Annotated in this window: 52 protein-coding genes, 1 tRNA gene and 1 pseudogene (1 of these 54 running past the window's edge); 26 read left to right on the forward strand and 28 right to left on the reverse strand. The window is 64.9% G+C overall.

All coding sequences use genetic code 11. From position 1 onward, the window contains the following. The 4 genes and pseudogenes from RAD15_RS19385 to RAD15_RS19400 all read right to left on the reverse strand — a co-directional run. A pseudogene (locus RAD15_RS19385) lies at nt 1-868 on the reverse strand (IS1182 family transposase) (it extends 478 nt beyond the left edge of the window). Between the two features lie 660 nt (nt 869-1528). Further along, entirely contained in the window at nt 1529-1714 is a 186-nt protein-coding gene (locus RAD15_RS19390) for a hypothetical protein (protein WP_458179732.1), read from the reverse strand. 370 nt (nt 1715-2084) lie between these two features. Next, on the reverse strand, nt 2085-2294 hold the full coding sequence (locus RAD15_RS19395) for a hypothetical protein (RefSeq protein WP_458179734.1): 210 nt from the start codon (nt 2292-2294) through the stop codon (nt 2085-2087). A 26-nt stretch (nt 2295-2320) separates the two neighbouring features. After that, nucleotides 2321-2506: a hypothetical protein gene (locus RAD15_RS19400; RefSeq protein WP_458179735.1), complete on the reverse strand. Its 186-nt coding sequence runs from the start codon at nt 2504-2506 to the stop codon at nt 2321-2323. Between the two features lie 467 nt (nt 2507-2973). Here RAD15_RS19400 and RAD15_RS19405 point away from each other — a divergent pair, with 467 nt between their 5' ends. Then, the gene (locus RAD15_RS19405; protein ID WP_458179736.1) at nt 2974-3393 is read left to right on the forward strand and encodes a hypothetical protein; all 420 of its coding nucleotides are present in this window, start codon (nt 2974-2976) and stop codon (nt 3391-3393) included. Here the strand turns inward: RAD15_RS19405 and RAD15_RS19410 are convergent. Further along, nucleotides 3332-4579, reverse strand: coding sequence for a glycosyltransferase family 87 protein (locus RAD15_RS19410; RefSeq protein WP_458179737.1), 1248 nt, complete (start codon nt 4577-4579; stop codon nt 3332-3334). The genes RAD15_RS19405 and RAD15_RS19410 overlap by 62 nt on opposite strands. A 271-nt stretch (nt 4580-4850) precedes the next feature. On the opposite strand from RAD15_RS19410, the gene RAD15_RS19415 reads away from it, so the two are divergent. Then, a complete protein-coding gene (locus RAD15_RS19415; RefSeq protein WP_458179738.1) occupies nt 4851-5360 on the forward strand; it encodes an ATP-dependent DNA ligase in 510 nt (169 codons plus the stop codon). Between the two features lie 176 nt (nt 5361-5536). On the opposite strand, the gene RAD15_RS19420 is transcribed toward RAD15_RS19415, so the two are convergent. Continuing rightward, nucleotides 5537-5971 carry a hypothetical protein gene (locus RAD15_RS19420; protein WP_458179931.1) on the reverse strand — a complete coding sequence of 145 codons (435 nt, stop codon included), beginning with the start codon at nt 5969-5971 and terminating at the stop codon, nt 5537-5539. Between the two features lie 355 nt (nt 5972-6326). Further along, a complete protein-coding gene (locus RAD15_RS19425) occupies nt 6327-6776 on the reverse strand; it encodes a hypothetical protein (protein WP_458179739.1) in 450 nt (149 codons plus the stop codon). 308 nt (nt 6777-7084) lie between these two features. Here RAD15_RS19425 and RAD15_RS19430 point away from each other — a divergent pair, with 308 nt between their 5' ends. After that, a complete protein-coding gene (locus RAD15_RS19430) occupies nt 7085-7270 on the forward strand; it encodes a hypothetical protein (RefSeq protein WP_458179740.1) in 186 nt (61 codons plus the stop codon). Between the two features lie 1374 nt (nt 7271-8644). Here the strand turns inward: RAD15_RS19430 and RAD15_RS19435 are convergent. Then, a complete protein-coding gene (locus RAD15_RS19435; protein WP_458179741.1) occupies nt 8645-9604 on the reverse strand; it encodes an N-carbamoyl-D-amino-acid hydrolase in 960 nt (319 codons plus the stop codon). 53 nt (nt 9605-9657) lie between these two features. On the opposite strand from RAD15_RS19435, the gene RAD15_RS19440 reads away from it, so the two are divergent. Together RAD15_RS19440 and RAD15_RS19445 are read left to right on the forward strand one after the other, a co-directional pair. Further along, entirely contained in the window at nt 9658-10071 is a 414-nt protein-coding gene (locus RAD15_RS19440) for a hypothetical protein (protein WP_458179742.1), read from the forward strand. Between the two features lie 205 nt (nt 10072-10276). Then, nucleotides 10277-10603: a hypothetical protein gene (locus RAD15_RS19445; protein WP_458179743.1), complete on the forward strand. Its 327-nt coding sequence runs from the start codon at nt 10277-10279 to the stop codon at nt 10601-10603. 34 nt (nt 10604-10637) lie between these two features. On the opposite strand, the gene RAD15_RS19450 is transcribed toward RAD15_RS19445, so the two are convergent. The 4 genes from RAD15_RS19450 to RAD15_RS19465 form a co-directional block, all read right to left on the reverse strand. After that, the gene (locus tag RAD15_RS19450) at nt 10638-11909 is read right to left on the reverse strand and encodes an MFS transporter (RefSeq protein ID WP_458179932.1); all 1272 of its coding nucleotides are present in this window, start codon (nt 11907-11909) and stop codon (nt 10638-10640) included. Nucleotides 11910-12192: 283 nt separating this feature from the next. Then, the gene (locus RAD15_RS19455; protein WP_458179744.1) at nt 12193-13551 is read right to left on the reverse strand and encodes a sigma-54-dependent transcriptional regulator; all 1359 of its coding nucleotides are present in this window, start codon (nt 13549-13551) and stop codon (nt 12193-12195) included. Further along, nucleotides 13548-15335 carry an ATP-binding protein gene (locus tag RAD15_RS19460; RefSeq protein ID WP_458179745.1) on the reverse strand — a complete coding sequence of 596 codons (1788 nt, stop codon included), beginning with the start codon at nt 15333-15335 and terminating at the stop codon, nt 13548-13550. Before RAD15_RS19460 ends, RAD15_RS19455 begins: the two co-directional genes overlap by 4 nt. A 263-nt stretch (nt 15336-15598) precedes the next feature. Continuing rightward, nucleotides 15599-15675: transfer RNA gene (locus tag RAD15_RS19465), tRNA-Pro, on the reverse strand. Nucleotides 15676-15743: 68 nt separating this feature from the next. Here RAD15_RS19465 and RAD15_RS19470 point away from each other — a divergent pair. The 7 genes from RAD15_RS19470 to RAD15_RS19500 all read left to right on the forward strand — a co-directional run bounded on the left by RAD15_RS19470 (nt 15744) and on the right by RAD15_RS19500 (nt 23039). After that, nucleotides 15744-16733 carry an L-threonylcarbamoyladenylate synthase gene (locus tag RAD15_RS19470; RefSeq protein ID WP_458179746.1) on the forward strand — a complete coding sequence of 330 codons (990 nt, stop codon included), beginning with the start codon at nt 15744-15746 and terminating at the stop codon, nt 16731-16733. 21 nt (nt 16734-16754) lie between these two features. Then, a complete protein-coding gene (locus tag RAD15_RS19475; protein ID WP_458179747.1) occupies nt 16755-18182 on the forward strand; it encodes an FAD-binding oxidoreductase in 1428 nt (475 codons plus the stop codon). A gap of 2 nt (nt 18183-18184) precedes the next feature. Next, nucleotides 18185-18631: a GNAT family acetyltransferase gene (locus RAD15_RS19480; RefSeq protein WP_458179933.1), complete on the forward strand. Its 447-nt coding sequence runs from the start codon at nt 18185-18187 to the stop codon at nt 18629-18631. 212 nt (nt 18632-18843) lie between these two features. Then, nucleotides 18844-19968, forward strand: coding sequence for a hypothetical protein (locus tag RAD15_RS19485; RefSeq protein WP_458179748.1), 1125 nt, complete (start codon nt 18844-18846; stop codon nt 19966-19968). A 36-nt stretch (nt 19969-20004) separates the two neighbouring features. Beyond that, the gene (locus RAD15_RS19490; RefSeq protein ID WP_458179749.1) at nt 20005-20586 is read left to right on the forward strand and encodes a GDP-mannose pyrophosphatase; all 582 of its coding nucleotides are present in this window, start codon (nt 20005-20007) and stop codon (nt 20584-20586) included. Between the two features lie 293 nt (nt 20587-20879). Next, nucleotides 20880-21809 (forward strand): glycine reductase, encoded by a 930-nt coding sequence (locus tag RAD15_RS19495; protein ID WP_458179750.1) that lies wholly within the window; start codon nt 20880-20882, stop codon nt 21807-21809. Nucleotides 21810-21845: 36 nt separating this feature from the next. After that, nucleotides 21846-23039 carry a CaiB/BaiF CoA transferase family protein gene (locus tag RAD15_RS19500; protein ID WP_458179751.1) on the forward strand — a complete coding sequence of 398 codons (1194 nt, stop codon included), beginning with the start codon at nt 21846-21848 and terminating at the stop codon, nt 23037-23039. Between the two features lie 135 nt (nt 23040-23174). Here the strand turns inward: RAD15_RS19500 and RAD15_RS19505 are convergent, their stop codons facing one another. Further along, nucleotides 23175-23939: an SOS response-associated peptidase gene (locus tag RAD15_RS19505; RefSeq protein WP_458179752.1), complete on the reverse strand. Its 765-nt coding sequence runs from the start codon at nt 23937-23939 to the stop codon at nt 23175-23177. 62 nt (nt 23940-24001) lie between these two features. On the opposite strand from RAD15_RS19505, the gene RAD15_RS19510 reads away from it, so the two are divergent. From RAD15_RS19510 to RAD15_RS19525, 4 genes are all read left to right on the forward strand, one after another. Then, nucleotides 24002-24502, forward strand: coding sequence for a hypothetical protein (locus tag RAD15_RS19510; protein ID WP_458179753.1), 501 nt, complete (start codon nt 24002-24004; stop codon nt 24500-24502). A gap of 19 nt (nt 24503-24521) precedes the next feature. Next, nucleotides 24522-24956, forward strand: coding sequence for an NUDIX hydrolase (locus tag RAD15_RS19515; RefSeq protein WP_458179754.1), 435 nt, complete (start codon nt 24522-24524; stop codon nt 24954-24956). Between the two features lie 200 nt (nt 24957-25156). After that, nucleotides 25157-25534, forward strand: coding sequence for a TIGR02301 family protein (locus tag RAD15_RS19520; RefSeq protein WP_458179755.1), 378 nt, complete (start codon nt 25157-25159; stop codon nt 25532-25534). A 325-nt stretch (nt 25535-25859) separates the two neighbouring features. Next, a complete protein-coding gene (locus RAD15_RS19525; protein WP_458179756.1) occupies nt 25860-26126 on the forward strand; it encodes a hypothetical protein in 267 nt (88 codons plus the stop codon). A gap of 179 nt (nt 26127-26305) precedes the next feature. Here RAD15_RS19525 and RAD15_RS19530 read toward each other — a convergent pair whose 3' ends face one another. From RAD15_RS19530 to RAD15_RS19550, 5 genes are all read right to left on the reverse strand, one after another. Beyond that, on the reverse strand, nt 26306-26626 hold the full coding sequence (locus RAD15_RS19530) for a cupredoxin domain-containing protein (protein WP_458179757.1): 321 nt from the start codon (nt 26624-26626) through the stop codon (nt 26306-26308). 9 nt (nt 26627-26635) lie between these two features. Beyond that, complete coding sequence (locus tag RAD15_RS19535) at nt 26636-27169, reverse strand: DUF4142 domain-containing protein (RefSeq protein ID WP_458179758.1); 534 nt, start codon at nt 27167-27169, stop codon at nt 26636-26638. A 91-nt stretch (nt 27170-27260) separates the two neighbouring features. Beyond that, the gene (locus RAD15_RS19540; protein WP_458179759.1) at nt 27261-27950 is read right to left on the reverse strand and encodes an RNA polymerase sigma factor; all 690 of its coding nucleotides are present in this window, start codon (nt 27948-27950) and stop codon (nt 27261-27263) included. A 110-nt stretch (nt 27951-28060) separates the two neighbouring features. Next, entirely contained in the window at nt 28061-28930 is an 870-nt protein-coding gene (locus RAD15_RS19545; RefSeq protein ID WP_458179760.1) for a sulfurtransferase, read from the reverse strand. Between the two features lie 176 nt (nt 28931-29106). Next, the gene (locus RAD15_RS19550) at nt 29107-30441 is read right to left on the reverse strand and encodes a dihydroorotase (protein WP_458179761.1); all 1335 of its coding nucleotides are present in this window, start codon (nt 30439-30441) and stop codon (nt 29107-29109) included. A 101-nt stretch (nt 30442-30542) separates the two neighbouring features. On the opposite strand from RAD15_RS19550, the gene ygfZ reads away from it, so the two are divergent. From ygfZ to RAD15_RS19580, 6 genes are all read left to right on the forward strand, one after another. Then, nucleotides 30543-31424, forward strand: coding sequence for a CAF17-like 4Fe-4S cluster assembly/insertion protein YgfZ (ygfZ, locus tag RAD15_RS19555; RefSeq protein WP_458179762.1), 882 nt, complete (start codon nt 30543-30545; stop codon nt 31422-31424). Next, nucleotides 31421-32047 (forward strand): DNA-3-methyladenine glycosylase I, encoded by a 627-nt coding sequence (locus tag RAD15_RS19560; protein ID WP_458179763.1) that lies wholly within the window; start codon nt 31421-31423, stop codon nt 32045-32047. The genes ygfZ and RAD15_RS19560 overlap by 4 nt, the downstream gene beginning before the upstream one ends. After that, on the forward strand, nt 32044-32658 hold the full coding sequence (locus RAD15_RS19565; protein WP_458179764.1) for a YfbR-like 5'-deoxynucleotidase: 615 nt from the start codon (nt 32044-32046) through the stop codon (nt 32656-32658). The genes RAD15_RS19560 and RAD15_RS19565 overlap by 4 nt, the downstream gene beginning before the upstream one ends. 146 nt (nt 32659-32804) lie before the next feature. Beyond that, nucleotides 32805-33311: a tyrosine phosphatase family protein gene (locus tag RAD15_RS19570; protein WP_458179765.1), complete on the forward strand. Its 507-nt coding sequence runs from the start codon at nt 32805-32807 to the stop codon at nt 33309-33311. Between the two features lie 19 nt (nt 33312-33330). Continuing rightward, the gene (locus RAD15_RS19575) at nt 33331-34299 is read left to right on the forward strand and encodes an NUDIX hydrolase (RefSeq protein WP_458179767.1); all 969 of its coding nucleotides are present in this window, start codon (nt 33331-33333) and stop codon (nt 34297-34299) included. A gap of 50 nt (nt 34300-34349) precedes the next feature. Beyond that, the gene (locus RAD15_RS19580; RefSeq protein WP_458179769.1) at nt 34350-37073 is read left to right on the forward strand and encodes a DUF2339 domain-containing protein; all 2724 of its coding nucleotides are present in this window, start codon (nt 34350-34352) and stop codon (nt 37071-37073) included. 231 nt (nt 37074-37304) lie between these two features. On the opposite strand, the gene RAD15_RS19585 is transcribed toward RAD15_RS19580, so the two are convergent. The 7 genes from RAD15_RS19585 to RAD15_RS19615 all read right to left on the reverse strand — a co-directional run bounded on the left by RAD15_RS19585 (nt 37305) and on the right by RAD15_RS19615 (nt 46772). Next, nucleotides 37305-38993, reverse strand: coding sequence for a methyl-accepting chemotaxis protein (locus RAD15_RS19585; protein WP_458179770.1), 1689 nt, complete (start codon nt 38991-38993; stop codon nt 37305-37307). Between the two features lie 267 nt (nt 38994-39260). Then, on the reverse strand, nt 39261-41231 hold the full coding sequence (locus RAD15_RS19590; RefSeq protein WP_458179771.1) for a methyl-accepting chemotaxis protein: 1971 nt from the start codon (nt 41229-41231) through the stop codon (nt 39261-39263). A 198-nt stretch (nt 41232-41429) separates the two neighbouring features. After that, the gene (locus RAD15_RS19595; RefSeq protein WP_458179772.1) at nt 41430-43166 is read right to left on the reverse strand and encodes a methyl-accepting chemotaxis protein; all 1737 of its coding nucleotides are present in this window, start codon (nt 43164-43166) and stop codon (nt 41430-41432) included. 201 nt (nt 43167-43367) lie between these two features. Continuing rightward, nucleotides 43368-43613 (reverse strand): DUF6894 family protein, encoded by a 246-nt coding sequence (locus tag RAD15_RS19600; RefSeq protein ID WP_458179773.1) that lies wholly within the window; start codon nt 43611-43613, stop codon nt 43368-43370. 164 nt (nt 43614-43777) lie between these two features. Further along, nucleotides 43778-44377 (reverse strand): hypothetical protein, encoded by a 600-nt coding sequence (locus RAD15_RS19605; RefSeq protein WP_458179774.1) that lies wholly within the window; start codon nt 44375-44377, stop codon nt 43778-43780. A 113-nt stretch (nt 44378-44490) separates the two neighbouring features. Next, nucleotides 44491-45477 (reverse strand): acrylyl-CoA reductase (NADPH), encoded by a 987-nt coding sequence (acuI, locus tag RAD15_RS19610; protein ID WP_458179776.1) that lies wholly within the window; start codon nt 45475-45477, stop codon nt 44491-44493. 41 nt (nt 45478-45518) lie between these two features. Next, nucleotides 45519-46772 carry an MFS transporter gene (locus RAD15_RS19615; protein WP_458179777.1) on the reverse strand — a complete coding sequence of 418 codons (1254 nt, stop codon included), beginning with the start codon at nt 46770-46772 and terminating at the stop codon, nt 45519-45521. Nucleotides 46773-47101: 329 nt separating this feature from the next. Between RAD15_RS19615 and nadA the strand changes: the two genes are divergently transcribed. From nadA to nadC, 3 genes are all read left to right on the forward strand, one after another. Next, nucleotides 47102-48208: a quinolinate synthase NadA gene (gene nadA / locus RAD15_RS19620; protein WP_458179778.1), complete on the forward strand. Its 1107-nt coding sequence runs from the start codon at nt 47102-47104 to the stop codon at nt 48206-48208. Between the two features lie 158 nt (nt 48209-48366). After that, on the forward strand, nt 48367-49974 hold the full coding sequence (locus tag RAD15_RS19625) for an L-aspartate oxidase (protein WP_458179780.1): 1608 nt from the start codon (nt 48367-48369) through the stop codon (nt 49972-49974). A gap of 10 nt (nt 49975-49984) precedes the next feature. Next, on the forward strand, nt 49985-50863 hold the full coding sequence (gene nadC, locus RAD15_RS19630; RefSeq protein WP_458179781.1) for a carboxylating nicotinate-nucleotide diphosphorylase: 879 nt from the start codon (nt 49985-49987) through the stop codon (nt 50861-50863). Between the two features lie 163 nt (nt 50864-51026). Here the strand turns inward: nadC and RAD15_RS19635 are convergent, their stop codons facing one another. The 3 genes from RAD15_RS19635 to RAD15_RS19645 form a co-directional block, all read right to left on the reverse strand. Beyond that, entirely contained in the window at nt 51027-52481 is a 1455-nt protein-coding gene (locus RAD15_RS19635) for a cell wall hydrolase (RefSeq protein WP_458179782.1), read from the reverse strand. A 504-nt stretch (nt 52482-52985) separates the two neighbouring features. Next, nucleotides 52986-55925, reverse strand: coding sequence for a pyruvate, phosphate dikinase (ppdK, locus tag RAD15_RS19640; protein ID WP_458179783.1), 2940 nt, complete (start codon nt 55923-55925; stop codon nt 52986-52988). 95 nt (nt 55926-56020) lie between these two features. Continuing rightward, nucleotides 56021-56176: a DUF3096 domain-containing protein gene (locus tag RAD15_RS19645; RefSeq protein WP_018648785.1), complete on the reverse strand. Its 156-nt coding sequence runs from the start codon at nt 56174-56176 to the stop codon at nt 56021-56023. 226 nt (nt 56177-56402) lie between these two features. Between RAD15_RS19645 and RAD15_RS19650 the strand changes: the two genes are divergently transcribed. Next, complete coding sequence (locus tag RAD15_RS19650; RefSeq protein WP_458179784.1) at nt 56403-56756, forward strand: DUF1236 domain-containing protein; 354 nt, start codon at nt 56403-56405, stop codon at nt 56754-56756. Nucleotides 56757-56908: the final 152 nt, after the last annotated feature.

Raw genomic sequence — 56908 nt, forward strand, 5'->3', positions numbered from 1 at the left:
ACGTGCGGCTCGATGCCGTGCTCATAGACCAGCCAAGCGAGCATCTCGGCCGAGCCATAGCCGCTGTCACCGAGGAGCCGGCTCGGATAGAGATCAAACCGCTCCAGCGAGCGCTCGATCATGCGCTTAGCGGCCAACACCTCCGCCTGCCGGATTGCCGTCGTTGCCTCAACATCGACGATGATCGCGTTCTCGATGTCGATCAGGTAGTTCGTCGAATAGGCGAAAAACGCTTGGCCGCCGTGCGCCCCCGTCCAGCGCGCCGCTGGGTCGGAGGGCGATACGAACTTCGGGGTAACCTCGGTCGCAGCTCCGAAAGCAGCATCATCGAGGACAGCCAGATACTCATCGATTGCTCGGCCGGCAGCCTCCGGCGGAAGTCGCCTTCGATCCCCTTCTGCCGATTGGCATCGGCCTTGATGAGGCTCGCATCGACTGCAAATCCTTCACCACCGACCAGTCGTTCCTCGATGCAGCGGCGCAGCACGCTCTCGAACACACGACGGAAGAGGTCGCTCTGCCGGAAGCGGCCATGCCTGTTCTTGGAGAATGTCGAATGATCCGGCACCGCCCCATCCAGACCGAGCCGGCAGAACCACTGGTAGGCCAAGTTGAGGTGAACCTCATCGCACAGGCGCCGCTCCGATCGGATGCCGAAGCAGTAACCGATCAGGAGCATCCGGATCATCAACTCGGGATCAATCGAAGGTCGGCCGATGCTGCTGTAGAAAGGTGCCAGGTCCCGCCTGATCTCTTGCAGATCGACAAACCTGTCGACCGATCTCAAGAGGTGGTCGGAGGGAATATGCTTCTCAAGCGAGAACTCATAGAACAACGCAGCCTGCTCGACTTGCCGATGCCCCATCATGATCTTCAGTCCTGCCAATTAGACAGACTGAATCACTGCTATCCTTGAGTCGCAACTACCTCCTTTTTCAACAAAATCGACCCAACGCAGAAGTCCCGCGACGTTCTGCTTTCGCGCCGCTGTGGGGGGCATAGCGGGCGTCAAAAGGCGTCTTCGATTTATGAGTACACGCCCTAGGACATAGGACACCCGTGCCGGCAGATTAGGACACCCCGAAGTGAGTGCCTATTTCGAGCAATGTAATCCCCGGGTTCCCAGCGTTAAGCTAGTAGGCCTTCGGGCCTCAACCCTCCAGCCCCAGGGTCCGGAGCGCAGGCGGCCTCGCTATGTCAACGGTGGCGGGGCCGCTGCTCCTATGAGCCTGCCGCCCTGCAAAGCCACCCTTCGAGGTGACACGCCCATTGTGAGACACACAAGAGGCCGCCAACTGAGGCGGCCTACTCTGCAGATCTTGGACGGTTCGGACTTGCTCGGCGCGACGCGCTAGCTCATCGTAACTCTTCGCGACCTTGCGCAAGGTCTCTCTGGTCTCGCTATGCTCGGCGTTGTCCGCTTTGGTTCGGAACTCTTCCGCCCGATTGCGGAAGTACCTGGGTGTGTAATTTCGCTCGATACCCATGACAGCAACCCCCGATTGGTCCGGTCACGTCGATTAATGCACTAGTCCGAGGGTTCCGCCAGGAACGGCTCCTGCGTCTTGCGGCCCAGAAAGGTGTCGGGAGGCGGTAGCTTCAGGGCCTCAAGGCTCTTCCGATATGCCGTCAAGTAACGAGAATAGGCGAGCGTAAAGCCCGCGTGATCCTCTCGGAACAGCCGGATTTCCCGGGATCGCTCGTCGTCGGCCATGGCGTCCAGCCTAGAGCTAAACTCGAACTAGGACACTGGCGATTTCGAATTAGGACAGGAACGTTTGCGCGATTGCCAAGTTTTCCCGATGCCCTTCCCCAAGGGCAGACCCCGATAGGCCCCAGCTCAGTGCCCCCTGTGCGAGCTGGGGCCATTTTTTGGGGACAGGAGGCCTCAGCTCATCCATTGCCCAAGAGCTGAGGTCTTTTTGTTCGCGCCCGCGGGAGGTCTTTACGACGGCCATTGAAGGCGTCGCGGATGGCGTTCCGGTAGGGCAGGAAGCCCAATCGGTGCGGATTTCAGGGGCGCCAAGCGCGCGCTAGAGAAGGTCCTGCTCTACCCCCGAGCTTAGCGTCTTTATCCCAGCCGTTCACGATGCAAGATCAGCGGCGCGTTCCAAGGCGACGTTGCGGGCCAGTTGTTCACGCTTGAGCGCTTGGTATCGATCCATCTGACCGGCGACTCTCATCCAACTCTGGGCGAGTTCTTTCAGAAATCTGGCCTCGACCTCACTCTGCGCTGATTTAACCAAACGATGGCATTCGTTGGCTTGATCTTGGCAGTGCTTCGCGTTGTCCATTACTCAAACTCCTTCGGTCACGACCTCTATGGATCCAAGCAAAGGACCGTTGTTTTGGACAGCGGCCCCTCACGCTTGCCGGGTTCAATAATTCCGAAATGAAAGGTCTTCGCCAGCCCGGCATTGCCGATTTTTCCCGACATTTCCCGGCTCCGGCTATAACGAATGTGAATCGATGTCTTCAAGCTGCGATAGGGCAGCACCGACCACATCGGCCCCAGCCTGGAGGTTTTTCCGGATCGAAAAACGAGCTGGGACCGAGCGGTCTGCGGCTGTCTAGTTCGGCAAACGATAGCTTCATCCCAAAAGATCTTCCTGTTCAGATTCAAAAATGTGAATCTAGCGCAGAAAAAGAACCAGCCCGCAGGAGGAACGGGCTGGACCTTAGTTGTCAGCAACAAGTCGTGCGAGAGGGCACGACCGATCGTCGAACTAGCCGCAGGGGGCTCGTTCCTAACCAGCGACAAGGCCGCCCCTCATCGGCCCAGGGCCGCTCGACCTTTACGGCTGCTGCCCTTCTTGACCGTTCGCACATTAAATTTAGGACACTGTATCTTTTTGGACTGCGGAACTGAATCCCGAGCGGGAGGATGCCAACGGCGCGCCGCATTTAGTCTGGTGCGTCGGGCGGTCTCGGTGCGTCTCGGCTCTCCAGCCCCAGAGATGCCCGGGGCCGTTCGTGCTCCGCAAGTTCCCGATTCGCGTTCGGGACAAAGCCTGCCTATCTTGGACTCCGGTCAGTGGAGTTCTGCGTATGACCTCGCCGTCCATCATTCCAAACGATCGCCTCGACAAGGACTTTTACATCGTCCTGGAGGACTTCCGAGACGGGGCGGCGTTCCGCGAGACCGATGAGGGCATCGACCATTCCACGCTAATCAACAACCTGCTCACCGGCCAATATGACAGGGTGCTTCGCGTGGTCGCGTTCAACCCGGCCGAAGGCTGGTCGCGCGACGCGTCCGAAGACATCGCGCACGAGCTTGAGCGGCGGATCGCAGTGGAAGGTCGCGAGATCTCGGATGCCTTGAAGGATTTCATCGAGAGCCAGCTTGGCCGCTCGATCGGCGCGCAGCTGGCGCTTCCACTCCGGTCCTAAAAGCACCAGACACACCAACCAGACCGCGCCTCGCGCGCAGCCAAATCAATATCAGCAAGAGCATGACCGTTTCCGGACTCAGCGGTACGTGTGCGAGCCCGGCCGGCCTCGCCAGAAGCGGCAACATCCAGGCGCAAACCAGAGCCGTCTTCTCGTACGGCCTGAAGCCGCTCTCCAGGCCTTCTGCCGCCAACGCCGCGATCGGCAGGGATAACAGAACGAAGTCGTAATCGAGCACGAATGGCGTACCCAGCAGGATCGCCGCGCCGGTCGCCCCCACGCGCAGGCGCAGCGATGCCGGGCTGCGCCAGATCATCAAGAGCAATATAGCGGCCAACACCGTGACGAGGGCCTGGATCGCGTAAGCCAGTTGGACGTCTCCCCCCAGAAGTCGAACGGCTGCGAACGTGCTCTGCATCTTGAAGAAGCCCATCACGCCCTGCTCCAGCCAAAAACGCGAGACGGGAATGACCGATGCGAACTGGTGCCAAACATCGAAGCCAAAAATCACCATGGTCGAGATGATCAGAAGACAGCTTGAAAAGGCGGCGCCAAACGCCATTCGCCAGTCCGCCCGCGCGATGACGACGATGGCCAGCATGGGCGCAAGCTGTGGTTTGAAGCACAGCGTTCCAAGGACCATCCCCGCCGCGACGGGATATCGATCAGACATGAGCAGGCCGGTTCCGACGATGGCCGTCGACAGGAAAGCGTTCTGTCCGTGAATGGTGTTGATCAGCACCGCCGGAAAGCAAAGTATCGGGGCGAGCGCGTCGGATCGCCTGATCAATCTGTAGACGGTCGCAATGTAGGCCGCGCCGGTGATCGAAAGCCATGTGATCAGAGAGACGGCATAAGGCAGCATGCCGAGGGGAGCTATGATCAGCAGAGCCGGAGGCGGATAGAGCCAGGCGTAGTACTGAACATCAGGCCCAAAGACAGCCTGTTGAGCTGCGTAGTGCTTGGCCGGGTCGTATGCATCACCGGCATGTCCGGCCAGCACCAGGCCTGAGGTTGCCCAGAAACTCGAAAAATCCGTTCCGATCGGATGCCCTCGAAAGTCGAGACCATCGTGCCCCGTCAGCACGTAAGCTGCCCACAAGGCGGCGCTGATCATCACGAACATCCTTGGATAAAGATTGACGCGCCTGGCAGTGAGCCATGCGCCTTCGCTGATGATCGACAATGATGCCCCCTCCCCTGAAGAGGGAAGCATCGTAGCACTACAACCCAAGTATGCTCAACTCTGGCGCGAGATCAGCGAACCCGGCCATTCGCGCGGGCGCCAGGCTGCCGGTTCTTTTGACGAATTCCCAACGCTGAAAGGGTGGGCGCGCGATTCGCAAAATCGCCGGCGCGTGACTATCTCGTTGTCATGCCCAGCACATTCGAGTTTTGCCTGCCGACCGCGGCCAAGGCGGTCCCTGACGGACCCGACTGGTTCCACGAGATCAAGTATGACGGCTATCGCCTGCGCGTCGAGCGCACCGGCCGCAGCGTGCGTCTCATCACCAGGAACGGCCACAACTTGGAACGACCGCTATCCCTGGATCGTCCAGGCGCCGCTGCGCAACCGCGAGCAGCACCTCGTCATCGACGGCGAGGCCGTGGTACTCGGCGTCGACGGCGTTTCCGACTTCAACGCGCTGCACTCGCGCCGGCACGACGAGGAGGTGCAGCTCTATGCGTTCGATCTCCTCGCGCTCGGCGGCGAGGATCTCAGTCCCTTGCCGCTGGAGATGCGCAAGACCAACCTCGCCCGGCTCTTGCGCGGCCGGCCCGACGGCATGTTCGTGGCGCCATTCGAGAGCGGCGCGATCGGCCCGGATCTATTTCGCGCCGCCTGCGACCTCCGCCTCGAGGGCATCGTCTCCAAGCGCCGCGATCGCCGCTACATCGCCGGCCGCACCCGCGAATGGGTCAAGGTGAAGAACCGCACCCATCCCGCCATGAGCCGCGAGTTCTAGAGCGTGTACTCATAAAAGTCCGCTCACAAACGAACACCGGAAGTCTCGCAGCTTAACCGTGACTGGCGGCTTGTGACCGTTAGCGGACGTCAGCTCGGGCCACTGCGCGAATTGGAGAATAGCACCGCTGCGGCGGATGGGAGCAGCACCTCGTCCGCCCGCAGCCGAAGGCCAAGTTACTGCGTCAGAAATCTATATGCGACAATCAGAGCCGCGATGCTCGCGAAGATCAGGAGTGCCGGGAGGGATTTTCGGATCATTGGAATCGTCGAATGGCGCGCAGCCGATAAACTGGGCTGAGGTTTAGGCCCTGCGCGGACCCGCCCTACTTTGCCCTCTGTCGTTGGTGTGCGAGCCTTTGGTTCCGGCGCCGCGCCCACGCCGCCCAACTCGCTGTAATAAGCGCTGTAAACCTCGCGAACGGCCACGGCGGTGGACTCGGCCTCGCTCATTGTCTCGAGTCTGGTTCGATAGTTAGTCAGAAAGCTCTGTGCGTTTGGCGGAAGGTCATCGAAACCACCGAGCTTGGCCATCATGAGCCAAGTGGCAAAATCCACCTCGGCCTTCGTGCGAGCTTTCTTGGCGATACTGGTGTTGGAGCCAGAGGACATGTTGGTCCGATTGGTTCGCCGGCACAAACTGGCCGGCATTCGGTCATCGTTCGACAGTTCGTTTAGTTATCTCGGTTGACGTCGGGTGGCCACGCCGGGTTCCGCGCTGGGATGCTCTTACCAATCCGCTAGCCTGTAGTTGGCAGTCCGCCTATAGTATCTCCTATGGGCAGGGACGCAGAAAACGCAGCATTTGCTCAAAAAACTCTGGGCCGCAGGATGGAAGTCCCAAGCGGACCGAAGCGCGCATGTATCCGCCCATGGCTCCCCACTTCCGTCAATGTTGATCGCCATGTCAGATGTGGAAATTTTCGCCGATGCGTGGCCACAGGAGTCACGCGATCAATGAACTATTCTAGGTGATTTGCAGGACGGGGAATGAAAAACGCAACGCTGTTTGCCCTTGGTTTATTGGCGGCGGGAGTTTGGTCACACGACAGCGCGAGATGTCAGACGTCGCTGTCCCCGCCGCTTTCGTTGCGCCACCGCCGTCGAATGAGGGAGCGGCCTCTCCGGCCGCTGCCAACAGCGTTTGGCCGCCGATGGCGGAGCCCAGCGTGTCGCCGACGCGGGCGTCTGCAGTAAGTCCCACGCCGTCGGCAAAGAGCAATGTTGGTTCGTCGCGGGCGACGGATGGCGCTCCGCCGCCGACGGCGACCGCCAAGGGTTCGGTACCGCCCCGAGCCGCTAAAGGTGTGCCACCACGCTCGACCGCCCCACGATCTGCCACCATCGAACACACGCCGTTAGGGTCCGACAGCGTTTCGCCGGCACAAGTGATCGACAGGTCGCCGCCATCGGCCAAGCCGGTCTCCGATTACGATGGCTTTAGCGTCGGCATTGTCGACGACGATGACACGTCAAGCCGGACGACGCGACCCGTCAGCTCGCGCCGGGCAAAGCAGCTCAAGCTCAATCAAGAAGCAGATCGTGTCTCTGGACAGCAATTGATCGATCCCGGGGAAGATGACAAGCTAAAAGGCAAGCTTACGATTTGCCGGGGCTGCAAGTAACAACTGCCACTCCGGGCGGACGTTTAGACTGGCCCCCATTTTAGGGGAACTTCTTGCGATGCAGGAGTCCGGAAATGGCCCATCGCTGCAGTGTCTCCCAATGCTCCATGCGTCGGCATTGAGCGTGCGCCGCAGCCTTGGTTTCGCGCAACTCGTTTTGGAGGCGACACGCGGTGGCGATGGCGTCATCCGCCTGTTTGAGCAGGGTGTCTCGTTTGACTGGCGCGTGCATGATTATCGAAAAACCGGGATAGGTTCTGTCCGTTCATTCGCCGCCATGAATTAAAGTGCTCCGGAGAAGGCTCTTTGTGCTACCCTAGGCCATCACCGGCCAAGGCTCTGCCATAGGCGTCGGTGCCTGAGAGACCGTTTGCGCTCCCGCCTATAGCGAGGAGCCAACATGGATCGGTCACGCCAACTTCAACATTTAGAGCAAGCTGAGCGCCACCTGCTGAGTGGCGAGCAGAATGTTGCCAAGCAAGAGCAATGTATCGAGGACCTCGAACGTCACGGGCCGACGCGACTTTGGCCCGCACGCTCTTGGAAACATTCCTCTGCACGCAAACGCAGTTCGTCGGGCACCGCGATCTAATCCTTCAAGAGTTAGACGAGTTGGGCAGTCTGCGACGCTAGGGTCCCACTACTACGGTCGAACTTCTCGACACAGCGTGCGCCCTTCCACAGTTCGATGGCTTCCCCGTCCAACAGTTCAAGCGTCCGTAGTTTCGCTGTCGCATCATCGGGACAGAAAATATCGGTGCGGCTTTGAATGTGTCCGTCAGCACCGAGGAAATATGCTCGATACCCGTGGAGAATTCCCGGTACTTCGTGGCTCAATAATTCGAGCGAGAGGCGGACCTGCTCTTGCGAGCGACACACGAGTTTGCGGGTGGCATCTGAGCTTCGCCGCGCTCGGTCCCACGCTCCAAATTGCCTCTGGGCTACCTCGGGACTTCCACCCGGCATCGGACAACCCCGGAATTTAGCCTCGAATTACAACGGGCACGACCAACTTTGTGCTCCCGGTTGAAACTAGGGCCTAATAGGGCCCGGCGGGTTTTCGGCGAGCCGCCCGCGTCACGCCTGCAATCGAAAAAGGACTTCATTTTCAAAGGCATACGACGTTTTCAACACGCGGAAAACAGTGCTTGCAGCAAGGACCACACGGTTTTGCCGTACGCGCGGCCCGCCATTTCGCCGCAGTTTTCCCGACCCTGTCGACAGAGCCGGAAACTTACAGACGAGACGAAGCCTAGCAGCGCCGCTCATCCGGCGCGAAGCCTCGGGCTCACGGAGAGCAATCCGCCCTGCCCTTAACTTTCGCGCCCGACACTGCCGCGTCCACCGCAAGCCCGGCTCGCGAAAATGACGACCACAAGATCGCCCCTCAAGGATGAGCCAGGATGGGCAATATCTACGTCAAATCCGAATTTCGGTAAAGTGGAATATTTTTGGCGGAGCGGATTGACAGCCTCGCGGGTGTTTTGCCCGTCGGACGATGTCGTCCCGGCGAAGGCCGGGACCCATAACCACGAACAGTCGTTTGGCGAGGACTGTTTGTTTTGGGACTGACACCGTCCGCGATCGAGAGATCACGCGGTATTGGTCCCGGCCTTCGCCGGGACGACGGCGGAAAATGCGGCTGATCGAGAAAGAGACATCACCCCTTCGCCCGCACCGGCCCACCATCCGCCATGGTCGTCACGCCCTTCCGTTCAACGATCATCCCATAGGCTTGCGGCTGGCGATGGACGTCGAAATTGAACGTCGTGCGCTTGTAGGAATTGCACAGATCGAGGTCGCAGCGCGCCAGCGCGATCTCGTCGCCCTTGGTCGTGCATCGCGCGACGATCTCGCCGGACGGCGCGATGATGCAGCTGCCGCCGATGTGGTCGACGCCTTCCTCGACACCGGCCTTGGCAACGCCGACCACGAAGGTGCCGTTCTGATAGGCCCCGGCCTGCATCACCAGCTGATTGTGGAACAGCGAGAGATCGTCATGCTCGGGCGCGGGCGGATTGTGCACCGGCGTGTTGTAGCCGATCAGCACCATCTCGACGCCCTGGAGACCCATCACCCGGTAGGTCTCGCTCCAGCGGCGGTCGTTGCAGATCGCCATGCCCATCACGCCGCCGAAGGCATCGACGACGCCGAAGCCGCTACCCGGCTCGAAATAACGTTTTTCCAGGTGCTGGAATTTCCGCCACGGCTCGGGCTCGGCGTGGCCGGGCAGATGGACCTTGCGGTATTTCGCGACGATCGCGCCGCGCTTGTCGACGAGAATGGAGGTGTTGTAGCGCCTGACGATGCTGTTCTCGACGGTCAGCTCGGCGTAGCCCAGATAGAATCCGATGCCGATCTCGCGCGCGAGGTCGAACAGGGCCTGCGTTTCCGGGCCCGGCATCGCGCGCTCGAAAAAGCTGTCGATCTCGGCCTGATCCTCGAAATACCAGCGCGGAAAGAACGTGGTCAGCGCAAGCTCGGGATAGACGATCAGATCGCAGCCATTGGCCCGCGCCTGGCGCATCAACGCCATCAGGCGGGCCACCACCTCCGTCCTCGTCTCTCTCCTCGCAATCGGGCCGAGCTGGCCGGCTGCGACATTCACAAATCTCGCCACGCGTCTTTCCCTGCTTCTCACGGACCGTCGAAGCCCCGCCTCGGCCCTTCGTCATGATGGGCACAATCAAATTCCGTGCCCTCGCGGGTATCATCGTGCAGCAGCCGGCAAGGCCCACCGAATCTCCGGAACTTCGTTGCCAATCTGCAACGGTTCCCCACGGTCTGAAGCTGGACAAAACAAACTCCCATTCCAGCCACGAACCGCTCTCACAACGCCGTGAGACTAGCAGGGGAACGACGATGCGTGCACAACGCGTTTGGAAAGTGAATGGGACCGCCAGCACCGGGCAGCTCCAATCCAGACTGGATGATCTGAACAAGCGACTGGGACAGCTCGAAAACCAGCATCCCGACAGCTGGAAGCTCGAAGAACTGAGGTCGAGCGCGCTCAACCTCTCGCGCGAGATCGACGACATTCGCTGCGCCGAGGCGACTGCGGCATTGAGCGAATTGCTGCGGAAGTAATCGCGTCCGCCGATTCGGCCGGCGTGCGAGGAACCAACGTCAGCCGCCGCCATTTTCCATCGGGAGCATGGAGCAGATGATGAGCAGGCACCTGACGCGAGCCCATCTCGCGCGCGGCGTGGCCGGCGCGGTTTCCACGCTGGTCCTGTGCGCGACGGCGGCATTCACCATCGCGCGCCACTTCGCGCAGTGAGGGATGATTCGCATGACGTCCGATCCCGAGGAATCGGTGAGGCTGCAAGGCTACGGCGAGATGACGTTGCGCACGGCCGTCGCGACGCTGATGGCGCTCGCGCCACGCGAACGATCCGATGCCGCCATCTTCCGCGTCCGCGATGACGTGCAACTGGCACAAAGCGAAATCGCCGAACTCGCATCCGACTGGGGCATGACGCCGATGGCTGAAGTCAGATCCCCCAGACTCGTCCCGGACCAGCACTGGCCGGACATCGTTCGCGGCATGGTGCGCGAAGCGCCGTTGCCGTCGCTGATGGTGGCGTTCCTGCTGGGTGTGCTGGTGGCGCGGCGGTGAGGATACCCACACCGCCGCCGGCTGCGCCCCCGACCTATGCGTGACGGTCCATTGCGGACGTCCTCTTGGTGTCGCGCATCGTCAGATAGACCAGCAGTGACACCGCGATGCAGCCGGTCAGGTACCAGTAGAACCAGCTTTCGTGACCGATGGACTTGAACCACAGCGCGATCGATTCGGCGGTGCCGCCGAAGATCGAGACGGTCAGCGCATAGGGCACCCCGACCCCCGTCGCCCGCACGCTGGTCGGAAACAGTTCGGCCTTCACCACCGCATTGATCGCCGTGTAGCCCGACACGATCATCCAGGCGGCGGCAATCAACAGGAAGGCCGAGAACGCGTCATGCGTCGTCTGGAGCGTCGTCAGCAAGGGAATGGTGAGCAGCGTGCCTGATACACCGAAGCCGATCAGAAGCCATTTGCGCCCGATGCGGTCCGAGATCGCGCCGTAGATCGGCTGCAACACCATCGCGAAGACGAGACTTCCCGCCGTCACCATGGTGGTCTGGTCGTCGGTCAGCTTCACCGAGAGGCGAAGGAATTTCTGCATATAGGTGGTGTAGGTGTAGAAGGCCGCCGTACCGCCCATGGTCAGCCCCACCACAAGCATCAGCTCGCGCGGATAGTTGAGCAGCGCGCGGAGCGAGCTGGATTTCTTCACCGCATCCTGGCTGTTCTTGAAGGCATCGGTTTCGTGCAGATTGCTGCGCATCAGCGCCGCGACGACCGCGAGCACGGCGCCGAACGCGAACGGGACGCGCCAGCCCCAGGCCCGGATCTCGTCAGTCGAGAGAAACACCTTCTGCAGGAGAAGCAGCACGAGGATGGCGCAGAGCTGCCCGCCGATCAGAGTCACGTACTGGAAGCTGGAGTAGAAGCCGCGGTTCTTCTCGTCGGCGACCTCGCTGAGATAGGTGGCGCTGGTGCCGTATTCGCCGCCCAGGCTCAGCCCCTGCAGGACCCGCGCAAGGCCGAGGATGACGGGAGCTGCCAGTCCGATCGACGCATAAGTCGGGGTCACCGCGATGATCAGCGACCCGAAGCACATCATCACGACGGACAGTGTCAGCGCGTTGCGCCGGCCATGGCGATCGGCGAGATGGCCGAACAGCCAGCCGCCGAGGGGACGCACCAGAAAGCCCGCCGCGAACAGCAGCGCGGCGTTGAGCTGCTGCACCACCTCGTCGCCGTCGGGGAAGAACGCCTTGGCGAAATAGAGCGAAAACGCCGCATAGGCGTAGAAATCGTACCACTCGACGAGATTGCCGACCGAGCCGACGAAGATCGCGCGCAGCCGGCGCTTCATGTCGGTGATATCAGAACGCGACTCGGTGACGGGCGCTCCGACAGTCTGAATTGAGGCTTCCTGTGAACTCACGACGTCCTCCGCAGATTTATTGGAAAACCGGATGGTTTCGGCGCTGCTTCAGCAACGGCTGTGCCAATCGTGAGCGACGCGCGAGAACGCGGAGAATTGCCGGGAGTTACGCAGATTCTCGGGGAGGACGGCCTCGCGAGGACCAGAACGTCGGCGGGAATCCGCCGATGCGAATGCCGACATCGGCGGATTTCCGCCGATCGCGGCCGGCTCAGGGCTCCTTGCGCCCGGGTCGCGCCAGCGCGTATTTCGCCATCTTCTCGTTCAGCGTCCGGCGCGGCACGCCGAGCTCCTCGGTGACGGCGGCAATCGACCAGTCATGCTCGCGCAAGGCGGCCTCGATCAGCGCGCGCTCATAGGCCGCAACGCGGTCGGCGAGCGACCGCTGCGGCGCTCCCGGTTCGCCGCGCCGAAGGATCTCGGCAACGCTGCGGCCGGTCGCGACCAGTCCCAGCGCATAGCGTTCGGCGACGTTCTTCAGCTCGCGCACGTTGCCGGGCCAGTCATGGGCGAGCAGCGCATCGAGGTCGTCCGCCCGCAGCGGCGACATCGTGCGGCCGGCGCCCTTGGCGGCAGCGGCGGCAAAATGCTCGAACAGCAGCAGGACGTCATTGCCGCGCTCGCGCAGCGCCGGCAGGTGGATCTCCGCCGCCGCAAGCCGGAAGTAGAGATCGGAGCGGAAGCGTCCCTGGCGGCTGTCGGCCGCGAGATCACCCTTGGCAGCCGCGATGACGCGAACGTCGACTGGCACGAGCTTGTTGGACCCGACCCGCTCGATCGCGCGCTCCTGCAGCGCCCGCAGGATCTTGGCCTGGAACGGAAGCGGCATGCTTTCGATCTCGTCGAGCAACAGCGTGCCGCCGCTCGCGTGCTCGAACTTTCCGATGCGGGCGCCACGTGCGCCGGTGAAGGCACCGGCCTCGTGGCCGAACAATTCGCTTTCGAACAATTCCGCCGGGATCGCGGCGCAGTTCACGGCGACGAAAGGCGCCTTCGCGCGCGGTCCGAAATCGTGCAGGGCTCGCGCCACCACTTCCTTGCCGGTTCCGGTCTCGCCCGTGATGATCACGTCGCGATCGTGGCCGGCGAGCTCGAGCACGCCGGCGCGCACCGCGACCATCGGCTTCGACAGGCCGATCAGGCGGGCATCGATCTCGCCGGGCGCGGCGAGACGATCGGAGAGCTGGCGAAGCTGCAATTTCAACTGCCGCCGCTCGATCGCGCGGATCATGACCGCCGAGAGCAGCTCGGGATCGTGAGGCTTTTGCAGGAAATCGTAGGCGCCCTCGCGCATCGCAGCCACGGCCAGAGGCACGTCGCCATGCGCGGTCAGGAGCACCACGGGAATATCAGGATCGGCGCGATGAATATCGCGCATCAATTCGAGCCCGGACCGGTGCGGCATGCGAAAATCGGTCAGCACGGCGTCGGGCGGGGTTTCCTTCACGAGGCGCATGGCCTCGTCCACGCCCGCGGCGACCCGGACGGTGAAACCGCCCAGCTCCAGCCATTGCCGCACCGAATTGCGGACGATCTCCTCGTCGTCGACGACGAGCAACGACCCGCTCATGCCTGTAGTTCCGATTGCTGGGAAGCCGGCACGACATCCATGACCGGAATGACGACCTTGAAAGTCGAGCCTTTGCCCGGCGCGCTCTCCACCAAGATATCTCCTCCGAACTCCCTGACGATTCCGTACGAGATCGAGAGCCCGAGGCCAAGCCCCTCGCCGATCTCCTTGGTGGTGAAGAACGGGTCGAACAGCGACTTGACGTGCTCGGGTGCAATGCCGGCGCCGGTGTCGCCGATCTCGATCACGGCGCTGTCGTCTCGCCGGCCGAGCCGGACCTGAAGCACCCGCCGCTCGCAATCGCGCATCGCATCGATCGCATTCGACAGCAGATTGACGACGACCTGCTCGAGCCGGATCGGATTGGCGAGGCTGTGGAGCGGCTCGGCAGGCGCCTCGCGCACCACATCGATATGTTCATGGTCGATGCGGTATTGCAGCAGGCGGACAGCATTGTCGATGACGGGCGCGAGCTCGACGGCGCTGCGCGTGCCGGTCTCCTTGCGCGCGAACATCCTGAGGTGATCGATCAGCGCCATCATGCGCTCGGCGATCGACGACATCAGGTCGAGGTTGGCGGCCGCGCGATCGACCTCGTTGCGGCGGAGCAGGACGCGACTGCTCGCGACATAGGTGATCAGCGCCGCGAGCGGCTGGTTGATCTCGTGCGCGACGCCGGCGAGCGCCTGGCCGAGGCTCGCGAGCTTGGCGCTCTGCACCAGGCTTTCGAGGGTGCGGCGCAGCTCTTCCGTGCGTTCGGCCACGCGCCGCTCGAGAACGTCATGCGCCTCGAGCTTCGCCCTGACGACCTGCCGCCGCTGCCAGGCAACCAGCACGACCAGCAGAGAAGCGATCAGGGCGAAGACGCTCGCGATCGCAACGGTCGCCGCATTGCGCCGAGCATCTGCGACGTCCGAGAACAGGAGCAGCCTCCAGCCCTGATCGTGCGGACGGACCTGCAGGGCGTAGTCCCCAAGCTCGACATTGCCGCGGCCGCGCGCGCGGCCGATCTGAACGCGTTCCCCGTCGCCTTTGGGCACAAAGACCGGAGCCGCGTCGATCGCCTGGCCGAATTGCTGCGCGGCATTCAGTTCTGCGAGCCGCTGCGCGGGGACCGGCAGCAGCGGGCGGTATTTCCAGTCCTCGCGGCTGGCGAGGAAGATCACGCCATTCTCGTCCTCCATCGCCACGAGATCACCGGCGCGCGCCCAATCGGCCTCGAGCGCACCGAGATCGATCTTGACCACGGCGACGCCGAGCGTTTTGTCGCCCTCCACGATCCGATGCGACAGGAAATAGCCGGGCTGTCCCGTGGTGGCGCCGACGGCGTAGTAATGGCCCTCGCCGGCGCGCATGGCGTCCAGGAAGTAGGCGCGGAATGCATAATTGTGTCCGACGAAACTCGAATCCTGGTCGAAATTGCTCGCCGCCAGAGCAAGGCCGGTGCTGTCGAGAACGTACAGTTCTGCCGACCGCGCTCCCTGGTTGAGCGATTTGAGGTAGCGATTGGCGGCGGCGATCGCCGATGCGTCGTGGGGATCGCGGTAGAGCTCGCGGATGGGATCGGCGAGCGACAGAACCGCCGGCAAATAGCGATAGCGCGCGACGGTCGCATCGAAGGTGCTGGCAATCAGCGCAAGCCGGTCATTGGCCTCCCGCTGCATGCGCGCAAAGGCGGCATCCAGCGCGAGAACATAGGCCAACCAGCCCACCGCCGCGATCGCCGCAAGCGCAAGGGCGCCCATCAGCGTGTGTCGCAGCAGGGCTGGACGAGGAGGTTGCATCTGGGCTCCGGACCGGGACGATATCGCTAGGTATCACATCGCGCGGCCGACGCCCGCGGCCAACATCGCGCGGAAAAGGGGAACACCGAGCCGTCCGCTGATTGGGGCAGGCAACGAGCCTCGGAAGCCATGCCGCCGCGACAACCCGCCCTGCCCGGCCAAATCGGCCGTGGACCCGCCCCGAAAATCGTTGCAAAAAGGCGTCCCGAGGCGCTGGCGGCCGGTCCGCCAAGCCTCTGGAAAAGGTCGATTTTTTGGAAGAATGGTCGGAGTGGCAGGATTCGAACCTGCGACCCCTGCGTCCCGAACGCAGTGCTCTACCGGGCTGAGCCACACTCCGACAAGAGGCCGGCTTATAGCGTCGGGTTTGGCGCACCGCAAGCGGCCGAGATGAGGAATTTTGTCCCTGTGAAAACGGGTCTTGAAACGCTGATTTTACCGGCCGGCGAGGCCGGCGCGAAAGCTGCCGCCCGGACCCTGGCCGCCGGCGGGCTGGTCGCGTTTCCGACCGAGACCGTCTACGGGCTCGGGGCGGACGCCGCCAATGCCACCGCAATCGCCCATCTCTACGCCGCCAAGGGGCGGCCGGCCTTCAATCCGCTGATCGCACATGTGGCGGACATTGCCGCCGCGCGCCGGATCGGCCGATTCGACGCGCGCGCCCTGCGCCTCGCCGAGGCGTTCTGGCCGGGGCCGCTGACGCTGGTGGTGCCGAAGACGGACAATTGCCCGGTGGCGGATCTCGCCACCGCGGGCCTCGACACGGTCGCGATCCGCATTCCCGCCCATCCGGTCGCAGAGGCGATCCTGCGCGCCTTCGGCGGGGCGGTGGTGGCGCCGTCCGCCAATATTTCCGGTCATGTCTCGCCGACGCTGGCGGCCCATGTCGAGAGCGATCTTGCGGGGCGGATCGACCTGATCGTGGACGGTGGGCCTGTTACGGTCGGCGTCGAATCGACCATCGTCGGTTGCTTCGATGCCCCGATGCTGCTGCGCCCCGGCGGACTGTCGCGCGAGCGAATCGAGGCGGTGCTCGGCTCAGCCCTGGCGCGGCCCCCCGTGGAGGCCGACAGCGACGAGAGCCAGCCGCTTGCGCCGGGCATGCTGGCCTCGCATTACGCGCCGCGCGCCCAGGTGCGGCTCAATGCACGCGATGTGGCGCCGGGCGAAGCGCTGCTGGCGTTCGGCCCCGCACGTCTGCCCGGCCTGGAGGCCGTCGCCGCTGTCATGAATTTGTCGCCCACCGGTGATCTCGATGAAGCCGCCGCCAACCTGTTCGGCTATCTTCGCGCCCTCGATGCGAAGAGCCCGCGGACGATCGCGGTGATGGCCATCCCCGAAGAGGATTTGGGCGAAGCAATCAACGACCGGCTGCGCCGGGCCGCAGTGGCACGCTGAGCAAGCGGAATGAGAGAAGAAATGAACATCAACAAGTCTGCCACCCCTCCGCTAGCGCCCGAGCTGATCGACCAATTCCGCAAGATCGTCGGCGAGAAGCACGCGATCACCGACGCTTCCGACATCGAGGCCTACGTCACCGAGGAGCGCAATCTCTTTCACGGCCGCTCGCCGCTGGTGCTGCGCCCGGGATCGACGGCGGAAGTCTCTGAAATCTGCAAGCTCGCCTCCGCGCATAAAATCGCGCTGGTGCCGCAGGGCGGCAACACCGGGCTCGTCGGCGGCCAGACGCCGCACAATGGCGAGGTGGTGGTGTCGCTGCGACGGCTCGACAAGATCCGCGAAGTCGACACCGCCTCCAATACCATGACCTGCGAGGCCGGCGTGGTGCTGCAGATCGCGCAGGCGAAGGCATCCGACGTGGACCGGCTGTTCCCGCTCTCGCTCGGCGCGGAGGGCAGCTGCACCATCGGCGGCAATCTCTCCACCAATGCCGGCGGCACCGCCGCGCTCGCCTATGGCGTGGCGCGCGAGATGGCGCTGGGGCTCGAGGTGGTGCTCGCCGACGGGCGCGTGCTCAACGTGCTGTCGAAGCTGAAGAAGGACAACACCGGCTACAATCTGCACAACCTCTTCATCGGCGCCGAAGGCACGCTCGGCATCATCACGGCGGCGACGCTGAAACTGTTTCCGAAGCCGCGGGCGGTCGAGACCGCCTATGTCGGGCTGAAGTCGCCGGCGGCGGCGTTGAAGCTGCTGACCATCGCGCAGAGCGAGGCCGCCAACGCGCTGACGAGCTTTGAATTGCTCTCGGAGATGGCGGTCGACTTCTCGGTCCGCCACGGCATCGACGTGCGCGATCCGCTTGCCGAGAAGCATCCCTGGTACGTGTTGATGGAATTGTCATCGCCCGGCGAGGACGCCCGCACGCCGCTGGAGACGATCCTCGGCCGCGCCATGGAGGAGGAGATCGTCGACGATGCCGTGATCGCGGCCAACCTCACCCAGCGCAACGGCTTCTGGAAGCTGCGCGAGGAGATGTCGTCGGCACAGAAGCCGGAGGGCGGCTCGATCAAGCACGACATCTCGGTGCCGATCGCCGCGGTGCCCGCCTTCATCGAGGAAGCCAACGCTGCCGCGGTGAAGCTGATCCCCGGCGCGCGGCCGGTGCCGTTCGGCCATCTCGGCGACGGCAATCTGCACTACAATGTCAGCCAGCCGATCGGCGCCGACACCGCCGATTACCTGGCGCGCTGGCACGAGATGAACGCGGTGGTGTTCGAGATCGTGCTGCGGATGGGCGGCTCGATCTCGGCCGAGCACGGCATCGGCGTGCTCAAGCGCGACGAGCTGCCCGAGGTCAAGGACAAGACCGCGATCGAGCTGATGCGCGCCATCAAGGCGATGCTCGACCCGCTCGGCATCATGAATCCGGGAAAAGTGCTGTGAACGTGTCCGTCTCCCCTGCTCTCTCGATCGCTGCCATCAATGATGCCGATGTCGAGCCGGTCGTGGCGCTGTGGCAGCGCTGCGGCCTGACGCGCCCGTGGAACGATCCGCATGCCGACATCGCGCTGGCCCGCCGCCGCGACAATTCCACCGTGCTGATCGGCCGCGACCGCGGCATCATCGTCGCGACCGTCATGGTCGGCCATGACGGCCATCGCGGCTGGATCTACTACGTCGCGGTCGATCCCGACTGCCAGAAGCGCGGCCATGGCCGCCTCATCATGGCGGCGGCGGAAGACTGGCTTCGCACGGCCGGCATCGCAAAGCTGCAGCTCCTGGTCCGCCGCGAGAACGTGCAGGCCAATGCGTTCTACCAGTCGCTCGGCTTCGAGGAATCGACCTCGGTCATGTTCCAGAAGTGGCTCGACGGCCGCGCGACGACGCCATAGGCGTTGCGGCTCACGCACCCATACGACCGCGACAACCTGTCTCGGCGGGGCACTGACCCTGCGGCGGTGAATCTTCTATTCCGCCACTTGATTGCCGGCACAATTTAATACACGCTCTGGTAGTTTTGATATTTCCAACGACTGTGCCGTGCTCGCGCTCGCGACCGCCTCGCCGCACGGTCCATATTCGAATTGATTTCCGGGGGCTTGCGATGAGCAACATGCAGAACACGATTCTGATCAGCGCCGGCGTCGTCGCGGCGCTGCCGCTGATCCCGCTCGGCCACTATATCTCCCATGGCTGGGCGGTGCGGAAGCAGCAGATCGTGTCGCGGTTTTCCGACAAGGCAGTCAAGCTCTACCGGGACACGTTCTGCCCCCAGAGCCAGACCGTCACGGCCGAGGCCTTCGCCAAGGAGTATGATGAGCGCTACGGCCGGAAATACTTCGTCGTTCCGACGTTGCTGTTTGCCGGAACGCTGCTGTTCGCGGCGTTTCACAGCATGGGATGGATTTTCGGCCATGACTGGATGGGCATGCCCGAAACCAACAACACACCAAAGATCGCCATCTCGGGCCTGGCCGGCGCCTATGTCTGGGTGACCTATGATCTGATCAGCCGCGCGCGGCAGAACGACGTCGTGCCATCCGATGTCAACCGGGCGACGCTGCGTCTGCTGCTGTCGGTGCCATTCGGCTTCGCGATCGCTGCGTTCGCCGGCGCCGTTTCCGGAGGGCCGAGCATCACGCACTCCGCGCTTGCCTTCCTCGTCGGGGCTTTTCCGACCGACACCGTCCTCAAGTTCATGCGCAGGACCGGCGAGACGTCGCTCAAGCTGGACGCGCGATCCTCTGGCGACGACATCGCGGATTTGAGGACCATCGACGGCGTCGCCACGCCGGTCGCCGAGCGTTTCGTCGACGAGGGCGTCAACACCAGGCTGCAGCTCGCTTATGCCGATCCCGTCGTGCTGACCATCAGGACGGGAATGGACTTCGCGTTCATCCTCGACTGCTGCGGACAGGCCCTGGTCCGGATGTATTTCGACCAGAATCAAGCGGCCGTCCTGAAGAAGTTCGGGCTGCGCACCAGCATCGAGGTGTCGGGGCTCATCGATCCCCTCGAGACATTCGAGGAGGCCGCCGCCGCTGCGCTGGCGGCCGGTACCCAGCCTCCAGCCCCGTCTCCGGAGCAGTCGGACGCGCAAAGACAGCTCACGGCTCTGGCGGCCGCATTGACCTTGGACGAAACCTCGACACGATTTATTCTCAGCCAGATCGCGGGGGACCCCTACTCCCTGTTCGCGTTTGAAATCTGGGCCGGATCTGCTGCCTGACAGGAGCTGCGGCCCGCAGCTGTCAGGAGAATGACTTTGTCCGTTTCCGATCGCGTCCGCGTCAAGGACGTCCGCGTGCTCTCAGACAATTGGACCCCCCTCAAGACCACCACGTTCGACTACCGGCGCGCCAACGGCGAATGGCAGACGCAGCACCGCGAGACCTACGAGCGCGACAACGCCGCGGCAGTGCTGCCTTACAATCTCGGCCAGCGCACGGTGATCCTCATACGCCAGTTCCGCCTGCCGGCATTCATCCGCGGCTACGATGACCTCCTGATCGAGGCCGCCGCCGGCGTGCTGGACGACGCCTCGCCCGAGGTGCGCATCCGCGCCGAGGCCGAGGAGGAAACCGGCTATCGCCTGCACCACGTCCACAAGGTGTTCGAGGCGTTCATGAGCCCCGGCGCCGTCACCGAGAAGCTGCATTTCTTCGTCGCCGAGTACGAGCCTTCGATGCGCGTCAGCGACGGCGGCGGCCTGGAACACGAGGGCGAGGACATCGAGGTGCTGGAGCTCGGCATCGACGAGGCCCTGGCGATGATCGCCGACGGCCGCATCGTCGACGCCAAGGCGATCATGCTGCTGCAATACGCGGCGCTGCATATTTTCAGGTAGGTGACGCCCTTCACCCTCCCCTCGAGGGGAAGGGTCGATCGCGCGCAGCGCGAGCGGGGTGGGGTGATCTCTCCGCACGGGCACTGTTGGATGTGGAGGGACCGTCACCCCACCCCGTCTCACATTCGCTACGCTCCATGTGAGCCGACCCTCCCCCTCCAGGGGAGGGCAAGAGGCACCGTCCACACCGCACCATCCTCATCTGCAATTCTGTCCTGCGCCGCCGCTCCCCCGTTGAGCAACCCGAAAACTATCTCTACTCTGGCCCTAACCAAGAACCAGGAGACGCGCCCATGTCAGCTCCGCGCGACGACGAATTCGGCTTTGCGCCCGACCACGATTCCCCCGTCCCCTACATGCAGCGCACGCGCGACTATTACGGGGCGATCGGCTACACCACGCCGTATCGCTGGGCGCATTACACCGAGGCGTCGTTCCAGCCGCTGAAGAAGCCGCTGGCAAAGTCGCGGGTGACGATCATCACCACGGCTGCGCCTTTCGATCCGACCAAGGGCGACCAGGGGCCAGGCGCGGCGTATAATGGCAGCGCAAAATTCTACCAGGTCTATGACGGCGATACGTCGCAGCAGCACGATTTGCGCATCTCGCATATCGGCTACGACCGCAAGCACACCTCGGCCACCGACAACGGGACCTGGTTTCCGCTGCCGCAGCTCTTGAAGGCGAGCGCGGCGGGCCGCATCGGCGAGGTCGCGCCACGCTTCTTCGGCGCGCCGACCAACCGCAGCCATCGCGTGACGCTGGACACCGACGCGCCGGAGATCCTGGCGCGCTGCATCGCCGACAAGGTCGACGTCGCGGTGCTGGTGCCGAACTGCCCAGTCTGCCACCAGACCACCGCGCTGGTGGCGCGGCACCTCGAGCGGAACGGCATCCCGACCGTGATCATGGGCTGCGCCAAGGACATCATCGAGCACGCCGCCGTGCCGCGCTTCTTGTTCAGCGACTTCCCGCTCGGCAATTCCGCCGGCAAGCCGCACGACGTCGCCTCCCAGGCGCAGACGCTCGAGCTGGCGCTGCGGCTGCTGGAGACCGCGAGCGGCCCGCAGACCACGATGCAGTCGCCGCTGCGCTGGAGCGAGGATGCGTCCTGGAAGCTCGACTACAACAATGTCGCGCAGCTCAGCCCCGAAGAGCTCGCCCGCCGCCGCGCCGAATTCGACAAGCAGAAGGAGATCGCGCGCGGCAACCGCGCCGCCTGACGTCCTCCGACAACGACAACAAAAAGGGAGAGCGACGTGACGCGACCATTCGAGGGCGTGAAGATCCTGGACTTCACGCAAGTGCTGGCCGGCCCCTATGCGAGCTACCAGCTCGCGCTGCTAGGGGCAGACGTCATCAAGGTCGAGCGGCGCGAGGGCGAGGACATGCGCCGCACGCCGCTCAGCCGCGAATGGGCCGAGCGGGGCCTGGCGCCGGCATTCCAGGCGATCAACGGCAACAAGCGCAGCCTGACGCTCGATTTGCAAAAGCCGGATGCGATCGCGATCGTGAAGAAGCTCGCGGCGCAAGTCGACGTCGTCATGGAGAATTTTCGGCCGGGCGTGATGGACAAGCTCGGCATTGGCTACGAGGCATTGTCCACGATCAATCCAAAGCTGATCTATTGCGCGGTGTCGGGCTTCGGCCAGACCGGCCCGGATCGTTTGCGACCCGGCTATGACGGCAAGATGCAGGCGCTGTCGGGCATCATGGCGATTACGGGCCATCCCCAGACGGGTCCGACCCGCGCCGGCTTTGCGGTGTGCGACGTGCTCTCGGGCGCGACCGCCGCATTCGGCGTGTCGAGCGCGCTGTACCAGCGCGACCGCACCGGCAAGGGACAGTTCGTCGATGTCTCCATGCTGGAGGCGACGATGGCGTTTCTCTCCGGGCAGATCGCGGACTGGTCGGTCGCGGGCCATCGCCAGCAGCTGTCGGGCAACCAGGCGGTGAGCCGCAGGACCACTGCGAACCTCTTCAAATGCGGCGACGGCCACATCCTGCTCGCCGTCAACAACGAGAAGCAATACCGCGCGCTGATGTCGACGCTCGGCCGCGAGGACACGCTCACCGACCCGCGCTTTGCCGACTGGTTTTCGCGCAACGAGAACGAGCCCGCCCTGCGCGCCATCATCGAGGAGGCGCTCGCGGCGAGGCCAGCGCGCGAATGGGAAACGATCCTGGAGGACGCCGGCGCGCCCTGCGCCAGCATCTGGAAGGTCGAGGAGGTGATCGACCATCCGCAAATCAAGGCGCGTGGCGCCATCCAGGAGCTGGACACACCCTACGGCCGCCTGCGCTTTGCCGGCAGCGGCTTCAAGCTCGCCCATGGCGGCGGCAAGCTGGACCGGATGGCGCCGGAGCTGGGGGCGGATACGGATGCGGTGCTGGGCGAGTTGGGGTTCGATGCGGCGGAGATCGCGGCGCTGCGGGCAAGGGAGATTGTGTAGGTCGCCTCACACTCGGCTGCCGTAGGGTGGGATAAGCGAAGCGTGCCCGCCATCGCTTATCGCGTAATCGGAGAGATGGTGGGCACGGCGCGTTGCGCCTTTGCCCACCCTACAGCCCTGAGTTTGCGGCACCAGCTAGAACAACGACCCCTGCCCGTCATCCGCCGATCCGGCAGCCGCCTTCCGCACCGCCTTCTTCGGCTTCGCCGCCTCGGCCTCCGCCGCCATCTCCTCCGCACTGATCGGGAGCAGCAACTGATCATCGTCGTTGGCGACGCGGTTGACGCGGGTGGAGACGGGGTGCCAGGCGAATTCGCCGATCTGCGGAGCGGCCATCAGCGACAGCACGGCATCGACCTCGTCGCCACGGATGTCGAGCCAGCGCTCGAAATCGCGCGGGCTGATGGTGACGGGGACGCGGTCATGCAGCGCCGCGAGATCCTCGCTTGCCGCCGCCGTGACGATCGCGACCGTGTCGACCTCCTCGCCGTTCGGCCCGATCCAGGTCTCGAACACCGCCGCAAAGCCGAGCGGCTCGCCGTCGGCGCGGTGAATGAAGAAGGGCTGCTTGCGGCCGCCCTCCGCCTTCCATTCGTAATAGCCGTCGGCCGGGATCAGGCCGCGCCGCCGGCGAATCGCCCTTTTGAAGGCGGGCTTCTCCAGCACCGTCTCCGAGCGGGCGTTGATCAACAGCGTGAACGCTTTGGGATCCTTGACCCAGCCCGGCAGCAATCCCCAGCGCATCAGGCGGAAATGTCGAGCGCCGTTTTCTGCCAATACGACCGGAATCGGCTGCGTCGGGGCGACATTGTACCGGGGCGGAAAGTTCGGCTGCTCGATGTAGCCGAACAGTTGCCGTAAAGCCGCGGGGGCCGAAGTTATGACGAAGCGTCCACACATCCTTGGGGCCTATATAGGGTCCGTTCAGGTCCTTTTAACCCCGAACGTTAACACTGCGGCTGATGAGCTCAACGGCCCCCCAACCCGCGCGGACGCTTGTACAGACGGGCCCCGAGGCCGCCGCCTGGGCCGAGCGGCTGCGCGTGGCCAACATCAACCCGCGGACCGGGCTTGCCACCGACTATCTCAACCATTTCAATGAAGCCGTGATGCTGCTCGAAATGGTCCCGGACATGCCGGAATGTGCCGATGACTTCTTGACCTGGTCGCCGCTGTCCTATGCCGAGCATTTCACGGCGTCGAATTTCAAGGCCCGCGACCTCGCCATCGAGGCCTATGAGAAGGCCGATCCCAACGTGCGCGCCCAGTTCGACCACATCACCGACACCATGACCTCGATTCTGTCAGCGGTCGGCTCGGCCATGCGCGAAGTCGAGAAGGACACGACCCGCGTCCGCCTCGCCGAGCAGGCCACTCTCTGGGTCAAGCCGCTGATCGCAGCCTGTGGCGGCATCATCAACGGCGGCGCCGAAGCCGACGTCGACACCATCATGTCGAACTGAGCCAAGGTTAGCCGAAGAGATGTCCTCGGTCGTCCAGCCCACCCATCCCCAGCTTGCGGTCAGCGCCGCGATTTTTCGCGAGGGCAAGGTGCTCCTGGTCCGCCGCGCCCGCTCGCCCGCCAAGGGCTTCTATTCGCTGCCCGGCGGCCGGGTCGAGTTCGGCGAATCGCTGCACCAGGCACTGAGCCGTGAGATCGGCGAGGAGACGGGGCTCAGAATCGAGATCATCGGCCTTGCCGGCTGGCGCGAGGTGCTGCCGGCCGCGGCTGGCGCCGGCCACTACCTGATCATGTCCTTTGCCGCCCGCTGGGTGGCCAGGGAACCGTCCCTGAACGACGAACTCGATGACTACCGCTGGATCGCCCCGGATGCCCTGGCCAGCCTCGGCGACCTCAAGCTGACCGGGGGGCTGGAGGAGGTCATCCAGTCCGCCCATCGGCTGATTGGACCCTGATTGAGCCGGGAGCTCCGACACCTCTCCCGCTTGCGGGAGAGGTCGCATCGCATCGTAGATGCGAGGCGGGTGAGGGCTCTCTCCTCTTGGGGGTTCTCGCCTGCGGAGACACCCCCTCCCCAACCCTCCCCCGCAAGCGGGAGAGGGCCCGCGCGGCTCCGCCTTGCGCCCGCCGCCCCGAGGGGGCATACACCCCGCCGATGTCCACGCGATTTCTGGCCATTTTTGCCCTGATTCTCGCCTGCGCCTCGGTGCCCACGAGGGCCCAGGACGTGGCGGCGCCGTTTGACGCCGATTTACAGCGGCTGGCGGAGATTCTGGGCGGCCTGCACTATCTGCGCGGCATCTGCGGCTCCAACGAGGGCAACAAATGGCGCAGCGAGATGCAGGCGCTGATCGACGCCGAAACGCCCGCCGGCGAGCGCCGCACCCGCATGATCGCCGGCTTCAACCGCGGCTATAACGGTTTCCAGCAGACCTATCGGAGCTGCACGCCGGCCGCGACGGTGGCGATCCGCCGCTACATCGAGGAAGGCTCGAAGATCTCGCGCGACCTCACCGCGCGTTACGCGAACTGATTCCTTTCAGCCTCATCCCGAACCGTAACTCCGTCATCCTGAGGAGCCTGCCAAAGCGGGCGTCTCGAAGGATGAAAGGCCGGGCTGCCGCAGCGGGGCCTGCATGGTTCTCGCGGCGATGCTCAGCATCGTCCGCCACGCGCGCGAAGAGCGCGCTCCTCACCATGAGGGTTTGGCTGTCGAACGCACGGTGGGAACCCTGTCATCGACTTTGTTCACAGCCGTTAACCGTTCCTAAAGATGTGGCCTAGCGGGCGTTAATACGCGTGCTACACCTCTCGCACAGCGCATCGCCGTGGACGCGCCTCCAGCCCTGTCGAGTTTCATGAGCCATCCGATTTCATACGCCCCCGACCGCGCGCCGCTGCCCGATCACGAGCAGAAGCAGGCAGCACTGAGCTATCTCAACGAGGCCTGGGCCGAAGCGCGCCATGAGGGCGTCGACGGCGACTGCCTCGCGCAGGCGAGCCTGTTTGCGGCCTTTGCCGAGCTCGTCGGCACCTACGGCGAGGACGCGGTGGCGAAATTCGTCGAAGGTTTTCCGGGCCGCATTCGTAACGGCGAATTCTCCGTCGACATCTCCCGGCAGTAAGCCGTTTTCAAAAATGACCCCGCCACGCGGGCGGGGCCAGTTGACGGATGAATGACTTTGCGAGACGTCGCGAAGCCTGCAGCCTTTATCGCACGGAAGCCGCCTTCCCCCGACTAGCATTAGTCTCGCAACGGCCGGGAGATGTTCCCGCCGCGAGCGGGAAAGTGCCTCCTCCTGCGTCAAGGCTCGATCTTGAGCGTCGCTTTCATGTTCGGATGATAGCGGCAATAGTACTCGACCGTTCCCGCCTTCTTCAGCACTGATGTCGCCGACTTCGTCGGCGGCAGCGTCACGTCGAAATCGCCGTTCTTCGCAGTGGCAGTGTGGGCGAAGACGTCCTTGTTGATCCACGTGATGGTATCGCCGACCTTCGCCGACACCTCCGCCGGAGAGATCACGAGATTCTCCATCGTGATCTCTATCGTCGCGGCGCGCGCCGGGACTGATATCGACAGGAGGATGACCGCAAGCGCGATCGAAGCGAGGCGTCCCGGCATCATCCTATGCCCCTATTTCAGCTCGGCCGCGACATGCTCGGCGTGCTGCTGATGGCCCTGAAAGATCTTCAGGCCGGTCTGCAGCAGGCTCTTCAGCTCCGCATTGCCGGCGGACGGAATGAGCTGGGTCTCCAGCGCGCCGTTGACCGCCTTGTGGTAGGCAACCTCGTTGGCGACATAGGCCTTGTCGAAGGCAACGCCGCTCAGCTTGTCGAGCTCGGCCAGCTTGTCGCTGGCCTGCTTCGACAGCGCCTTGCTGGTGTCGTTGTCTTCAGGGGTGACGTTCAGCTTCTTGACCAGCGCCAGCGCCTGCTTGTTGACCGCCTCGTGATCGCGCAGCATGTCCTCGGCAAACGCTTTCACGTCCTTGTTCTTCGCTTTTTTCTGCGCCTGCTTGGCGGCATTGATGTCGATCACGCCGGCGGTGTAGGCGATGTGGGCGATCTGCGGATCGGTCGGCTTGTCGGCCGCGCTTGCGCCTTGCAGCAGCACGGGGCTCGACAACAGAATTGCCGCGGCGGCCGCCGCGCTCCAACGGATGAACATGGTTTGACACTCCTGTGCTGCCGGACGGTTCGCCGGCGCGTTGCTTCACAGGAATTGGATGGGCGTTTGGCGCGAACGTTCCCGAAAATTTTCAGCCGCCTACACCGAGCCGCCTGAGCACCGCTTCAGTCAGGCGCTCGCAGCGCCATCCGGCAAACGGGAACGCGTCCATCATCACCGGACCGATCTCTTTTTCGACGTTCTCGCGCAGCATGGTGCGGGCGCGGTGCAGCCGCGTCTTCACCGTCTCGGGCTTCACGCCGAGCAGATCGGCGGTCTCCTCGATGTTCATGCCCTCCATGACGCGTGCGACGAACACCATGCGAAAGACATCCGGCAACTCGTCGATGGCGCGTTCGACGACGCGCTGGATTTCACGTTGGGCCATGGTCCTTTCCGGATCGCCTGCGGGAGAAACGGGAAATTTGATGATCTGCGCCTCGAGCGCCTCTTCCGGCACCGCGCCAAGCTCGACATGCGGCCTGGCGCTGCGCACGCGACCAAGCGCTTCGTTGATGGCGATGCGGGACATCCAGGTCGACAGCCCCGACTCACCGCGGAAGCCGTCGAGATGGGTGAAGGCGCGCACATAGGTTTCCTGCACCACGTCCTCGGCCTCGCTGTCGCTACGCAGAATTGCGCGTGCGAGGCGATATAGCCTGCGGTTGTTGGCCTGCATGATCTCGCGGAAGGCGGCCTCGTCACGGCCTCGCGCGCGGTCGATCAGCTCGGCTTCCAATGGTCTGGCGCCGGCGGACAGGCCGGCTGCGGTCCGTGGCATGGCGGTCACCTGCTTGCTTCGCTACCGGACATTGGATGCAGGCCAAGGAAAAAGGTTCCTGACTTTCTTACGCAGGAAATCTTACCCTCCAGGCGAGGGTAAGACAGGCCCTAATCCGTTTCGATCGGCAACAACGGGTCCCGGGCCCATTCGCCCATGGAGGCGTCGTACAGCGTCAGCTTGTCGTAGCCGAGCTGCGTCAGCAGCAGCAAATCGATCGTCGCCGAGATTCCGCCGCCGCAATACACGATCACATTCTTGTCGCGCGTGACGCCCTGGGCGGTGAATTTCGCCTCGGCATCGGCCAGCGTTGTCAGCGTCTTGTCGGCATTGACGAGCGTTGCGGCTGATACGTTGACGCTGCCGGGCACGCGGCCGGATCGGCCGTAGCGGCTCGGCTCCAAACCCTGGTGAAACTGCGGCCCAAGCGCGTTGACGATCACCGTCGAGGAATCGCCAATCCGCGCCTTCACGACATTCTTGTCGACGAAGAAGCCCTCGCGCGGGATGGCCTTGAAGGTTGTGGCCGGATAGCCCTTCGGTGCGCCGGTCTCGATTGGCCGCCCCTCTTCCTTCCATTTGTCGAGGCCGCCGTCGAGTACGCGTGCATCGACGCCGAGCGAGCGCAGCATCCACCAGAACCGTGTCGACCACATCATGGTGCCGATGCTGTAGAGCACGATGGTCTTGCTCGCATCGAGGCCGTGGCGGCCGAAGGCGGCTTCGAGTTGGGCGACATCAGCCATCATGAAGAGCGGGCGCGCGGAGGTGTCGGAGAACTCGCCTTGCAGGTCGAGGAAATCCGCGCCCGGAATGTGGCCGGCTGCGAACGTCTTGTCGCCGGGCACGGCGCGGTAAGGCACGTCGCTGCCGGGTGGGACGGGCTCGTTGTAGGTCGTGCAGTCGTAGAGGCGAAGGTTGGGATCGCCGAGGATGGCGGCGAGTTGCTCGGTGGCGATGAGGGGTGTCGGTTGGGACATGCGATGACCTCTCCAACGTCGTCCTGGCGAAAGCCAGGACCCATTACCACCGCATTATCTGGCTGCGGGCAAGTGTGGCCACCAGTCTTCGCCACAATATCCGGTCGGGGTTATGGGTCCTGGCTTTCGCCAGGACGACATCGAATATGTGGCGCGACCGCGCGACGCGCGGCCCCCTACTGCTTCAGCGTCTCCAGAAACCGCACCGGCTCGCCCTGCGAGGGCGTGACCAGCTCGCCCTGCCACATGACGCGGCGGCCGCGGATGAAGGTGCCGACGGGCCAGCCCGTCACCCGCACACCATCATAAGGGGTCCAGCCGGCCTTGGAGGCCACCCATTTGTTGGTGATGGTTTCGCTGCGCTTGAGATCGACGATGGTGAAGTCGGCGTCGTAGCCCGCCGCGATGCGGCCCTTGCAGGCCATGTTGTAGAGGCGCGCGGGGCCGGCGCTGGTGAGATCGACGAACCTTGCCAGCGACAGGCGGCCGGCATTGACATGATCCAGCATCAGCGGCACCAGCGTCTGCACGCCGGTCATGCCCGAGGGCGAAGCCGGATAGGTCTTCTGCTTCTCTTCCAGCGTATGCGGGGCGTGGTCGGAGCCGAGCACGTCGATGATGCCCTGCTCGATGCCGCGCCAGATGCCGGCACGGTGATCGGCGCCGCGCACCGGCGGGTTCATCTGCGCCAGCGTGCCGAGCCGCTCGTAGCATTCGGGCGCGACCAGCGTGAGGTGGTGCGGCGTCGCCTCGCAGGACGCGACGTCCTTGTGGTCGCGCAGGAATTCGATCTCTTCCTTGGTCGAGATGTGCAGCACATGGATCCGCTTGCCCGTCTCGTGCGCGAGCTTGACCAGGCGCTGCGTCGCCATCAGCGCCGCGGTCTCGTCGCGCCAGACCGGATGCGAGCGTGGATCGCCCTCGATGCGCAGCGATTTGCGGTCATTGAGGCGATACTCGTCCTCGGCATGGAACGCGGCGCGGCGGCGGATGACCTGGAAGATGCGGCGCAGGCTCTCGTCGTCCTCCACCAGCAGCGCACCGGTCGAGGAACCGATGAACACCTTGACGCCCGCACAGCCCGGCGCACGCTCCAGCACGGGCAGGTCCTGCACGTTCTCGCGGGTGCCGCCGATGAAAAACGCAAAATCGCAATGCATGCGGTGATGCGCGCGCTTCACCTTGTCGGTGAAGGTCGCCTCCGTCACGGTCAAGGGCGACGTGTTCGGCATCTCGAACACGGCGGTGACGCCGCCCATCACGGCGCTGCGCGACCCGGTCTCGAGGTCTTCCTTCTGCTCCAGCCCGGGCTCGCGGAAATGCACCTGCGTGTCCATCACGCCGGGCAGGATGTGCAGGCCCTTGCAGTCGATCACCTCGGCAGCAGAGGCTTGCGACAGTGGGCCCAGCTCGGCGATGCGACCGCCCGTGATGCCGATATCGCGAACACCCTCGCCATCCTGGTTGACGACGGTGCCGCCTTTGAGGATCACGTCGAAACGCTGGGTCATGGCTGAAGGCCTCTCTCATCCCCAAGCGCAGGGCTCAAGGTCTTGTCGTTTATGCCTTGCGGGCTTACGTTCCGGAGCAACATGTCGCAAGAGATTTTCGCATGAAATCAGCGTTTCTTCCCGACCGGGGCGTGGTCAAGGTCGCGGGCGAGGATGCGCGCAACTTCCTCAACGGCCTCATCACGACCGACGTCGACAGGCTCAAGCCGGGCCTGGGGCGATTCGGCGCGCTGCTGACGCCGCAAGGCAAGATCATCGTGGATTTCCTGATCACGGAAGCGCCTGCCGGCCATGGCGGCGGGTTCCTGATCGACTGCCCGAAAGCGCTGGCCGAGGGTCTCGCCACCAAGCTGAAATTCTACAAGCTGCGCGCCAAGGTCACCGTGGAAAACCTGTCCGACGATCTCGGCGTGCTCGCGGCTTGGGACGGCCAGCCTGCGGCGCAGCCGGATCTCGCCTTCGCCGATCCGCGCCATGGCGAGCTCGGCACTCGCATCCTGATCCCCGAAGATCTCAAGCAGAAGCTCTCCGACCTGATCGGCGCCGAGCTGGTCGATGCGGCGGATTACGAAGCCCACCGCATCGCGCTCGGCGTGCCGCGCGGCGGGCTCGATTTCATGTACAGCGATGCGTTCCCGCACGAGACCAACATGGACCGCCTCGCCGGCGTCGATTTCGACAAGGGCTGCTATGTCGGCCAGGAGGTCGTCTCGCGCATGCAGCATCGCGGCACCGCGCGCACCCGCAGCGTCAAGGTGCTGCTCGATGATCTCTCGCCTGAGCTCGGCGTCAGCATTCTCGCCGGCGACAAGCCGGTCGGCACGATGGGCTCGTCGGCGCAGGGCAAGGGCATCGCGCTGGTGCGCATCGACCGCGTCGCGGACGCGCTCGATGCCGGCCAGCCGCTCACCGCCGGCGGCCTCGCTGTGAGGCTGGCCGAGCCTGACGTCGTTCGCATCCCCTTGAAGCAGCCCACCGCATGAGCCGAGCCCCTCGCCTGCATCCCGACGGAAAGACCCGCTGCCCCTGGCCCGGCGAAGATCCGCTCTATGTCGCCTATCACGACACCGAATGGGGCGTGCCCGAGTATGACGACCGCGCGCTGTACGAAAAGCTGATCCTCGACGGCTTTCAGGCCGGCCTGTCCTGGATCACGATCCTGCGCAAGCGCGACAATTTCCGCAAAGCCTTCGACGATTTCCAGCCGGAGAAAATCGCGCGCTACAGCGACAAGAAGGTGCATGCGCTGATGAACGATGCCGGCATCGTGCGCAACCGCGCCAAGATCGACGGCGCGATCCTGAGCGCGAAGTCGTATCTCGACATCATGGAAAAGGGCCCGGGCTTCTCGAAGCTGCTGTGGGACTTCATGGACGGACGGCCCAAGGTCAACCATTTCAAGACCACCGCGAGCGTGCCGGCCTCGACGCCGCTGTCGGTGCAGGTCTCCAAGGAGCTGTCCTCGCGCGGCTTCAAATTCGTCGGCCCGACCATCGTCTATGCCTTCATGCAGGCGACCGGCATGGTCAACGACCATCTGGTCGACTGCCACTGTCACGCGAGCTGCGGCAAGACGCAGCGCAAGCCGCGCCTCAAGGCCAAATGACGGCCAGGAAGACTTCACGCGACGCAGAGTCCCGCGCCTGGCAGCGCATGCTGTCGGGCCGGCGCCTCGACCTGCTCGATCCCTCTCCGCTCGACGTCGAGATCGCCGACATCGCGCATGGCCTGGCGCGCGTCGCGCGCTGGAACGGCCAGACCACCGGCGCACACATTTTCTCCGTCGCGCAGCACACGCTGCTGGTGGAGACCGTGCTGCGGCACGAGATGCCGCGCGTCGACCAGCGCATGCGGCTCGCAGCCCTGCTGCACGACGCACCCGAATATGTGATCGGCGACATGATCTCGCCGTTCAAGGCCGTGCTCGCCGGCAATTACAAGGCGGTCGAGAAGCGCCTGCTCGGCGCCATCCACATCCGCTTCGGCCTGCCGCCGGTGCTGCCCGATGAGATCACGCAGGCCATCAAGGCGGCTGATCGCGGTGCGGCCTATCTGGAGGCGACCGAGCTCGCCGGCTTTGGCGAGAGCGAGGCGCGGCGCCTGTTCGGCAAGGACCCCGGCCTGTCGGACAGCGTCCGGCGCGACTACCTTACGCCGTGGACGGCGGCGCGGGCGGAGAAACAGTTCCTGGAGCGGTTCGGCGCGGTGTTTGCGTAAGTCCCATCCCTTCGTATGGTGGGCAAAGCGAAGCGTGCCCACCATACTGGGCGCGATGCGCGCAGTTGCGAAACGGTGGGCACGGCGCGATGCGCCTTTGCCCACCCTACGAGCGCTCGCTATAATCAGTGGCAAAAAGGTCCGCCATGATCCACGTCTGTTCCCTCGCTGCCCTTCCCGAAACCGTCCGCCTCACCAAGGCCAGCCATGTGCTGACCGTGATGGCCAATGTCGAGCAGGTGGCGCGGCCGGTGTCCGTGCTGCCGGCCAACCATCTCAAGGTGTCGATGGACGACATCACCGAGGAGATGGACGGCTTCGTCGCCCCCTCCGAGGCGCACATCGACCAGGTGCTGAACTTCGTGCGCGGCTGGGATCGCAGCGCGCCGCTGGTGGTGCATTGCTACGCCGGCATCAGCCGCTCCACCGCGAGCGCGTTCGCGGCGGTGTGCGCGCTCAACCCGGATCGCGACGAGATCGAGATCGCGCAGAAGATTCGCGCGGCCTCGCCGATCGCCTCGCCGAACCGCCGCATCGTCGGCCTCGCCGACCGCGCGCTGGGACGCAACGGCCGCATGCTGCGCGCGCTCGACGAGATGGGCCCGGGCGCGATGATGGTCGAGGGCCGCCCGTTCGTGATCGAGCTCGAATGACAGCTGCGATTTCAGCCGCATGAGCGACAAGCTGCTGACGCCGATCGAGATCGGCCTGACCGCGGCGATCGTCGCGATCGAGGACCACGAGCCGCTGATCCTCACCGCGCGCGGCAGTGACGGGCTCGGCGGCCTGCCGTTCGGTCCGTTCGATGCGCCGAGCCATCGCACCTTCGAGATCGGCCTGCGCGCCTGGGTCGAAGCGCAGACGGGCCTGCGGCTCGGCTATGTCGAGCAGCTCTACACCTTTGGCGATCGCGGCCGTCACGCGGAAGCCGGCGACACCGGCGCACACATGGTGTCGATCGGCTATCTCGCACTGACGCGGGCCGTGGACGGCGAGCTCGCAGCGACCGGCGCGAGCTTCGAGCCGTGGTATCGCTTCCTGCCCTGGGAGGACTGGCGCGAGCAGCCGCCGGCGATCATCGCGGGCGACATCATCCCGGCGCTGACCAAATGGGCCGAGGAGGAAACGCCGGAGACGATTCGCGCATTGCCGCGCAGGGATCGCGTGCGGTTCTATTTCGGCCTCGACGGCGCGCCCTGGGACGAGGAGCGCGTGCTCGACCGCTACGAATTGCTCTACGAAGCCGGGCTGATCGAGGAGGCGCGCCGCGACGGCCGCCCTGCGGCATTAGCGCGCAAGACGCTTCCGGCGCTCGGTACCTCGATGCGGTTCGACCACCGCCGGATTCTCGCTACGGCGATCGCGCGGCTGCGCGCAAAACTGAAGTATCGTCCTGTTGTGTTTGAACTTTTGCCCGCCGAGTTCACACTTACCGAATTGCAGCATACGGTGGAGGCGATCTCCGGCCGGCACCTGCACAAGCAGAATTTCCGCCGTCTGGTCGAAACCGAAGCCCTGGTCGAACCGACCGGCGTGATGTCGACACAGACGGGCGGACGGCCGGCGGCGCTCTACCGCTTCCGCCGCGACGTGCTCCAGGAGCGGCCCGCGCCGGGCTTGCGCGTTCGCTCCCGGCGCTAGATCCTAGATTTGCGCAACCGGCCCCTGCCCGCCGGTTGCCTGGAGGCTTCATGTTCGACGGCCCGTTTGACGTCTTTGCGCTGATCATTGCGATCATCGCCTTCCTGATCGCGATCAAGGCCTCCAGCCAGGCGACCGAGCTGCGCCGCAGGCTGAACGCGCTCGAAGAGAAGTATTACGCGCAGCGGCCGGTGCAACCGCCGCCGCTGATGCCCGCGCAGGTCGCGACTGAGGCGCCCGCGACGGTTGCGGCCGCCGAGCCGCCGCCGCTTGCGCCCGAAGCTGAGCCGGCGCCGCCTCCGCTCGTCACCGAAGAGATTTCGCCGCCCCCGCTCGAAGCGAGTACGGGCGCCGACGCGCCGCCTCCGCCTCCGCCGCCGGTGCCCGCGCCCACGCCCGCGCCCGGCTTCGAGGAACAGCTCGGCACGCGCTGGGTGGTGTGGATCGGCGGTCTTGCGCTGGCCCTCGGCGGCTTCTTCATGGTGCGCTATTCGATCGAGGCCGGCCTCGTCGGCCCCGGCGTGCGCGTGTTCCTCGGCGGCCTGTTCGCAGCTGCGCTGCTGGGCGCCGGCGAATGGACGCGGCGCAAGGAGAGCATCTCCGCCATCGAGGCGCTGCCGATCGCCAACATCCCCGCGATCCTCACCGCGGCCGGCACGGCGGTGGCGTTCGCGACCATCTATGCGGCCTACGCGCTCTACGGCTTCCTGGTGCCCGCGACCGCCTTCGTGCTGCTCGGCATCGTTGCGATGGGCACGCTGGCCGCCGCGCTGCTGCACGGACCTGCGCTCGCCGGCCTCGGCGTGGTCGGCGCCTTCGCGACGCCGATCCTGGTCTCCAGCGGCAAGCCGGATTATTGGGCGCTCTACATCTATCTCGCCATCGTCACCGCCGCGAGCTTTGGCCTCGCCCGCATCCGGCTGTGGCGCTGGCTTGCGGTGACCACCATCGCTTTCGCCGTGCTGTGGATTTTCCCGGGTCTCGATACCGAACAGGTGCAAGTCGCGCCGCACGCCTTCCATGCCATCGCGGGCTTCGTGCTCGCTGCCCTCCTCGTCGTCTGCGGCTTCATGTTCGGCCCGACCATCGAGGACGGGGAGATCGAGCCGGTCTCGTCCAGCTCACTCGGCGCCTATCTGTTCGGTGCCATGCTGATCGTGCTGTCGAGCGCGCATGCCGATCTGGCGCTGATCGCCTTCACGCTTCTCGTCGGTGCGACGCTGTTCGTCGCCTGGCGGGCACCGGCGGCGACCGGCGCGCTCGGCGCGGCCGCAGCGACCGTCTTCATCGTCTTCGCCGAATGGGCGGTGCGTGCCAATCCTGATATGCTGGTGCTGCCGGGCGGCCCGATCTCCGGCATCGGACCGACCGCCATCGACAGCTCGGTGACGCTGCATCTGGTGACGGCCGCGATCTTCGCCGCAGGCTTCGGCGTCGCTGGCTTCCTCGCCCAGGGCCGCTCGAACTCGGCGATCATCCCGGTGGTGTGGTCTGCGACATCAGTCGCGACACCGATCGCGATCCTCGTTGCGCTCTACGCGCGCATCGCCCATCTCGACCGCTCGATCCCGTTCGCGATCCTCGCCGTCCTGCTCGCCGCCGCCTTCGGCGCCGCGACCGAAGCGCTGGCGCGCCGCGAAGATCGACCAGGGCTAGCCACCTCCGTCGCGCTGTTCGCCACCGGCACGCTCGGTGCGCTGGCGCTCGCGCTGACCTTTGCACTGGAGAAGGGCTGGCTCACCATCGCGCTGGCACTGATGTCGCTCGGCACCGCCTGGATTTCGTTGCAGCGGCCGATTCCGGTGCTGCGCCGGCTCGCGGCGATCTTCGCCGCGATCGTCACCGCACGCATCGTCTACGATCCGCGCATCGTCGGCGATGCCGTCGGAAGCACGCCGATCTTCAATTGGCTGCTGTGGGGCTACGGCTTGCCGGCGGCCTCGTTCTGGGGCGCAAGCATCTTTCTGCGCCGCCGCGCCGACGATGCACCGTTGCGCGTCGTCGAGGCCGCTGCGATCCTGTTCACCGCGCTGCTCGCCTTCATGGAGGTCCGCCACTTTGCGACCGGCGGTGACATGATCTCACCACCGTCGCTGCTGGAATGTGCGCTGCAGGCCTGCATCGCATTCGCCATGGCGATCGGGCTGGAGCGCTTGCGGCTGCGCAGCCGCAGCATCGTGCACAATGTCGGCGCGATCGTGCTCACGGCGATCGGCGGCCTCATCAGCATTTTCGGCCTGCTGATCCTGGAGAATCCGCTGATCTGGCGCATCGACGTCGGCGGCGCGGTGTTCAACCTGCTGCTGCTCGGCTATGCGCTGCCGGCGGTGCTGATGCTGCTGCTGTCCTACGCGGTCGTCGGCGAACGCGGAAAGATCTACGCCAACACCATCGCCGGCGGCGCGCTGGTGTTCGCGCTTGCTTATGTCACGCTGGAGATCCGCCGTTTCTATCACGGCCCGATCCTCTCGACCGGCCCGACGACGGGCGCGGAGCAGTACACCTATTCGATCGGCTGGCTCGCCTTTGGCGTGGTGCTGCTCGGCGTCGGCATTCTCGTCAACTCGGAGCGCGCGCGGCTGGCCTCGGCCGCCGTGATCGCGCTGACGATTCTGAAGGCCTTCGTGATCGACATGTCGACGCTGACGGGCGTCTATCGCGCGCTGTCGTTCATGTGCCTCGGCGTCGTGCTGGTCGCGATCGGCTGGCTCTACCAGCGCATCCTGTTCCGGCGGCAGGTCGCACCGCCGCCGGCCCCGCAGACGGGTACGTAGCTCTAGGCGAGGTGCACTCCCTCTCCCGCTTGCGGGAGAGGGTCGGGGAGAGGGTGCTTCCGCAATGGGACACAATCCCCAAGAGGAGAAAGCCCTCACCCGGCGCCATAGCCGATGCGAAGCATCGGCGTTTTACAGAACGGCGGCCAAAGGCCGCCTATGCCGACCTCTCCCGCAAGCGGGAGAGGTGAACGAGCCGCAGCGATCGATTCAACCTAGAGCCATTCCGCTCTAGGCCGCGCGGACCGACTCCAGGAACTGCGCGACCTCCACCTTGAGGCGCGTGCTGTCGGTCGCGAGCGATTTCGCCGCCGACAGCACCTCGGTCGAGGCCTCGCCGGTCTCGATCGCACCGCGCTGCACGTCGGTGATGTTCGACGAGACCTCCTGCGTGCCGACCGAGGCCTGCTGCACGTTGCGCGAGATCTCCTGCGTCGCGGCGCCCTGCTCCTCGACGGCCGCGGCGATCGCCGCGGACACCTCGGACAGCCGCTCGATGGTGCCGCCGATCTCCTGGATGGCGCTGACGGATTCCTGCGTTGCGGCCTGAATGCCCGACACCTGCGCCCCGATCTCGCCCGTCGCCTTCGCGGTCTGCTCGGCCAGCGCCTTGACCTCGGACGCGACGACGGCGAAGCCGCGGCCGGCTTCGCCCGCGCGCGCGGCCTCGATCGTTGCATTCAGCGCGAGCAAATTGGTCTGGCCGGCGATGGTGTTGATGAGCTCGACGACGTCGCCGATGCGCGAGGCCGCCTGCGACAGCGCGTTGACCCGTTCGTTGGTCCGCCCCGCCTGCTCGACCGCTTCCGCGGCCATCCGCGCCGAATCCTGCACGCGGCGGCTGATCTCGGTGATGGAGGACGACAGCTCCTCCGAGGCGGAGGCGACCGCCTGGACGTTGGTGGAGGCTTCCTCGGATGCCGCCGCAACGACGGTTGCGAGCTCCTGGCCGCGCTGCGCGGTGCTGGTGAGCGTCGTCGCGGATGCCTCGAGCTCGGTCGAAGCCGCAGAGACGGTGCCGACGACTTCGCCGATCATGGCCTCGAACTTGCGGGTGATGGCATCGACGCGGCGGCCGCGTTCGATCTTGGCCTCGGCATCGGCCGCAGCGGCCTCATCGGCAGCCTTCTTGGCGATCAGCGCTTGCTTGAAGATCTGGAGCGCATCCGCCATCGAGCCGATCTCGGTCCTCTCGCCGCGATGCGGCACCTCGGCCGAGAGGTCGCCCTCGCCGAGCGACTGCATCGGACGAATGATCGAGGCAATACCGCGCGAGACGTCGCGCACGAGATAATAGGCGGCGCCGATCGCGATCACGACCGAGAGCACGATGATGCCGACCAGCACGCGGAAGATCATGGCGTAGCTGTCGGCCGCCTGCCTCGTCTCCAGCTCTGCGCCGCGGTTGTTGAGCTCGATGCCCTTCTGGAGCAAGGGATCGGCCGCCTGCGCCATCTTCGCGACCTTGGTCTGCAACAGCTCATTGGCGTCAGCCGGGAAGCGGCCGACGCTCTTGCGCGACAGCGCCATTACGTCCTGCACACCATTCAGGTACTCGGCCCAAGCCTTGGTCCATTGCTCGTAGAGCGAGCGCTCTTCGGCAACAGTGATCAGCGGTTCGTAGACCTTGCGGGTCTTCTCGATGCGCTCGCGCAGCGAGGCGAGGCGCTTCTCGGCGGCATCCTTGCCCTCGACGGTGTCCTGCATGAGGTGCAGGCGGAGCGCGACGCGCAGCTCGTTGATGTCGGCGCGGAGCGAGCCGAGCGCGCGCACGCTCGGCAGCCAGCTTTCGGCGATCTCGACCGTGTGGGCATTGATGTTCTGCATGGTGCCGATCGCCGTCACGCCGACGCCGGCGAGTGACAGGACGAGGACCGACAACACGGCCAGAAGCTTGAAGACGATCGACAACTTCGACATCACGACAAATCCCGATGATACCCAGCAACGCGCAAATCACCCGCCGCCATCGCCGCGACGGGCGAAACGGAGGTCAGTTCAACAGTGCTGGCTGGTTCTTATCCCGTGAGATTGCGCCCATAGTCGCAAACAGGCGTTAACAGGAACCTACGTAAAACTACGGGGCCGCCCCGGCGATCGTTATTTTCTCCGCAACCATCTGTTGCAGCTGCACTGATGTCTCGCGTCGCCCGCGCTTGACGCATTGCAACATCCGACCGGACGTCGCTACGCCGCGCGCACCGACTCCAGGAAGCGCGCGACCTCGCTCTTCAGCCGATTGCCTTCCTGCGACAGCGACTGCGCGGCCGAATGCACCTGCGCCGAGGCAGCGCCGGTCTCGCCGGCACCGCGCTGGACGTCGGCGATATTGGCCGAAACCTCGGAGGTGCCTTGCGCGGCGTGCTGGATGTTGCGGGATATCTCCTGCGTCGCGGCACCCTGCTCCTCCACCGCCGCGGCGATGGTCGACGAGATCTCCGACATCCGCGCGATGGTGTCGCCGATTTCCTTGATCGCGCCGACGGAATCTTCCGTCGCGGTCTGGATCGCGCCGATGTGCTGGCTGATCTCGCCCGTGGCTTTCGCGGTCTGCTCGGCCAGCGCCTTCACTTCGGTCGCGACCACCGCAAAGCCCTTGCCGGCTTCGCCCGCGCGCGCCGCCTCGATCGTCGCGTTCAGCGCCAGGAGGTTGGTCTGGGCGGCAATGGTGTTGATCAGCTCGACCACGTCACCGATGCGGCTCGCCGCCTTCGTCAGTTCGGCAACGCGTGCGTTGGTGCGCTGGGCCTGTTCGACCGCGACGTCGGCGACGCGCGCCGATTCCTGCACCTGGCGGCTGATCTCGGAAATCGAGCTCGTCATCTCCTCGCTCGCCGAGGACACCGACTGCACGTTCGCGGACGCCTCCTCCGACGCCGCAGCCACGGCGCTGGCCAGCCCGTTGCCGCGCTCGGCGGCCTGCGTCAGCGTGTTGGAGGACGCCTCGAGCTCGGTTGCCGCCGACGACACGGTCTCGATGATCTCGCCGACCGCGCCTTCGAACGTGTCGGCGAGCCGCTGCATGTCGGCCTTGCGCAGTTCGCGCCCGCGTGCATCGGCTTCGACCTGTTCGACACGCAGCTGCTCGGCTTCCACCATGTTGGTCCTGAACACCTCGACGGCGCCGGCCATCTCGCCGATCTCGTCCCTGCGTCCGATGCCGGGAACGGAAATCGAGAGCTCGCCGCGCGCAAGCCGCGTCATCGCACCGACCATGGCGGCAAGTGCCTTCGAGATCGAGCGTCCCAGAAGGAAGCCGACCGCGGCGAGCACGACGACAGTGACACCGAAGGCAACGGCCATCCACAGACGCACGGCATCGCGCGTTGCTGCCTCTGCGGCGTCGGCCTGCTTGTACATCGCATCGACGGCGGCCCGCACCTCGACCATCACAGGCTCGATTTCGCCGAAGGTCTTCGTCATGCTGGCGTCGTAGGCTGCACTCTGCTGCGCCGTCTCCGCCCACGCTCCGAATTCGGACTGATATTTCTGGACCTTGGCCGTGATGTCGTTCATCACCGCCGTAGGGACTGCAACGACCTCTATCGCCTTGGAGAATTCAACCGCTGCCTTCTTCACCTCGGCAATGTATTTTGGATCGCGCCGCAGCATGAAGTCCTTCTCGTGCCGGCGCATCATCAGCATCCAGGTCGTCGTCCTGGGATCGTCGATCTCCTTCAGCTTGGTCTCGATGTCGTGCACGGCGGCACGGAGCGAGCCGGACAGGCCGAGCGTCTCGTTCAGCCCGAGCCTGGTCTCGGCCGCCACCTGTGCGGCGAAGTCCGACGTGTATCGCCTGAAGCCGTCTTGGGCCTGCTTCATCTTGTCCGACAGCGCATTCATGCCCCCGGCCGCCGTCAGTCGCTGCACCTCGTCGAAATCGCGATTGATCGGCCCGATCAGCTCGGCATGCGCCTTGGCGAAGCTTTCGTTCCGCCGCTGCTGGAAGTTCTTCTCGTTGCGGCGCGCTTCCAGCATCTCGATCGACAGCTGCTTGTTGAGATCGGCGATCGTCCGGGCGCGGTTGGCAGCGGCGCGAGAACCGTCCTGCGAGAGGCTGCCGACCTCGTAGATCCCACCGAAGCCAACGAGACCCAGTAGTCCGAACAATCCGATCGCCATGACCTTATGGGTGAGGCGAATGGAAATGCCGCTCATGAATGTGCTCCGACGACTGAGACGCAATACGCGAAGGGCGACTCAGCGCCCGGAATATTGCGGGCATCATGACTGCATCGCTTTTCCGGAAGGTTAACCCTGCGTGCATCGGTCGCAGCGCCGGACTACGAGCGCGCGCAACCGCCGCGCCTTCACGCGCGACGGTTGCAGATCAAGATCTGTCGAAGAGCGCGGCCGTCAGGCCGCGCGCACGGTCCCGAGGAACTTGCCGACCTCGAGCTTGAGACGGTTGCTGTCACCCGACAGCATCTGCGCTGCGGACAGTACCTGGGAGGACGCCGAGCCGGTCTCGCTGGCGCCGCGCTGCACGTCGGTGATGTTGGACGACACCTGATGGGTGCCCTCCGCGGCCTGCTGCACGTTGCGGGCAATCTCCTGCGTCGCGGCGCCCTGCTCTTCCACGGCAGCCGCGATGGTCGAGGAGATCTCCGACAGCTTCTCGATGGTGTCGCTGATGTCCCTGATGGCGCCGACCGAATGCTCGGTGGCGGACTGGATGCTGGCGATCTGCTGGCCGATCTCGCCGGTCGCCTTTGCGGTCTGCTCGGCGAGCGCCTTGACCTCCGAGGCGACGACGGCAAAGCCGCGGCCGGCCTCGCCGGCCCGCGCGGCCTCGATCGTGGCGTTGAGCGCGAGAAGGTTGGTCTGGCCGGCGATGGTGTTGATCAGTTCGACCACGTCGCCGATCCGCGTCGCCGCCATCGACAACTCGCCGACGCGCTCGGTGGTGACGCGCGCCTGGCCGACCGCCTCGTTCGCGACACGCGAGGACTGCTGCACCTGGCGGCTGATCTCGGTGATCGAGGATGACAGCTCCTCGGTCGCCGAGGCCACCGACTGGACGTTGGTGGACGCCTCTTCGGAGGCGGCGGCAACCATGATGGTGAGCTCCTGGCCGCGCTCCGCGGTCGATGTGAGCGTCGATGCCGAGGCTTCCAGCTCGGTCGCGGCCGAGGATACTGTATCGACGATCTCGCCGATCGCAGCTTCGAAACCATCGGCAAGCTTTCGCATCTCGGCCTTTCGTTGCTCGGCTGCCGCCTGGTCCTGCCTGACCTTCGCTTCGGCTTCTTCGCGCGCCTTCTGCTCCGACACGATCTTGAACTTCTCGACGGCCGCAGCGACGCCACCGACTTCGTCCTTGCGGCCGAGCCCGGGCAGGACCACGGAGAAATCGCCGCCGGCGAGCTTGTCCATGGCCAGCGTGAGGAAACGAATCGGCCGTGCGATCGTCAGGAAAGAGACGAGCCAGCTGCCGATGAGAATGAAAACCGTGAACAGGCTGATCATCATGGCAAGACGCTCCGCGGCCGCCATTTCCTGAACAGCTTCGGCGTAGTCCTGCTCCGACTTGTGCTTGGCAAATTCAGCGATCTGGCTTGTGAGCGCATCGAGCTCGGCGGCGATGGGCAACGTCACCTCTCGCGCCAAACGGGCCGCCTCATCGTCGAACTTGGTTGAGCGCACCGCGCCTTCGGCCGAGCCGGCAGAGAAAGCTTCGCGGCGCACCGCGGAGATTTGTTGCGCTCCCTTCGCATAGTCCGTGGCAAGCGTCGTCAGCTTCTCGATGCGCGCGCGATTTTCAGCGGAATGGGACAGTTTCAGCATCGAGTCGGCGATCGCCGCGACCGTCCTTTGCCGCTCGGCCATCGTCTCCGCGGCCTTCTGCAGATCAGGCGCATTGCCCGCAAAACGAATGTCGCGCACGGCAAGCTGCATGCCCCGGACTGCGACCTTCACTTCCACCGCGTCGCGCGCGATTTCCTGCTGCGTCAACACGTTGTGATTCGACTGCCGTATATGCGCGTTACCGAGCATCTGGCTGGCAATCATGGTTCCGACCAGCAGCACCCCGATCACCGAGGCGATCGCCAGCTTGGTCCCGATCTGCAGATTCCGAAAGAGGCTCAACATTGTACGTTTCCTCGGAAACGAGCTGCCAAGTCATTGCCGGCAGCTTGGACGTTGATCGCCCTTACGGAGAACGCTATCGATGAAGAGTTCATGTTCTGGTTAACGTGCACCCTCGCAGAAATACTGATTTTATACGCCAAATGATTGAAGCATAACGAGAAGCACCTCGTCACAGTTGTAAATTTCGCCTTGAGGTCGACGCTAGGAATCTCCACATCCGGCGGCTTCGCCGACGAGGCTGATACGAAAGACAGGCTTCTTGTTCTCGTCGAGCAGCTCCATGCACCACTCGGCATTCGGCTTCAGGCTGCGTGCGATGCCACCGAGCAGATTGGCGCAGACCTCGGTCATCTCGGTCCACGCAGCGGCGCGATCCTCGAACTCATAGGGCTGGTCGGCGGCGCCGGAATACCGGCCGGTGCTGATGCGGAAGAAGTACAGCGACATCGTTGAACCCTTATCTAGGGCCGCACCCCCCCGGCCGTACGCAAACTGGGGCGCGAACAACTACCAACGCATGAATGACGCCGTCCGTATGACTACGGCGCGGCGGCTTCGTGTTCGAGGGAGGTCTTCAACGACAATCCGCACGGATTGTCCGCGCAGGCGACTTACTGCGTCGAGCGGCGCAGCTCCAGCGGGCCCTCGTTCCTGGCGGGCTCCGACCTGACTTCGGACTTCACCGGCTCGAGCCGGCTGCTCTCGACACGCGGCGTCTCGACGCGCGCGGCGACCTCGGTGTTGGTCGGACCGACCGAACCGGTGTGCTCCGACGTGCGCAGAGAACGTGGGCGCGCCACGGCGCGCGCCATCAGCATCTGGTTGCCGCCCTGGTGGTGGAAGTCGCAATAAGCGAAGCCCATGCCCGACACCGAACCGCGGAAGCTGCGATCGTCGGTCTTTTCCAGGTTGAAACAAGGCTCGAACGGAATGCCCTTGATCGAGGCGCAGACGTTCTGGCCGCGGATCTGGAGCGTGTTGCCGGGCAGGCGGAGATGCTTGACCGGGCCTGCGCCCGAGAACTGCACGGCGCCGGCGGCGCCGAGATCGTCGAGGATGCGGCCCGCGCCGCGGGTGCCGTCGAAACAGGTGAAGGCGAACACCTTGCCGGCGACGAAGCGGCGTGCCTCGTCGGCATTCATGCTTCCAGCAATGGCCGGCGCAAACGTCGCCGCAGCCGTGACAGCCCCCAACACAATACGCGCAAGCATGCTCTACTCCGAACCGACCCCCGCAGCGGGCGATGCCTTATCTCTTTACCCGCTGCTTACCATACTAACCATGGCAACATTGGAGCAGCTTGGTTGGTAAAGTCTGAACGCCGTTAGACAATTTTTACCACGATGCGGCCGCGGACCTGGCCGGCCAGGATTTTCGCGCCCCACTCAGAAACTTCGCCGAGAGAAATTTCATGAGTAATTTCAGATAGTTTCGTCCGATCCAGATCGGACGCCAGGCGCTGCCAGGCGGCTTTCCGCGGCTCGATCGGGCACATCACGGAATCGATGCCGAGAAGGCACACCCCGCGCAAAATGAAAGGCGCGACCGAAGACGGCAGGTCCATGCCGGCCGCCAGACCGCAGGCCGCGATCGCCCCGCCGTACTTCGTCATCGACAGCAGGTTGGCGAGCGTGGTCGAGCCGACGCTGTCGATGCCACCCGCCCAGCGCTCCTTTGCAATCGGCTTGGCCGGCGCCGTCAATTCGTTGCGGTCAATGACCTCAGTCGCGCCGATCTCCTTCAGATAGTCCGCCTCCGAGGCGCGGCCGGTCGAGGCGATGACGTGGTAGCCGAGCTTCGACAGCACGGCGGTGGCGACCGAGCCGACGCCGCCGGCGGCACCCGTCACCACCACCGGGCCGCTTTTCGGCGACAGGCCGTGCTTCTCCAGTGCCAGCACCGAGAGCATCGCGGTGAAGCCGGCGGTCCCGATCGCCATGGCATCGCGCGCCGACAGGCCCTGCGGAAGAGCGACCAGCCAGTCGCCCTTCACCCGCGCCTTCTCGGCGTAGGCGCCGAGATGGGTTTCGCCCATGCCCCAGCCGGTGCAGACGACCTTGTCGCCGGCCTTCCACTGCGGATGCGAGGATTGCTCGACCGTGCCGGCGAAATCGATGCCGGCGATCATCGGGAAGCGGCGCACCACCGGCGCCTTGCCTGTCAGCGCGAGACCGTCCTTGTAGTTCAGCGTCGACCATTCCACGCGGACGGTGACGTCACCCTCCATCAGCTCGGCTTCGTCGAACTGCGTGAGCGCGGCGGTGGTGCCTTTGTCCGCCTTGTCGATCCGGATCGCCTTGAATGTGGCCACGGCTGAACTCCCTGACTTGTTTGTCGGGGATGTTTAGCCGATCAGGCAGGCTGCGCAACCGCTCGCTGGACCGGTTTCTCCACGATCGGAAGATTGATCAGCGCGGAGAGCACGCCGAACAGGATCGAGAGCCACCAGATCGGCGTGTAGGAACCGTACTTTTCGAACACGATGCCCCCGAGCCAGACGCCGAGGAAACCGCCGACCTGATGGCTGACGAAGGCAAAGCCATAGAGCGTCGCGAGCCAGCGCGTGCCGAACATCAGCGCGACCAGCGCCGAGGTCGGCGGCACGGTCGACAGCCAGGTCAGGCCGGAGACGGCGCCGAACGCGATCGCCGAGAACGGCGTGATCGGGAACGAGATGAAGGCCAGCGTCGCGAGCGCGCGGGTGAAATAGATGGTCGAGAGGATGTAGCGCTTGGGCAGATAGTTCTGGAGATAGCCGACGCTCAGCGATCCCATGATGTTGAACAGGCCGATGGCCGCAATCACCCAGCCGCCGGTTTGCGTCGAGATGCCGCGATCGACCAGGAACGCCGGCAGATGCACCGTGATGAAGGCGAGCTGGAAGCCGCAGGTGAAGAAACCGAGCACCAGCAGGACATAGGAGCGATGGCCGAACGCTTCGGCGAGCGCTTTCGTAAACGTCTGCTCATCGGCAGGCGCCGCATTTGCCGTGGTTGAGACCGGCGGCGTCGAGAGCGCCAGCGACAGCGGGATGATCAGCAGCATCAGGAAGCCGAACACCGTGAGCGCCTGCTGCCAGCCGAAATTGTCGATCAGTGCCACGCCGATCGGCGCAAACAGGAACTGTCCGAACGAACCCGCCGCCGTGCCGGCACCGAGCGCGAGGCCGCGCTTCTCGGCGGGCAGGAGCTTGCTGAAGGCGGACAGCACCAGATTGAAGGAGCAACCGGCCAGACCGAAGCCGACCATGACGCCCGCACCGAGATTGAGCGACAGCGGCGTCGAGGAATAGCGCATCAGAAGCAGGCCGCCGGCATAGAGCAGGGCGCCGACGCACATCACCCGGAACAGGCCGAAGCGATCGGCGACCGCGCCGGCGAGCGGCTGGCCCAATCCCCACAGCAAATTCTGGAAGGCGATCGCGAGCCCAAACACATCGCGGCCCCAGGCGAATTCGTGGCTCATCGGCTGCACGAAGAAGCCCAGCGCCGAGCGGGGACCGAAGCCGAGCATGCCGATCGCGCAGCCGCAGAGAATGATGATCGCCGGCGTGCGCCAGTTCGAGGAACGCGAGGCCGGACCAAGCTCGCCCACTGATGTCGACATGATGTTCCTCGTCTGTCGTTGGCGGATTCGCAAATGGCGGCCGCAGGTCACGCATTTAATGCATCTGCATGAAAACCCCAAGTCGAAAACAATTGCATTCCAAGAGGAGCTGCCGCGGGAGCATTGCATTTCAAACTGGCCTCGCCGGGCGCGACTTGACGAGAATGTGTGGGGCGGGACCTAGCCGCCGACGACGGAGCATGTTATCTTTGATTTACTCATATTGAGCATATATGCGCTCGATGAACTCCGCTCCGGCCTTCTGGCCGGATTACTTGGGCCTCAAATATACTCGTATTGAGCATAAATAACGTACAAGGGAGGCTCCGATGCCGATTACTGAAATCTACGGTCCCGAGGATCTCGCCAGCCGGCCGCAGGGCCGCATCGAGCCCCCTGCCCGCGCCGCACCCGCGCGCACGGAGCGCGCGCTGCCGATGCCCTCGCTGGAATGGACGAGCGAGGTCGAACGCGCCACCGCGCCGCTCTACGCGCGCGTGAAGCACGTCATCCCCCCGATCGAGTGGCCGCTGATGGCGCCGACGATCAAGGCGATCAACGAGCTGAAGCAGGCCCGCGGCGCGGTGATCCTCGCCCACAACTACCAGGCGCCGGAGATCTTCCACTGCGTTGCCGACATCGGCGGCGATTCGCTCCAGCTCGCCGTCGAAGCCACCAAGGTGAAATCAGGCATCATCGTCCAGTGCGGCGTGCACTTCATGGCGGAGACCTCGAAGCTGCTCAATCCGGACAAGACGGTGCTGATCCCGGATTCGCGCGCCGGCTGCTCGCTCGCCGCCAGCATCACCGGCGCGGATGTCCGCCTGCTCCGCGAAAAATTTCCGGGCGTGCCTGTCGTCGCTTATGTCAACACCTCGGCGGAGGTGAAGGCCGAGGTCGACATCTGCTGCACCTCCTCGAACGCGGTGCAGGTGGTCGAGAGCCTGAACGCGCCGAGCGTGATCTTTCTGCCCGACCGCTATCTCGCAACATATGTGGCCTCGAAGACCGACGTGAAGATCATCGCCTGGAAGGGCGCCTGCGAGGTGCATGAGCGCTTTACGGGCAAGGAGCTGCGCGAGTTTCGCGAGGCCGATCCCTCGGTGCAGATCATCGCGCATCCCGAGTGCCCGCCGGACGTGCTGGCGGAAGCCGACTTCACCGGCTCGACCGCGCACATGATCAACTGGGTGCGCAACAAGCGGCCGCGGCGGCTCGTGATGATCACGGAATGCTCGATGGCCGACAACGTCCGCGCCGAGCTGCCCGACGTGGAGATGCTGCGCCCCTGCAACATCTGTCCGCACATGAAGCGCATCACGCTCGTCAACATTTTGCAGAGCCTGCTGACGCTTGGCGAGGAGGTCACCATCGATCCCGCGCTCGCGGAACGCGCAAGGCGATCGGTCGAGCGGATGATCAATCTGAAGAACTAGCAACACCCACATTGTCGTCCCGGCGAAGGCCGGGACCCATAACCACAGGGAGACGTGGTTGCGAAGAACGACGTTGCCGACCTTCGCAAATCAACTTCCGCCGCGGCGTATGGGTCCCGGCCTTCGCCGGGACGACGGCGGAGTGAACGGAGAGAACCGTGACAAACACTATCCACAACCTCACCCGCAGTACCGACGACGTCATCATCGTCGGCGGCGGACTTGCCGGATTGTTCTGCGCGCTGAAGCTGGCGCCGCGACCGGTGACGCTGATCGCGGCGGCGCCGCTCGGACAAGGCGCATCATCCGCATGGGCGCAAGGCGGCATCGCCGCGGCGGTGGCCGAAGGCGATACGCCGGAAGCGCATGCCGCTGACACGATCGCGGTCGGAGGCGGCCTCGTCGACGAGGCCGTTGCGCTCGGGATCGCACGCGAGGCGGCGCCGCGCGTCCATGACCTTCTCGCCTATGGCGTACCGTTCGACCGCGACCTCGAAGGCAGGCTCGCCGTGGGACGCGAGGCAGCGCATTCGGCGCGGCGCATCGTGCATGTGCGCGGCGACGGCGCGGGTGCCGCGATCATCGCGGCGCTGAGCGAAGCGGTACGCCGCACGCCGTCGATCCGAATCATCGAAGGCCTGGTCGCCGAAGCGCTGCTGACCGAGGACGGCGCCGTCACCGGCCTTCAGCTGCGCGAGGCCGACAATCCCGCCGCACGGCCGATCCTGCTCGCCTCGCGCGCGGTCGTGCTCGCAACGGGCGGCATTGGACATCTCTATGCCGTCACCACCAATCCGCTCGAAGCCTGCGGCTCGGGCCTTGCGATCGCCGCACGCGCGGGCGCAGTCATCGCCGATCCTGAATTCGTGCAGTTCCACCCGACCGCCATCATGGTCGGCCGCGATCCCGCACCGCTCGCCACCGAAGCGCTGCGCGGCGAAGGCGCGATACTGATCAACGGCAACGGCGAGCGTTTCATGATCGCGCGCCATCCGCTCGCCGAGCTCGCGCCGCGCGACATCGTGGCCCGCGGCGTGTTCGCCGAGATCGCGGCCGGTCGCGGCGCTTTCCTCGACGCGCGGCAGGCGCTGGGCGCACACTTCGCCGAAAAATTTCCGACCGTGCATGCGAGCTGCGTGGCCGCCGACATCGATCCCGCGACGCAAGCCATCCCGATCGCGCCGGCCGCGCACTACCACATGGGCGGCATCGCCGTGGACGCGCGAGGCCGCAGCTCAATCGACGGGCTCTGGGCCGGCGGCGAGGTGTCGTCCACCGGCGCGCATGGCGCTAACCGCCTTGCCTCCAATTCGCTGCTGGAAGCGGTGGTCTATGCCGCGCGCATCGCCGACGACATCGCCGGCCGTGCGATCCCCTCGCCTGCCCGCCTCCCGGACGTGCTGGTGACGCCACGCGGCGGCGCATCGTCAGCTGCGGCCGTGAAGCAGTTGCGGGCGACGATGAGCGCACATGTCGGCGTGATCCGCGAGGGCGACGGACTTGCGGAAGCCGTGCGCAGCTTTGCCGCGCTCGAACGCGAAGCCGCGAGCCTCATTGTCCGCAACATGGCGACATCGGCCTTGCTGGTAGCGGCTGCGGCATGGTCTCGGCGCGAAAGCCGCGGCGCGCATTTCCGCTCCGACCATCCGGCTGATGTGCCGGCGCTGGCACAGAGGACGATGACGACCCTCGCCGCCGTGCGCGAGACCGCAGAAAGCCTCGCCGAACGCCCGCAGCCGCGCATTGCGCAACCCATGACCGCCTGACGGAGTCCCCATGATCACCCCGACCTCATTGCTCTATCCCGACGCCTTCCTCTCGCCGCTCGCCATCGACGAAGCCGTGCATCGCGCGCTCGACGAGGACCTCGGCCGCGCCGGTGACATCACCTCGCTCGCGACGATCCCGGAGGCGACGAAAGCGCAGGCCATCCTGGTCGCGCGCCAGTCCGGCGTGATCGCCGGCCTGCCGCTGGCGGTCGCGACCTTGCAAAGGCTCGCGTCCGATATCGACGTGCGCGCCCATGTCCGCGATGCCGCGCGGGTTGCCCGCGGGCAGCACGTGCTGACCATCTCCGGCCCCGCGCGCGCCATTCTTACCGCGGAGCGGACCGCACTGAACTTCGTCGGCCGTCTGTCGGGCGTCGCGTCGCTGACGGCCGACTATGTCGCGCGCACCGAAGGCACCAAGATGCGCATCTGTTGCACGCGAAAAACCACGCCGGGGCTGCGCGCGCTGGAGAAATACGCCGTGCGCTGCGGCGGCGGCTTCAACCACCGCTTCGGCCTCGACGACGCCATCCTGATCAAGGACAACCACATCGCGGTCGCCGGCGGCATCCGCCCCGTGCTGGAGCGCGCACGCAGCCACGCCGGCCATCTCGTCAAGATCGAGATCGAGGTGGATACACTGGCACAGCTGCGCGACGTGCTGAACACCGGGCTCGCCGACGCCGTGCTGCTCGACAATATGGATCTTGCCACGCTGCGTGAGGCCGTCAGGATCAACGAGGGCCGCCTCAAGCTGGAGGCGTCCGGCGGGGTCACCCTGGACTCGATCGGGTCCATCGCGGCGACCGGCGTCGAGTACGCCTCGTCCGGCGCGCTGACGCACTCCGCGCCGAATTTTGATTGTGCGCTGGATATCGAGGCGTGATTGGAACACCAACGCCTCCACTACGCCATGGCCGGGCATAGCCGGCCGAAGGACGGCGTCGCTTTCGCTCGCCTATGTCCCGGCCATCCACGTCTCGCCGCACAGCGCGAAGAACGTGGATGCCCGGGACAAGCCCGGGCATGACGGTCTTTCGTGAAGAACGCTACCGCCGCTCGCTCACACCCATCTCGGCGGAGCTCTTGGCTTCCTGCGCGAGCTCAGCGGAGAGCGCGGCTGTTTGCGCCGGGGTGCCCCAGCTCGGTTCCTCGCTGCCGTCACCCCAGTTGCGCGGGCGATAGAAGGTGTGCACGCCGGTCTTGTACATCTTCTTCATCTCGGCGACCCAGGACGGGCGCACCCAATAGGCGTGGTAGTGCGTGGACTTGCCGACCTCGGGCAGCCAGATCTGGCCGTCGAGCATCGCCTTGGCGATCTTCTTGGCACGCTCCCACATCTCGGGTTCGCGGATCACGTCGGCGTTGTTGTCGCACGCGAAGGTGAACTGGCAGGCGAGATGGCGGTGCTTGTTCTGGTAGACAGCGCCGCACACTGTGTCCGGATATTTGCCGGAGAACACGCGGTTCATCACGACCTGCGCGACGGCCATCTGTCCGCGCACGGCCTCGCCGCGAGACTCGAAGTAGACCGCTTCGGCGAGGCACTTCTCGGATTTCGCGCGCGACTTCTCGTCGAGCGCGAGCCGTTCCGCCGGCGATCTGACGCGCTGGTTGTCGGCGTTGACCTCGCCCTTCGGCGCAACGCTCTCGCCGCTCTCGATATCCTTGGCGATCTCCGCCGTCGGCGGCGTCAGCGAGGCCGTCACCTTCATGTCGGGATCGGGCATCACGATCAGCGGCGCGGCGCCCGGCTGCCAGCTCTCGATGCTCTCGAGATTGCCGCCGAGCGACGAGCTGCCGAAGAACAGGTTCGAGGTCTTCACACGGAAAGGATCGCGCGCCGGCGCGGCCGGAATGGCAGCCTGCTTCAGCGCTTCGAGTGGCTGGACCGCGAGCGAGCGCGCGGCGTCGCTGGCTTGCGGCGGATTGGCATATTGCGGCAACGGCGGCGCACGCAGCGCTTCCTGGAGCTCGGGGTCGAGCGCGGCCGCGGACTCCGGCGACATCGCCTGCGGCGCCGCGGCGGTCTTGGCGCCGAACACCGAGCTGTTCGACGTCGCAGGATCCTGCTGCGCCGGCGCTGCAGCTGGCGCGGACATCTCGGGAGCCTGCGTCGGTGCAACGGTGGCGAGGCGATCACCCTTCATGGAGCGATCGACCTTGGGAAAGTCGGAAGCCTGGTAGCGCGGTGGCGCCTGCAGCGCCGGATTGCGGCCGAGCGCGCCGGTGACATCGCGGCCATCGAGGCTCGCGAGGCGAACCATCGCGCTCTGCGGAACCGACGTGCCAATGGGACGGGAAAAGCTGTAGGTGGCGAGCTGGATCGAGGACGCCGCGGAGAACACCTGCTTCTGCCAACGCTCGGCGACGCCGGGCTGACGTGCCAGCAGAGAAGAAATGTCCTGATAGCCGGTCTCTCTCGGCATCAATGCGAAGATGCAGAGACCGATGCCGAAGGACGCGAACCGCGCGCCCTTCGGATGGTTACGCAACACAGACATCGATACGCTCACGCTACGCTTACGCCAGAAAAATCGAACCGCAGTACATCCGTGCAATTCGATCTTTATCGTGAGTATCTAATTTAGGTTGCCGGGGCGTTAATCGGCGTTGCGCGCGCGGCACACTCAAGCGATTGCAGGTGTTTTCACGGGGTAACCGCACGCGTGGTAAATGCGCGCTGACGTGAAGCGGTAAACATCTGGTCAACGCGAATGGTGAAGGAACTCTTGCGCGCACGTATCATTACGGGACGCGCGACGAGTTCCCGTCGTTGGCGCAATGCTTCCGCATAACCGATGTCATGCCCCGCGAAGGCGGGGCATCCAGTACGCCGCGGCCTCTCGGTTCAATCACTGGCGCTGGCGGAATACTGGATCGCCCGCCCCAGTGCGCAAGTGCGCACAAGGCGGGCGATGACACCTGAACACTTGGCGAGAGTGTCGCCTCAAACGAAAAGAGGCGGAGCTTTGCTCCGCCTCTTTCAACTCAATCTGCGCTTCTACTTACGCCTGGCTCGCGGCCGCCTTGCCGAGCGCTGCCTGCGCCGCTGCGAGACGGGCGATCGGCACGCGATAGGGCGAGCACGACACGTAGTCGAGACCGATATTGTGGCAGAAGGCGACGGAGGCGGGATCGCCGCCGTGCTCGCCGCAGATGCCGACCTTGAGCTTCGCCCGCGTCTTGCGGCCGCGCGCAACGCCGATCTTGACGAGCTCGCCGACGCCTTCCTGGTCGAGCGCAACGAAGGGATCGACTGAAAGGATGCCCTTCGTCACGTACGGGCCGAGGAAGCTCGCCGCGTCGTCGCGGCTGATGCCGTAGGTCGTCTGCGTGAGGTCGTTGGTGCCGAACGAGAAGAACTCGGCACTCTCCGCGATCTCTGCTGCAAGCAGGCAGGCCCGCGGCAGCTCGATCATGGTGCCGACCTGATAGGCGATCTTGGCGTTGGTCTCGCGCATCACCGCCTTCGCGGTGGTGTCGATGCGCGCCTTGACGAGGTCGAGCTCCATCTTGGTCGCGATCAGCGGCACCATCACCTCGAGGCCAACGGCCTTGCCGGTCCGCTTCTCGGCCTCGACCGCCGCCTCGAAGATCGCACGCGCCTGCATCTCGGCGATCTCGGGGTACGCGATCGCGATGCGGCAGCCGCGGAAGCCAAGCATCGGATTGAACTCCGAAAGCTCGCGCGCACGGTCGGCCAGGCGCCGCGGGTCGGTGTTCATGGCGCGCGCCACTTCCTCAACCTCGGCGTGGGTGTGCGGCAGGAACTCGTGCAGCGGCGGATCGAGCAGACGGATCGTGACGGGCAGGCCCTTCATGATCTCGAACAGCTCGACGAAGTCGGCGCGCTGCATCGGCAGCAGCTTTGCGAGCGCGGCGCGGCGGGACTGCTCGTCCTCGGAGAGGATCATCTCGCGCACCGTGCGGATGCGCGTCTCCTCGAAGAACATGTGCTCGGTGCGGCAGAGACCGATGCCTTCCGCGCCGAACTTGATCGCGGTGCGCGCATCCTCGGGCGTGTCGCCATTGACGCGCACGCCGATCTTGCGGACCTGGTCGGCCCAGTTCATCAGCGTGCCGAACTCGCCGGAGAGCTCCGGCTCGATCATCGGCATGCGGCCGGCGAGCACCTGGCCGAGCGAGCCGTCGATGGTGATGACGTCGCCGGTCTTGAAGGTGCGCGAGCCGATGCTCATGGTGCCGCGACCGTAATCGACACGGATGGTGCCGCAGCCGGAGACGCAGGGCTTGCCCATGCCCCGCGCGACCACCGCGGCGTGCGAGGTCATGCCGCCGCGCGTGGTCAGGATGCCTTCGGCGGCGTGCATGCCATGGATGTCTTCCGGGCTGGTCTCGATGCGGACCAGAATGACCTTGCGCCCGTCGGCCTGAAGCTTGGCCGCTTCGTCCGAGGAGAACACGATCTCGCCGGAGGCAGCACCAGGCGAGGCCGGCAGGCCGGTCGCGATCACGTCGCGCTTGGCGTTGGGATCGATGGTCGGATGCAGCAGCTGGTCGAGCGAGGCGGGATCGATCCGCGTCACCGCTTCCTTCTTGGTGATCAGGCCTTCATTGGCGAGCTCGACCGCGATGCGCAGCGCCGCCTTGGCGGTGCGCTTGCCGCCGCGGGTCTGGAGCATCCAGAGCTTGCCGCGCTCGACCGTGAACTCCATGTCCTGCATGTCGCGGTAGTGTTTTTCGAGCTGCGTGTAGATCCGCGTCAGCTCCTTGAAGGCCTCCGGCATCGCCGATTCCATCGAGGCCTTGTCGGAGCCGGATTCCTTGCGCGCATCCTCGGTGATGTCCTGCGGCGTGCGGATGCCCGCCACCACGTCCTCGCCTTGCGCGTTGATCAGGAACTCGCCGTAGAGCTTGCTCTCGCCGGTCGAGGGGTTGCGGGTGAAGGCAACGCCGGTCGCCGAGGTCTCGCCCATGTTGCCGAACACCATGGCCTGCACGTTGACCGCGGTGCCCCAGGATTCCGGAATGTCGTGCAGCTTGCGATAGGTCACCGCGCGCGCGTTCATCCAGGATGAGAACACCGCGCCGATCGCACCCCAGAGCTGGTCGTGCGGGTCCTGCGGGAAATCCTTGCCCGTCTCGCGCGCGACCGCGTCCTTGTACTTGCCGACCAGTTCGACCCAGTCGTCGGCGGTGAGGTCGGTATCGAGCGTGTAGCCCTGGCTGTCCTTGAAGGTGTCGAGGATTTCCTCGAAGTGATGATGCTCGAAGCCGAGCACCACGTCCGAAAACATGGTGATGAAGCGGCGGTAGCTGTCATAGGCAAAGCGGCGGTCGCCCGACAGCTCCGACAGCGCTTCGACGGTCTCGTCGTTGAGGCCGAGGTTGAGCACGGTGTCCATCATGCCCGGCATCGAGGCGCGCGCACCCGAGCGCACGGAGACGAGCAGCGGGTTCTTCGAATCGCCGAACACCTTGCCGGTCAACTTGCCGACATAGTCGAGCGCCTTCTCAACCTGCGACTGCAATTCCTTCGGGTAGGACTTGTCGTGTGCATAGAAGTAGGTGCAGACCGAGGTCGGGATGGTGAAGCCCGGAGGCACCGGCAGGCCGAGATTGGCCATCTCGGCGAGGTTGGCGCCCTTGCCGCCGAGCAGGTCGCGCATCTCCGTCCGGCCCTCGGCCTTGCCGTCGCCGAACGTGAACACCCATTTGCCGGACTTGGCCGCAGCCGGCGCCGCCTTGGCGGGGGCCGCCTTCTTCGCTGCAGGCTTCACGGCGACCTTCGGCGCGGCCGGCTTGGTCACGGCCTTCGCAGCCGGCTTGGCTGCAGCCTTTGCAGCAGCCTTCGCGACCGATTTGGCGACCGGCTTCGGGGCGCTCTTGGCCAGCGCCTTGCGGGCTGGCGGCGCGGCCTTCGCGGCGGCGGAGGACTTTGATTTCGCTGGTATTTTCTTAGGCTTCGAGGCGGCTTTGGCCATAGCTTGCACACAACCTGCGAGAGGAATGGGAAATCGCGGGCCTTACACCATTTTGGACGGGCCCGCGCAAGTCGGACAGTTCCGGAAAATGCCCCCTAGAGGTGGAGCCACTTCAGGAGCCCGAGCCCGATCGCGCCATTTACGATGAGGAAGATCGCGACAATCAGGTTGAGGAGCCGCGGCATGATCAGGATGAGCACGCCCGCAATCAACGACAGGATCGGCGAAATGTGGGCGACGGTGATGTGCATGAATTATCTTTCTGTGGAGATGGAGCGAATCGCGGGCGGATCATAGCGGCCCCGGTTCCGCGAGTCAGAGACGCGCAAGCCGCCGCGCGAGTTCCCGCCTCCGCGAAAACTGCCCGAAATTGCCGCGAATGCGGCAGGGCATTTCCCGGAACATTGCCAGCACGCAGGCATTGGCAACCGGTCGCGCCACTGGCGCTTCCCGAAAATCATGGCGAAGGAGTTGTCCATGCGGAACAGAATTCTTGCCCTTGCAGCGCTCGCGGCCGCAATCGGCTCGCCCCTTGCGGCGCAGGCGCAAAGCGGTGTCACGGTCGGGCGCGCGCCCGTCGTGGTCGAGAGCGGCCCGACCATCGCGGTCGAACAGCGCCCGGCCTTCCGCGACTATGTGGTCGAACAACGTGTGCCGGCCTTCCGGATTCCGGATCGCGTGGTGGTCGGCGCCACCTTACCCGAAAGCGGCGTCACCTATTATGACGTGCCGCAGCGTTTCGGCGCCACCACCTATCGCTACACCGTCGTGAACGGCGAGACCGTGCTGGTCGAGCCGCGCTCGCGGCGCATCGTCGAGGTGCTGGACTAGACTTGATCGACTCGATGTCCGGCGCGTCACATCAATCAGGCTGACGCGAGCAGTGTGTAAATCGGACATCAGGCCCTGCCCGGTCTTCCCCCCACCGGGCGGGGCCTTTTTTATTGGGCGCCAGCGTGTGCACTCTCGTGTCCCGGACGCGA

Source organism: Bradyrhizobium sp. 14AA, from assembly GCF_054185205.1.

What these genes read in the sequence shown, in the direction of transcription:
- RAD15_RS19390 (WP_458179732.1), bottom strand. Translation starts at nt 1,714, where the DNA reads ATGGCCGACGACGAGCGATCCCGGGAAATCCGGCTGTTCCGAGAGGAT.
- RAD15_RS19395 (WP_458179734.1), bottom strand. Translation starts at nt 2,294, where the DNA reads ATGGACAACGCGAAGCACTGCCAAGATCAAGCCAACGAATGCCATCGT.
- RAD15_RS19400 (WP_458179735.1), bottom strand. Translation starts at nt 2,506, where the DNA reads ATGTGGTCGGTGCTGCCCTATCGCAGCTTGAAGACATCGATTCACATT.
- RAD15_RS19415 (WP_458179738.1), top strand. Translation starts at nt 4,851, where the DNA reads ATGACGGCTATCGCCTGCGCGTCGAGCGCACCGGCCGCAGCGTGCGTC.
- RAD15_RS19420 (WP_458179931.1), bottom strand. Translation starts at nt 5,971, where the DNA reads ATGTCCTCTGGCTCCAACACCAGTATCGCCAAGAAAGCTCGCACGAAG.
- RAD15_RS19430 (WP_458179740.1), top strand. Translation starts at nt 7,085, where the DNA reads ATGCTCCATGCGTCGGCATTGAGCGTGCGCCGCAGCCTTGGTTTCGCG.
- RAD15_RS19440 (WP_458179742.1), top strand. Translation starts at nt 9,658, where the DNA reads ATGATGGGCACAATCAAATTCCGTGCCCTCGCGGGTATCATCGTGCAG.
- RAD15_RS19445 (WP_458179743.1), top strand. Translation starts at nt 10,277, where the DNA reads ATGACGTCCGATCCCGAGGAATCGGTGAGGCTGCAAGGCTACGGCGAG.
- RAD15_RS19450 (WP_458179932.1), bottom strand. Translation starts at nt 11,909, where the DNA reads ATGAAGCGCCGGCTGCGCGCGATCTTCGTCGGCTCGGTCGGCAATCTC.
- RAD15_RS19455 (WP_458179744.1), bottom strand. Translation starts at nt 13,551, where the DNA reads ATGAGCGGGTCGTTGCTCGTCGTCGACGACGAGGAGATCGTCCGCAAT.
- RAD15_RS19460 (WP_458179745.1), bottom strand. Translation starts at nt 15,335, where the DNA reads ATGCAACCTCCTCGTCCAGCCCTGCTGCGACACACGCTGATGGGCGCC.
- RAD15_RS19475 (WP_458179747.1), top strand. Translation starts at nt 16,755, where the DNA reads ATGAACATCAACAAGTCTGCCACCCCTCCGCTAGCGCCCGAGCTGATC.
- RAD15_RS19485 (WP_458179748.1), top strand. Translation starts at nt 18,844, where the DNA reads ATGAGCAACATGCAGAACACGATTCTGATCAGCGCCGGCGTCGTCGCG.
- RAD15_RS19495 (WP_458179750.1), top strand. Translation starts at nt 20,880, where the DNA reads ATGTCAGCTCCGCGCGACGACGAATTCGGCTTTGCGCCCGACCACGAT.
- RAD15_RS19505 (WP_458179752.1), bottom strand. Translation starts at nt 23,939, where the DNA reads ATGTGTGGACGCTTCGTCATAACTTCGGCCCCCGCGGCTTTACGGCAA.
- RAD15_RS19510 (WP_458179753.1), top strand. Translation starts at nt 24,002, where the DNA reads ATGAGCTCAACGGCCCCCCAACCCGCGCGGACGCTTGTACAGACGGGC.
- RAD15_RS19515 (WP_458179754.1), top strand. Translation starts at nt 24,522, where the DNA reads ATGTCCTCGGTCGTCCAGCCCACCCATCCCCAGCTTGCGGTCAGCGCC.
- RAD15_RS19520 (WP_458179755.1), top strand. Translation starts at nt 25,157, where the DNA reads ATGTCCACGCGATTTCTGGCCATTTTTGCCCTGATTCTCGCCTGCGCC.
- RAD15_RS19525 (WP_458179756.1), top strand. Translation starts at nt 25,860, where the DNA reads ATGAGCCATCCGATTTCATACGCCCCCGACCGCGCGCCGCTGCCCGAT.
- RAD15_RS19530 (WP_458179757.1), bottom strand. Translation starts at nt 26,626, where the DNA reads ATGATGCCGGGACGCCTCGCTTCGATCGCGCTTGCGGTCATCCTCCTG.
- RAD15_RS19535 (WP_458179758.1), bottom strand. Translation starts at nt 27,169, where the DNA reads ATGTTCATCCGTTGGAGCGCGGCGGCCGCCGCGGCAATTCTGTTGTCG.
- RAD15_RS19540 (WP_458179759.1), bottom strand. Translation starts at nt 27,950, where the DNA reads ATGCCACGGACCGCAGCCGGCCTGTCCGCCGGCGCCAGACCATTGGAA.
- RAD15_RS19545 (WP_458179760.1), bottom strand. Translation starts at nt 28,930, where the DNA reads ATGTCCCAACCGACACCCCTCATCGCCACCGAGCAACTCGCCGCCATC.
- RAD15_RS19550 (WP_458179761.1), bottom strand. Translation starts at nt 30,441, where the DNA reads ATGACCCAGCGTTTCGACGTGATCCTCAAAGGCGGCACCGTCGTCAAC.
- ygfZ (WP_458179762.1), top strand. Translation starts at nt 30,543, where the DNA reads ATGAAATCAGCGTTTCTTCCCGACCGGGGCGTGGTCAAGGTCGCGGGC.
- RAD15_RS19560 (WP_458179763.1), top strand. Translation starts at nt 31,421, where the DNA reads ATGAGCCGAGCCCCTCGCCTGCATCCCGACGGAAAGACCCGCTGCCCC.
- RAD15_RS19565 (WP_458179764.1), top strand. Translation starts at nt 32,044, where the DNA reads ATGACGGCCAGGAAGACTTCACGCGACGCAGAGTCCCGCGCCTGGCAG.
- RAD15_RS19570 (WP_458179765.1), top strand. Translation starts at nt 32,805, where the DNA reads ATGATCCACGTCTGTTCCCTCGCTGCCCTTCCCGAAACCGTCCGCCTC.
- RAD15_RS19575 (WP_458179767.1), top strand. Translation starts at nt 33,331, where the DNA reads ATGAGCGACAAGCTGCTGACGCCGATCGAGATCGGCCTGACCGCGGCG.
- RAD15_RS19580 (WP_458179769.1), top strand. Translation starts at nt 34,350, where the DNA reads ATGTTCGACGGCCCGTTTGACGTCTTTGCGCTGATCATTGCGATCATC.
- RAD15_RS19585 (WP_458179770.1), bottom strand. Translation starts at nt 38,993, where the DNA reads ATGTCGAAGTTGTCGATCGTCTTCAAGCTTCTGGCCGTGTTGTCGGTC.
- RAD15_RS19590 (WP_458179771.1), bottom strand. Translation starts at nt 41,231, where the DNA reads ATGAGCGGCATTTCCATTCGCCTCACCCATAAGGTCATGGCGATCGGA.
- RAD15_RS19595 (WP_458179772.1), bottom strand. Translation starts at nt 43,166, where the DNA reads ATGTTGAGCCTCTTTCGGAATCTGCAGATCGGGACCAAGCTGGCGATC.
- RAD15_RS19600 (WP_458179773.1), bottom strand. Translation starts at nt 43,613, where the DNA reads ATGTCGCTGTACTTCTTCCGCATCAGCACCGGCCGGTATTCCGGCGCC.
- RAD15_RS19605 (WP_458179774.1), bottom strand. Translation starts at nt 44,377, where the DNA reads ATGCTTGCGCGTATTGTGTTGGGGGCTGTCACGGCTGCGGCGACGTTT.
- RAD15_RS19615 (WP_458179777.1), bottom strand. Translation starts at nt 46,772, where the DNA reads ATGTCGACATCAGTGGGCGAGCTTGGTCCGGCCTCGCGTTCCTCGAAC.
- nadA (WP_458179778.1), top strand. Translation starts at nt 47,102, where the DNA reads ATGCCGATTACTGAAATCTACGGTCCCGAGGATCTCGCCAGCCGGCCG.
- nadC (WP_458179781.1), top strand. Translation starts at nt 49,985, where the DNA reads ATGATCACCCCGACCTCATTGCTCTATCCCGACGCCTTCCTCTCGCCG.
- RAD15_RS19635 (WP_458179782.1), bottom strand. Translation starts at nt 52,481, where the DNA reads ATGTCTGTGTTGCGTAACCATCCGAAGGGCGCGCGGTTCGCGTCCTTC.
- ppdK (WP_458179783.1), bottom strand. Translation starts at nt 55,925, where the DNA reads ATGGCCAAAGCCGCCTCGAAGCCTAAGAAAATACCAGCGAAATCAAAG.
- RAD15_RS19645 (WP_018648785.1), bottom strand. Translation starts at nt 56,176, where the DNA reads ATGCACATCACCGTCGCCCACATTTCGCCGATCCTGTCGTTGATTGCG.
- RAD15_RS19650 (WP_458179784.1), top strand. Translation starts at nt 56,403, where the DNA reads ATGCGGAACAGAATTCTTGCCCTTGCAGCGCTCGCGGCCGCAATCGGC.